Source organism: Kosakonia sp. AG348 (assembly GCF_003337365.1).
In the GTDB taxonomy this organism is placed as follows: domain Bacteria; phylum Pseudomonadota; class Gammaproteobacteria; order Enterobacterales; family Enterobacteriaceae; genus Kosakonia.
Window position 1 is genome coordinate 115,344 of record NZ_QPJR01000003.1, and the last position, 56,196, is coordinate 171,539.

Consider the following 56,196-nt stretch of genomic DNA (forward strand, 5'->3'; position numbering starts at 1 on the left):
GATATCAACCGGAAAACAATGGTCTTTTGATAACGATGTCGCCAGCCATTTTGATGAACATGTGCAAATGTCGGTGCCAGTTTATCAGGAGGGGCATGAGCTTATTGGTTTTTTAAGCGATTTCTTTATTAAAGACGGTTCCGTGTTTTATGAAATCGGCTGCTCCACCGGCGCACTGATTCATAAAATCTATACCCGTCATAGTCAAAAAAAAGCGACACGGTTTATTGGTGTTGAACCGGTACAGAATATGATCGCGCAGGCAAAAAAAAGAACCGGTAGTTTACCCATTGAATATGTGCATGACACCATTGAAAATATCGATATGGAAGCGTGCGACTTTATCGCCTCTTATTACTGTTTGCAATTTATTCCCCTGACTAAACGCATAATCGCGTATGAAAAATTATACGACGCATTAATTCCTGGAGGCGCGCTGATTATTTTTGAAAAAGAGGTTATTGACGATTCAAAAATAAATGAAATGATAGAGTCTTGCTATCTAAAATTTAAGCTATCACGAGGCTTTTCGATTGATGAGATTATCGCTAAGAAATTTAGCCTCGAAGGAGTGATGCGGCCTTGCACCGAGCGGGAAAATAGAAAAATCCTTGCGGAAGTCGGGTTTAAACAAATTGCCACGATCATGAAATATGGTGAATTCCATGGATATCTTTGCATCAAATAAGCGCAGCCAGCAAAATAAAAATAAATGGGAAGAGTTACATAAAAAATCGGCGGATCAAAGTGTGCGCACCACACCCAGTTACGCAATAAGACGAATTTACGAAAGTCTGGAATATATACAAACTGACTCGACTACCGTCAATACGCTTGAAATTGGCTGTGGATTTGGCCGCAATCTTCATTACCTGATTACACATGGTTTTTCTGATAATTATGTTGGTATTGATCAGACCGATGTCGCAATTAATAAAACAGCCGAGCTGCTAAGCGATTATCAACAAAAAGGTATTGTACAACTTATCAAGGCCAACGCGGCGGGGGATTTACCCTTTCCGAATGCTCATTTTGATTGCATTTTCGATATTATGTCCGCCATCACCTTTATTCCCGATGAAGCGGTACGAGTCGCTTATTTCAGCAACGTAGTCAGGCTGCTGAAACCGGGCGGTGCTTATTTTTTCCTCGCAGTCAGTAACCAGGCGGTAGTTAACGATAAAGTCGTCGATGTAACGCTGGATGAGCCGGGCTTGTTTAAACGTAAGTTCGACAACATGATTGAAAAAGCCTATTCGGCGGATGAGCTGAAACGCTATCTGGCGGGGTTGTCTGTTTGCTGTCTGGATGTGGTTTCCGAGCACACTCGCGCTTTCGGCGATGAAAAGTTCGAACGCGAAAATGGCTTCTGGTTTGGCTGTTTTACCAAAGAGATTTGAAAAAATGCGGGGTGATGAACACCCCGCATTAACCGCTTAACCCATTGCGCTTTCGCGCAGGCGAGTCTTCAGTTTGTTGTACTCATCTATTACATACTGCTCGGCGGCGCGCTGATCGGCGATCGGCTCCACGCGCACGGCGCAGTATTTGTACTCCGGCGTTTTGGTAATCGGGCTTAAGTTCTCCGTCACCAGCTCGTTACAGGCACCAATCCACCACTGGTAGGTCATATATACCGCGCCTTTATTAGGACGCTCGCTGACCTGCGCACGCGTGATGATTTTGCCTTTGCGCGAGTTCACCCACACCAGCGCTTCATCTTCAATGCCAAGCCTTGCAGCGTCGGCCGTGTTGATTTGCGCATAACCGGGTTCATCCGCCAGCGCGGCGAGCGCGGCGCAGTTACCGGTCATTGAACGGCAGGAGTAGTGACCCACTTCACGCACGGTGGAAAGCACCATCGGATACTCCTCGTTGAGTTTATCCATTGGCGCGACCCAGTCGCAGGTGAAGAACTTCGCCAGCCCATTCGGCGTGTCGAATTTTTCTTTAAACAGATACGATGTGCCTTGATCGGCATCCGACGTGTCACGACACGGCCACTGAATGTAGCCCAGCTCACCCATTTTTTCGTAGGTGGCGCCGTAGAAGTCCGGGCAGAGATGACGCAATTCATCCCAGATTTCCTGCGTGTTGTTGTAATGCATCGGATAACCCATCCGGGTGGCAATCTCGCTGATGATTTGCCAGTCCGTTTTCAGATCCCACTTCGGTTCCACCGCTTTAAAGAATCGCTGGAAGCCGCGATCCGCTGCGGTATACACACCTTCGTGCTCACCCCAGGAGGTCGACGGCAGGATGACGTCCGCCGCGGCTGCGGTTTTTGTCATGAAAATGTCCTGCACAATGACCAGTTCCAGCCCTTCAAACGCCTTACGTACCGCTGAAAGCTCGGCATCGGTCTGAAGCGGATCTTCGCCCATGATGTAGGCGGCGCGGACTTCGCCATGCTCAACGCGGTGCGGCAGTTCGCTGATGCGATAACCGGTATGCGCAGGCAGGCTTTCAACGCCCCAGGCTTTGGCGAATTTCTCGCGGTGCGCCTCCTCTTTCACGTACTGGTAACCAGGGTAGGTATCCGGTAACGCGCCCATATCGCAGGCACCCTGCACGTTGTTCTGACCACGCACCGGGTTCACCCCAACGTGCGCTTTGCCGAGGTTGCCCGTCAGCATCGCGAGGCTGGTCAGCGAACGCACGGTTTCCACCCCCTGGTAGAACTGGGTCACGCCCATGCCCCACAGAATGGCAGCGGTTTTCGCACCGGCATACATACGGGCGGCCTGGCGGATCTCCTGCGCAGTGACGCCGGTGATCTCCTCGACCGATTCCGGCGTATAGCCTTCAACGATTTTCCGGTACTCTTCAAACCCTTCGGTACGATTGGCGACAAACGCTTCGTCGTACAGCTTTTCCTCAATAATGACATGCCCCATTGCGTTGAGCAGGGCGATGTTCGACCCGTTTTTCAATGCAACGTGCATATCAGCAATGCGCGCGGTTTCGATTTTGCGCGGATCGCAGACGATGATTTTCGCCCCGTTTTGTTTCGCGCGAATCACATGATTAGCGACGATCGGGTGAGAATCCGCCGGGTTGTAACCAAAGATAAACACTAAATCAGTGTTATCAATTTCATTAATGGCATTACTCATCGCGCCATTACCGACCGACTGGTGCAGACCTGCAACCGATGGGCCGTGTCAGACGCGAGCGCAGCAGTCGACGTTATTGGTACCAATAACGGCGCGCGCGAATTTTTGCATTATGTAGTTGGTTTCATTACCCGTACCGCGGGAAGAGCCGGTGGTCTGGATTGCATCCGGACCGTACTTCTCTTTGATGGCGCTCAGACGACCAGCGACATAATCGAGCGCTTCATCCCAGGATACCGACTCCAGTTTGCCGCCGCGCTGGCGACGGATCATCGGGGTTTTCAGGCGAGGTGTCAGAATCTGGGTATCGTTAATAAAATCCCAGCCGTAATAACCCTTCAGGCAGAGCGTGCCCTGATTGGTCTTGCCCTGCGCAGCCTCCGCCCGAACGATTTTGCCGTTATCGACCACCAGGTGAATCTTGCAACCTGAGGCGCAATACGGGCAAACCGTGACGACTTTTTTCATCACTTTCGCTCCAGTTAAGAATATCGCCCCCGATTATGCATCTTCTATGCCACAGTTTTGCTGGGGGTATTCACTGATATTACGGCGGATATTTGGTCAAAATACTGACGAAACGCAGGTCATCGTCAAAAGTGACGTGTCGAAAGGCCAGGGGGATGTGACCCCGGTTAAAAATCCGGCATTTAGTCGCTGCATTTATCAATCGCAGCCAACAGAATGAGCCAGAATGAGCAAGTAAAGCCTGGCGGAAGCGGATAATGAAACCTGCGATTCTGGTTGTGGATGACGATACGGCGGTGTGTTCACTGCTGGAAGATGTGCTCAACGAGCACGTCTTTACGGTCTACGCCTGCCATAACGGGCGTGATGCGGTAAACCTTTGTGCGCAGCATGCGGATATCGCGCTGGTGCTGCTGGATATGATGTTGCCGGATATCAACGGCTTGCAGGTATTACAGCAATTGCAAAAACTGCGCCCGTCGCTGCCGGTGGTGATGCTGACCGGGCTGGGCAGCGAATCGGATGTGGTGGTCGGCCTGGAAATGGGCGCCGATGACTACATTGGCAAACCTTTTAACGCGCGTGTGCTGGTCGCGCGCGTCAAAGCGGTATTACGGCGTACCGGCGTGCTGGCGGCGGAAGCCACCGCGATAAAAACGCCGGGGTTTGTCTTTAACGGCTGGCATCTCGATCCTGAGCGCTGTGAGCTGTTTAACCCGCAGCAGCAGAGCGTGGCGTTGACGCAAGGGGAGTACAGCTTATTGCTGGCGCTGGTGCAAAACGCGCGTCGGGTACTGAATCGCGAACAGTTGCTGGAGCTAACGCACAGCGAAAGCGTCGATGTGTTTGATCGCACCATTGACGTGTTGATTATGCGCCTGCGCCGCAAAATCGAAACCAATCCTCACCAACCCGCGTTGATCAAAACCTTGCGCGGGCTTGGTTACGTGTTTGCCGCAGACGTTTCTCACGGTGATAAAGCCGCCTGAGCCTCAGCACTCTTGTAATAACGCGTCCAGCGTTTTCGCGCCGTCAATGGCGTTGGCGCACAGCAGGCTGGCGCGGGCGCAGGCATGCGCCAGCAAAATGCTTTTTTGCAGCGGCCAGCTTTCGTGGCAACCATATAAAAAACCGGCGCAAAAGGCGTCTCCCGCCCCCACGCTGCCAATAATTTCGGCCTGGCTCAGCATCCGCGAAGGTACCCAGCTGCCCGCTTCGCCGGGTGCTTCACCCCAGGCACCTTCCGGGCAGTGGATCACCACCCGCTGTTTTACGCCCGCCGCCAGCAGTTTTGCCGCGGCGAGAGCGATATTGTCGATATGCGGCCCGTCGTCGGCTGTGCGCATTGCCAGTCCGCTGAACTCGCCCGCTTCCAGTTCGTTGATCACCAGATAATCAAGATGCGGCAAGCAGGGCAGCACCAGCGGTTGATAGCGCGGATCGCCTTTGCGCGACACTAAATCGAGCGAGGTTTCAAAGCCCTGTTCGCGCATTTGCGCCAGCAGGCGTGCGCTGCGGGTGCCAAATTCCTCATCGGGTTTATCCAGGCTGTCGAGCAGCAGTAAATAACCGAGATGGAAAATCTTCATGCTGCCATCCAGCCCGTCAAAGGCGGGCAGATCCAGCAGACGATTGGCTCCCGGCGAGTGGAAAAAGGTGCGCTGCCCGGAAGGATCGGTCATCACCTGCGACATGGACGTCGGTGCCGACGTGGTGCGCTGTACATGCTGGCGGTTGACGTGGTACTGCTCCAGCATCGCCAGAATATAATCGCCGTCGCTGTCTTCGCCCACCAGCCCGACCGCCTGTAGCGGCAGGCCAACGTGCATTTTCGCCAGCGTCAGCAGGACATTCAGCGGCGCACCGCCGGTGGAGCGCTCGCTGTGGGTGATTTCCGCCAGCCAGCCGCGCTCCGGCCACTGCACAATCTGGTGGACATGATCGACCAGCATATTTCCGGCGGCGATAACCCCTTTACGTTCCATCACAGTTGCCCCGCGCTGCCAAAGATGCGCATCTGCCCGGCGACGGTATCGGTAATGGCTTCTTCAACACTGAGCAATAGCTGCGCGAACTCATCATACAGCGGCTGGCGGTTGCTCATGCGCTGCTCGATGGCGCCCAGTGCGGCTTGCGACATGCCGGTGTAGAAATTGATTTTATGAATGCCGAGCGAGATGGCGCGGCGGAAATCGTCATCGCTGATGCCGGAACCGCCGTGCAGCACCAGCGGCAGGCCGGTTTGCTGGCGAATGGCGTCCAGACGTTCGAAATCGAGTTTCGGCTCGCCTTTGTACTTGCCGTGCGCGTTACCAATGGCGACCGCCAGCGTATCGATGCCGGTACGATCCACAAAATCCCGCGCCAGCGCCGGATCGGTGAAACAGGCTTCATCGGCGTGACCGTACAACGCACCGCCTTCATCGCCGCCCACCGCGCCCAGCTCGGCTTCAACGGAAACGCCCACCGCGTGGCACATCTTCACCACTTCCCGCGTCTGGCGAATATTCTCTTCGTACTCCAGCGTGGAGCCATCGAACATCACCGAACTAAAGCCGAGCCGCAGCGCGCGCACCACGGATTCAAAGTGCAGCCCGTGGTCGAGATTTAAGACCACCGGAATGTCACTGCGGGCGGCCTCGAATTTCACCGCTTCGACCAGCGAGTCCAGCGAGATGTACTTAAAATGCACTTCGGCGATGTTGATGATAAACGGCGAACGCTCCTGTTTCGCGGCGGCGAACAGGGCGCGTAGAAAGTGGGAGTCGAGCACGTTGAACGCGCCCAGGGCGTAGTGATGTTCGCGGGCGTGGGCCAGGCCTTCAGCAAGAGAAATCAGCGGCATAGCAAACTCCTTTAGCTCAGAAACAGATGATACTCGTTGCACAGCACCAGCAGCGCCGGTTCGTCTTCCAGAATGTTGTTGTAGCGATCCATGGCATTCAGGAAGTGGTTGTCATGCTCGTCATCGTTTACCGACGACACTTCCCCGACCAGCACATCGCCGAAGCCGGGTTCGCCCCAGAAGCTGTGATACAGCCCCGGTGGCAGGCAAATACTTTCCCCTGGTGAGAGGCGCAGCTGACTGCCCGCCGCGTGTGTCTGAATGCAGCCATCAATGACCACGGTAACGTCGGTGTTGAGCGTCTCGTCATTCGCTCCGGCGTTCCACAGTTCAATAATTAAATTACCGCCGCCGCGATTAATGATGTCCTCGCGCTTGCGCCAGTGAAAATGCATCGGTGTCACCTGTGCGTCGCGCACATGCATGATCTTTTCCGCATAACATTTTTCATAGGGCGCGCCGTTGGGCGAGCCGTTGCGCAGCGTAAACAGCGTCAGCCCCTGGGCGTAGAAATTCGAACTGCCGAAGGCGGTGACATCCCAGCCTAACTTCAGATCGAACACTTCGCGCCAGGCCTCTCTGTCCAGCTGTTGCCATTTGGTTGGTGGAAAACTGGCAAAAGGAGGCAGATGCACATCGTGCATCGAGAAGAACTGTCGTGTATGGCCGAGAATCTCATTAATGGCGGAGCGTTTCATGGTATCCCCTGTGTTGGCACTCCCTCTCCCTTGCGGGAGAGGGATAAACCGTTATTTCACCGTCCAGCCTTTGTAACTGCCGACATTCTGTTTATCGATCATGGTCACCGGGATCAGCACCGGCGCTTTCGGCGCGGGTTTGCCTTGCAGGATGTCATAACCAATTTCCACCGCGCGGGCGGCCATCACTTGGGGATCCTGAGCCGGGGTGGCGACAAACAGCGAGTTCTTACGTTTCAGCGCCTCTTCACCGTCCGGGCTGCCGTCGACGCCAACAATAAAGAACTCGTTGCGTTGCGCCTGTTTAGCTGCCAGATCGGCACCGATCGCCGTCGGATCGTTAATCGCAAACACGCCGTCGATTTTCGGGTTAGCGGCAAGCAGTGAGGTCATCACTTCCAGCCCGCCTTCACGGCTGCCTTTGGCGTTCTGGTTATCGGAAAGCACCTTGATGTCCGGGTGGCGTTTAAACTCGGTCTGGCAACCTTCGACACGGTTCTGTACGGCGGAAACCGGCGGCCCGTTGATGATCACCACATTGCCTTTGCCTTTCAGACGATCGGTGATGTATTTACACGCCATTTCACCCGCCTGGGTGTTATCGGAAGTGATGGTGGCGTCAGCGCCTTCCGCCGCTACGTCAACCGCCACGACGACGATCCCGGCGTCTTTTGCCCGTTTCACCGCCGGGCCGATGCCTTTGGAGTCTGCGGCGTTGAGGATGATCATGTCGACTTTGGCGGCGATAAAGTTGTCAATCTGCGCCACTTGCTGACCGAGATCGTAGCCGCTGGAAACCAGCGTCACTTTGACCTTATCGCCCGCCAGTTTGCGCGCTTCCAGCTCCGCTCCCTTGGTGATTTGCACGAAGAAGGGGTTGGCCAGATCGCCCACCGTCACGCCGATGGACTTCAGTTCTTTGGCCTGCGCGAACGGGGCGCTGGCCAGCAGAGCACCCGCGCAGAGCGCAGTGACAAGAGGTTTAAGACGCATGCTGTAATCCTCGCTTATGTTGCTGTTTTGTAGGGTATTGTTATGCTGCCTGATGATGCCGGGTACGGTATTTGTCGATCAGCACCGCTATGATGATCACCGCCCCTTTGATCACCAATTGCCAGAAGTAGGAGACGCCCATCAGCGTCATCCCATTGTTTAAGGTGGCGATAATCAGCGCCCCCACCAGCGTACCGGTGATGGTGCCAATGCCGCCGACAAAGCTGGTACCGCCGAGGATCACCGCCGCGATGGCGTCCAGCTCATAGCCCATGCCGAGGTTGCCGTTGGCGCTGTATAAGCGCGAGGCGCTCATCACCCCGCCAAGACCGGAAAGCAACCCGCTCATGCCATAGACGAACAGCAACACCAGCCACACTTTGATGCCGGTCAGGCGTGCGGCCTGCATATTGCCGCCCACCGCGTAAATATGTACGCCAAGCGTGGTGCGGCGCAGGATAAACCAGCACACCACAATCACCGCCAGCGCGATCACCACCAGCCACGGCACCGGGCCAAGATAGTTATTGCCGATCCACTCAAAACTGATGTCGGAGTTAATCACCGTGGTGCCGTCAGCCAGCAGATAGGCTGCACCGCGCAGCGCGGTGTAAGTGCCGAGCGTGACGATAAACGGCGGCAACCCGGCGAACGCCACCAGCGCGCCGTTAAACAGCCCCAGCACCAGGCCAAGCATCAGCGCCGCCGGCACCGACAGCATGGCGAGCTCCGGTGTCAACGACACCACCATTGCTGCCACTGCTGTAGTACCAAGGATCGACCCGACAGACAGGTCGATGCCGCCGGTCAGAATGATGAAGGTCATCCCTGCCGCTAGCACGATGTTGATCGACGCCTGGCGGGTGATATTCAGCAAATTGCTTTCGGTAAAGAAGTTCGGCGCGATAAAGCCAAACACGGCGACGATGAGGATCAAAATCGGCAGGATGCCGACCGTTTGCATCAGATCGCCCATTAACATTTTTTTGGCGGAGGCCGATTTGGCGACCTCGGTGGCTGTATTTTCTTTGTAATCAGTCATGGTGTACCGCCGGATGTAGGGATTCGTTAACGCCGGTCGCCAGCGTCATGATGTTTTCCTGGGTGATGTCGCCGTTGAGTAACTCACCGGCAATCTCGCCTTCGCGCATCACATACACGCGATCGCTCATGCCGACCACTTCCGGTAACTCACTGGAGATCATCAGGATCGCCACGCCTTTGCGCGCCATCTGGTTCATGATCCGGTAGATCTCGCTTTTCGCGCCGACATCGACGCCGCGCGTTGGCTCGTCGAGGATCAAAATGCGGGGGCCAATCGCCACCCAGCGCGAGATCAGCAGTTTCTGTTGGTTGCCGCCGGAAAGCCCGCCCGCCCGCACTTGCGCGTGCGGTACGCGGATGTTGAGCAGCTTGATGGCATCATCGGAGATCGACTGTGCTTTTTTGCGATCGAGCATTCCCCAGGCGGCGTCGCGCTCAAGCGTCGCCATGGTGATGTTCTCCTGCGCCGCCAGTTCGAGAAACAGCCCTTGCTCTTTGCGGTTTTCGGTCAAAAAACCGATGCCCAAATCAATGGCGGCGCGCGGGGAGTGGATCACCACCGGTTCGCCATCCACTTCGATCATGCCGCCGGTGGCTTTACGCACGCCGAAGATCAACTGCGCCAGTTCCGATCGTCCCGCACCAACCAGCCCGGCGAGACCGACGATCTCCCCGGCGCGGACATGCAAGCTAACCGGCTGGATCTTTTCGTTATCCGTCAGGTGGTGAATGCTCAGACGCGGGCTGCCGAGCGGAATATCGCGCTCTTTGTTAAACAGATCGCTGAGCGGTCGCCCGACCATCATGCGCACCAGCTCGGAGGCATTCAGTTTGTCGCGGGTCAGGCTGCCGACGTATTGCCCGTCGCGCAGCACGCTGACGCGATCGGAAAGCTCATACACTTCCGCCATGCGGTGGCTGATGTAGATAATCGCCATGCCTTGATCGCGCAGACGCAGGATCAGTTCGAACAGGCGGTGAGTTTCACGCGAGGAGAGGGCGGCGGTGGGTTCGTCCATTACCAGAATGCGGCTGTTGCGGTGCAATGCGCGGGCGATCTCCACCTGCTGTTGTTCGGCGATGGTTAACGTCATCACCCGGTCGGTGGCTTTGAAATTGGCGCCAAGGCGATCGATCACCGCCTGGGCTTGCGCGGCCATCTCTTTGCGCTGCACCAGCCCGCCACGGGCGATTTCGCTGCCGAGAAAGATGTTTTCAGCGACGGTAAGATTGGGCGCGAGCTGCATCTCCTGGTAAATTAAGGTGATGCCCGCCGCCAGCGCGTCTTTCGGGCCTTTTATGGTATAGGGCTGGCCGTCAATCAGGATCTCGCCGCTGGTGGCGCTGTACGCCCCGGCAAGAATTTTCATTAACGTGCTTTTCCCCGCGCCGTTTTCCCCCATTAGCGCGTGGATCTCGCCGGGCCAGACCGTCAGGTCCACCCCTTTGAGCGCGTAAAACTTGCCAAACGCTTTGGCAATGTTGCGCATCTCCAGAACGGGCGTTGTGCTCATGTCAGGCTCCTCGGAAGGACGATATCCGCACTTCATCACACGTTCGTAAATGCACAATGTCAGAAGCTGTTCATATTTGTCATAGTGACGCCCATACCCGCGTTGAGCCTCTTATGGAGCCACTATGCCGTATCGCGCGAATCCGTTCTTTTCCAGCGCCCGTGGGCGGCTGCTGTTTTTCAATATGTTAGTGGTGGCCGTGACCTTAATGGTGTGCGGCGTGGCGGTACTTGGCTTTCGCCATGCCAGCCAGATCCAGGAACAGGTGCAACAGCAGACGCTGGACGATATGACCGGCAGCATGAACCTGGCGCGCGATACCGCCAACGTTGCCACAGCGGCGGTGCGTTTATCGCAGGTGGTCGGCGCGCTGGAGTACAAAGGTGAAGCCGAGCGGCTGAAAGCAACGCAAAGTGCGCTACAACACTCGCTAAACCAACTGGCGAACGCGCCGCTTGCGCAACTGGAGCCGCAACTGGTGGCGCAGATCACACGGCGCAGTCATGAGTTGCAGCAAAGCGTCACCGAGATGCTGCAACGCGGACAGCGCCGCCACCTGGAGCGTAATGCGCTGCTCAGCTCGCTCTACCAGAGCCAAAGTTATTTGCGTCATTTACAGGAGATAAATACGCGGGAAGGGGGAAATATCCCCGACAGCCGCCTGCTGGAAGAGATGGACCGGCTCATCATCGCCGCTATTCAAACGCCTTCCCCGCGCCCGACCATCAAGCAACTGTCTGAAGTGATGGCGACATTACCGCTGCAAAGCGCCAGCTCAACGGTGGCGTTTATCCTGCCCGATTTCAGCGCCGAGTTGCGCAAACTGGAGCCGCTGTCGCTGCAACTGGAAGAGAGCGATCTGGCGATTAGCTGGTCGATGTTTCACATCAAAGCGCTGGTGGCGCTGCTCAACAGCGACATTAACCAGTATGTCTCGGAAGTGGCGAACGCCTCTGAGCTGCGCACCACCCAGAGCCATCAGGAGATGCGATCCATCATTGCGTTTATCAGCGTTTTCGCCCTGCTGGCGCTGGTGATCACTGGCTTTGCCGGTTGGTATATCTACCGTAACCTGGGATCTAATTTAACTGCGATTTCGCGCGCGATGTCGCGGCTGGCGCACGGTGAAAAGGACGTTTCCGTACCGGGTTTGCAGCGGCGTGATGAGCTGGGCGAACTGGCGCGGGCGTTTAACGTCTTCGCGCGCAACACCGCCTCGCTGGAGCACACCTCAAAGCTACTGAAAGAGAAAAGTACGCAACTGGAAACCACGTTTCACGCCATGCGCGACGGCTTTGCCCTGTTTGATAACCAGGGCTGTCTGGTCGTGTGGAACCCGCAATATCCGCTGCTGCTGGGGTTAACTGCCGATGCGCTTCAGCGCGGCCATCATTACCAGCGTTTGCTGCACCAGGTAAGTGATTTACCCAACCATGTGCAGGAGAATCTCGCCCGGACGCTGCCAAAACCGCAAGAATTGCGGCTGGCGGATGACCGCACCATTGAGCTGCGCTTCAGCCCGGTGCCAGGGCGCGGGATGGTTAACGTGGTGCTGGACCGAACCGAACGTAAAGGGCTGGAAGCCGCATTGCTGCACAGCCAGAAGATGAAAGCGGTCGGGCAACTGACCGGTGGGCTGGCGCACGACTTTAACAACCTGCTGGCGGTGATCATCGGCAGCCTCGAACTGGTCGCGCCCGGTTCGCCGGATGCGCCACGTATTTCGCGGGCGCTGAAAGCCGCCGAGCGCGGGGCGTTACTCACGCAGCGCCTGCTGGCGTTTTCACGTAAGCAGTCGCTGCATCCGCACGCGGTAGAGATGCAGCCGCTGCTGGAAAACCTCGGCGAGCTGATGCGCCATTCCCTGCCGGCGACATTGACGCTGGAGATTGAGGCGCAGAACCCGGCGTGGCCCGCGTGGATCGATGTCGGACAACTGGAAAACGCCATCATCAACCTGGTGATGAACGCCCGCGATGCCATGGAAGGAGAGAGCGGCGTTATCAAAGTGCGCACCTGGAACCAGCGCGTGACCCGCAGCGACGGGCGCAAGCAGGATATGGTGGCGCTGGAAGTGGTGGATCATGGCTGCGGGATGTCGCAAGAGGTGAAAGCACAGGTATTTGAACCGTTCTTCACTACCAAGCAGACCGGCAGCGGCAGTGGGTTAGGGCTGTCGATGGTTTACGGTTTTGTCCGTCAGTCCGGCGGGCGGGTAGAGATCGAAAGCGCGCCAGGGCAGGGCACCACGGTGCGTTTGCAACTGCCACGCGCGGCGGTGCAGGTGGTCAATCATCCCGAACCCGATTTGGCGCAAACGCGTGATACCTGCGACACGCTGATTCTGGTGCTGGAAGATGAAGCGGATGTGCGCCAGACGCTGTGTGAACAGCTGCATGAGCTGGGGTATCTAACGCTGGAGGCCGAAAGCGGCGAGCAGGCATTACAACTACTGAGCGCATCGCCGGAGATTGGCGCGCTGATTAGTGACCTGATGTTGCCCGGTACGTTAAGCGGGGCGGAAGTGATTAACCTTGCGCGTCAGCACTATCCGCAACTGCCGCTGTTGCTGATAAGCGGCCAGGATCTGCGTCCGGCGCATAACCCTGCGCTGCCGGATGTCGAGCTGTTGCGCAAACCGTTTACCCGCGTACAACTCGCCCAGGCGCTGCGCCGCATTGCGGCGTAGTGGATTTGAGATTCCTCCGCTACCCGGCGCGCGCGTGGCTGAATTAACGTAAGCCTCGTCCCTATTTGAGGCTGGCCTTTATGAAACGTTACGCGAACGCGCTGGTGCTCGGCGCTCTCTTACTCAGTGGTCAGGTTGCCCACGCGGATGTGATTGATGATGCGATTGGTAATATCCAGCGGGCGATTGGCGAGGCGTATAACACAGATAGCCGCGATGACAGGCGCGATGACGACTACCAAAACCGCGATCAGCGCAGGCAGTACGACGACCGTTATCAGCAGCTTGAGGATCGGCGTCGTCAACTGGATGACCGCCAGCGCCAGCTCGATCGCGAGCGACGCCAGCTGGAAGATGAACAGCGCAGGCTGGAAGACGATGATTATCGCTAACGCGGCTACGCAGGGATGCGCAAACCTAAACGCGCCGGAACAACATCTTCCAGCAACGCGATCAGTTGCGGATCCATAAAGTGGTAATGGTCAGGAATATCCAGCACGTAAACCGGTTTATGCTGCACCAGGCGGCTGAAGTCTTCCAGAATCCGGCTCTTGTGATGTTCTTCCATGACGCAGATAACATCCGCCCAGGAGAGAATGGCGGGGGAGACGGTTTTTCTCGCCTGGCGCTGCGTGCCAGCGGAACGGGCATTTAGCCCCGGGTAGCGGCGAAAAACCTGCTCAGCCGTGGGGCTGCGCCACTGGTTTCGGCTACAAATAAAAAGCACATTCATGGCAAGCTCAATACTCTGTCAAAGCCGCGATGTGCTAATAACTGCCAGGTCACACGCGGGTAAGTAAGACCCCGTTGCGTTATGCGCAACAACTTTTTTTGCTTCGAGTCTGTACGCTTAATCCCTCAAACGACCTCTTTACAGGCTGCGTCTGCTTATTCCGCTTCCACCGGAAAAGATGCGACGAATATATCGGTATTATGCGGTCTAATCCAGCACAATCCGCATGCCATCATACCCTGCTTCAACCCCCGTCGGCAGCGGGTTTTTCATCATCCATTGATCAAAGACATGACTGATATGCGTTAGGATAACTCTTGGACAGCCAATCACCTCATTCAGGGCGATAACCGTGTTCAAATCGCTGTGATTTTTCGGCGTTTGCGCACGTGGTTCATATGAACAATCTATCACCACCACTTGCGGATGATTATTGAGCAGAAACTTTAACGTCTTGTCCGGTAACCCGGCGGTATCAGACAGCCATGCCACCCGGCTGTGCGCCGATTCGAACAAATAGCCAAAGGTGAGTTTCGAATGGTTCAGCGGCAGTGGCGTCACCTGTAAACCTTGCAGGTCAAACACCACAAACGGTTCAACGGTATGGCTGAAATCAAGCAGGCCGGGGTGCTTAAACAGATCGTCGCAACCCTGTTCATCCGGTGGGCCATAGACCGGGATTTTCTCGCCCACGCCCCAGCGCAACGGAAACAGCCCTTGCACATGATCCATGTGATAGTGAGTAAGCAGGAACTGCTGAAAGTGACCGGCGGGAAAGGTATCCATCAGATCGGGGATACCGGCGTCGAGTAAGGTCACTGCGTCGTTAAACTTCACCACGGCGCTACAGGGTTTACGGCGATGGGTTTCATTCTGACGGGCACGGCGGCAGGCTGCACAGTCGCAACCAAAAACCGGCACCAGTTGTGCGCCGCCGGTGCCGGTGAGGGTGATTGTCAGGCTCATAGCGCCTCGCTTTAACGGTTGAGTCAACGTAACCGGCGCAGCAACGCTACGCCGACATCATTACGCGCTTTTCCCTTGTTGCGCACGAATCAGCATGACCAGTCCTTCTACTGACTGTAGCAAACTGCCATCGTTATTCAGCGTCAGGCAATTGCCTGGCTGGTAACGCGCCGCGCGCTCCAGCCGCGCTTCAATCTCTGCGGGGCTCTCCCGCCCGCGTTTTTCCAGGCGTTGGCGCAAAATGCCGGGCGATACCTGCACGTACACCGGCATCAGCGTGTCGCCATATTGCGCTTGCGCCTGTTGCAGATGCCCGCGCGAACCGTTTACCACCACATCAAACCCGGCCTGTAGCCAGAGGTCTATCTCTGCGCCAATGCCGTAATAAAAGTCGTTGGCATGCCAGCTCAGCGTAAACAGATGCTGCTCGGCACGGGTGAAAAACTCTTTTTCACTCAAAGCGATATGGTTTTCGCTCCCGGCGCTGGCCGGGCGGGTAATGTAACGGTGCGCGACCAGTAATTGCGGATGCTCTCGCTGGCGCAGCGCCGCCAGTAGCGAGTCTTTGCCCGCGCCGGACGGCCCCATTAACCAGATCAGTCTGCCCATCAGAACACCCTTTTCCCCTCGCGCCAGACATGATCAATGCGTACGTGGTCGCCTTTGTGGTGCGCCAGCACCAGATCCGCCCGCTTCCCTTCGGCTATCACGCCGCGATCGTTAAGATTCAGCGCCTGTGCCGGGTTTTTGGTTACCAGGTGAACCGCTTTCTCCAGGCTGAAATCATTCTCTTCATCGCTGGCTACGCGAAACACCGCATCCAGCAGGCTGGCGGGGTAGTAGTCGGATGACAAAATATCCAGCATGCCAAGTTGCGCCAGCTTATGTGCCGCCACGTTGCCGGAGTGGGAACCGCCGCGCACGATATTGGGCGCGCCCATCAGCACGCTTAATCCATGGTCTCGCGAGGCTTCCGCCGCCGCGAAAGTGGTCGGGAATTCAGCAATCACGCTGCCGAGCTGGTGCGATTCGACAACATGCTCGCGCGTTGCGTCATCGTGGCTGGCTAGGGGCAGATTACGCGCATTGCATATCGCGGCGATGGCTAACCGGTTGGGCTGCGACCACTGTGCGGCGAGCGCCAGTTGCTCCTGCTCGAACTGATCCATCTGCTCATCGGTGAGGTGATATTTACCCTGATAATATTCACGATACTTCTCATAGCTGGCGTACTGGCGCTGTCCTGGCGAATGATCCATCAGCGACACCAGCGCGACCGGCTCGCGGCCAACCAGTTTTTCAAACAGCGGCAGAGTGGTGTGATGCGGCAGTTCGCAGCGTAGATGCAGGCGGTGCTCGGCGCGGTTCAACCCGCGCTTTTGCGAATCTTCCACGGCGTTGATCATCTTTTCCAGATTCTCCAGCCGGTCGCCGCCGTCGCGCACATCGCCAATCGCTACCGCGTCCAGCACCGTTGTTATCCCGCTGGCGACCATCAGCGCGTCGTGACTGCTCATCGCGGAATGGGCGGGCCAGTCCACTTTCGGCCGCGGGGTGAAGAACTTATCCAGGTTATCCGTATGCAGTTCAATAAGCCCAGGCATCAGCCAGCCGCCGTCGCCATCATGCGCGCCGGGCTGGCGGCTTTGGGTTTCGGCAAAAGCACGAATTACGCCGTCACGAACTTCCAGCGAGCCGCTGATCACCTCATCTTCGAGGATCAGTTTTACATTGTTGATTATCATGCGGAGATCCCCATCGGGTAGAGGCGGTCGGCGACATGTTCGCGCACGGCGCCATCGTGAAAGATGCCGACAATCGCTGCGCCGCGCGCTTTCGCCTGCGCGATCAGTTCAACGACAGCGGCGCTGTTTTTCTCATCCAGCGAAGCGGTAGGTTCATCGAGCAGCAAAATCGGGTAGTCGACAATAAACCCGCGCGCGATATTAACGCGCTGCTGTTCACCGCCGGAAAAGGTGGCGGGAGCGAGATGCCACAAGCGTTCCGGCACATTCAGCCGGGTGAGCAGTTCACCCGCTTTTTGCGCGCACTGTTCGCGGACAATGCCCTGTTCCAGCAGCGGTTGCATTACCACATCCAGCGCGCTAACGCGGGGGATAACGCGTAAAAACTGGCTCACCCAGCCAATGGTGTGGCGGCGCACTTCCAGCACTTTACGCGCCGGAGCCTGCACCAGATCCACCCATTCATCGCCGTGTTTGACATGAATATGTCCGGCGTCGGGCAGGTAGTTGGCGTACAGCGAACGCAGCAGGGTCGATTTCCCGCTGCCGGAATGGCCATGCAGCACCACACATTCACCGGCCCCGACACTGAGCGATGTTTCGCGCAGCACCGGCAGGCGCACGCCGTTTTGGTGATGCAGAACGAAGGTCTTGCTGACATTTTCCACACGCAAAACAGTCATCATCCACTCCTTAATTTTGCAATACCGAGGAGACCAGCAATTGGGTGTAAGGGTGGTGCGGATCGTCGAGCACCCGATCGGTTAACCCACTTTCCACCACCTGACCTTGTTTCATCACCAGCAAGCGGTTCGCCAGCAGCCGCGCAACGCCCAAATCATGGGTCACCATCACCACGGCAAGGTTCATCTCCACCACCAGGCCGCGCAGCAGGTCGAGCAAACGCGCCTGTACGGAAACATCCAGCCCGCCGGTGGGCTCATCCATAAACACCAGTTTCGGGCGGGTGACCAGGTTACGGGCAATTTGCAGACGTTGCTGCATGCCGCCGGAAAAAGTGGTAGGCAAATCGTCGATGCGTGACGGCGGGATCTCGACATCGCTGAGCCACTGCTCAGCGCGGTCACGGATATCGCCGTAATGCCGCGCCCCGGTTGCCATCAGACGTTCGCCGATATTGCCGCCAGCGGAAACCTGGCGGCGCAGACCATCGAGCGGATGCTGATGGACCACGCCCCACTCGGTGCGCAGTAGGCGACGGCGTTCGGCTTCGCTCATTGCGTAGAGGTCGCGCGCCTGGTACGTAATGGTGCCGTGCTGGGGCACCAGACGCGCCGAAATGGCATTCAGCAGCGTGGTTTTGCCAGAGCCAGATTCACCGACAATGCCCAGCACTTCGCCCGGCCACAAATCGAAAGAGACGTCCTGAAAGCCCTTGCCTGGCGCATAAAGATGGGAAAGGTGAGTCACCGAAAGCAGCGGTTGGGTCATTTGCGTAAAGCCTCGCTCTGTTGGCGGCAGAAATCGGTGTCGGAGCAGACGAACATGCGCGTGCCGGTATCATCCAGCACCACTTCATCCAGGTAGCTATGGGTGGAACCACAAATGGCACACGGCTGATCCCACTTTTGCGGCGCGAAGGGGTAATCCTCAAAATCGAGGCTCACCACCTGCGTATAGGGCGGCACGGCGTAGATGCGTTTTTCACGCCCGGCGCCAAACAGTTGCAGGGCGGGCATCATGTGCATTTTCGGGTTATCGAACGCCGGGATTGGCGACGGGTCCATCACGTAGCGGGCGTTCACTTTTACCGGCCATGCGTAGCGGGTAGTGAAGTTGCCAAAACGCGCAATATCTTCGTACAACTTCACCTGCATCACGCCGTACTCTTCCAGCGCGTGCATGGTGCGGGTTTCCGTCTCGCGCGGCTCGATAAAGCGCAGCGGTTCCGGGATCGGCACCTGGTAAATCAGAATTTGATCTTCTTTGAGCGGCGTTTCGGGAATGCGATGACGCGTCTGAATCAGCGTGGCGTCGGCGGTGCGTTCGGTGGTTTCCACGCCGGTAACGCGGGTAAAGAACTGGCGGATGGAGACGGCGTTGGTGGTATCGTCCGCGCCCTGGTCGATCACTTTCAGCACGTCATCTTCACCGATCACGCTGGCGGTGATCTGGATGCCGCCGGTGCCCCAGCCGTAGGGCATCGGCATTTCGCGCCCGCCAAACGGCACCTGGTAACCGGGGATCGCCACTGCTTTCAGCAGCGCGCGGCGGATCATGCGTTTGGTTTGCTCATCAAGGAAAGCAAAGTTGTAACCGGTTAGCGCGTTAGCCACGATGTTTCTCCTGTTGCAGCTGTCTGAGCAAATCCAGTTCGGCCTGGAAATCAACGTAGTGGGGGAGTTTCAGATGCGAGACAAAACCTGCCGCTTCGACGTTATCCGCGTGCGCCAGCACAAACTCTTCGTCCTGCGCCGGGCTTTTAATCGGCTCGCCGTAGTCGGCGGCTTGCAGGGCGCGGTCGACCAACGCCATCGCCATCGCTTTGCGTTCGCTCATGCCGAACACCAGCCCGTAGCCGCGGGTAAAGTGTGGCGGCTCATCATGCGGTGCGACAAAGCCATTGACCATTTCGCATTCGGTTACCAGCAGTTCGCCGATGTTGACCGCAAAACCCAGCTCTTCCGGCACAATTTCCACATCGATATACCCGCTGCGGATCTCACCGGCGAACGGGTGATTGCGCCCGTAACCGCGCTGAGTGGAGTAGGCGAGCGCCAGCAAGTAACCCTCATCGCCGCGCGCCAGTTGCTGCAAACGTGAAGCGCGCGAACAGGGGTAAACCGGCGGATTGCGGGTAATGTCGTCCGGGGTTGCGCCGCTATCTTCTTCGGCTTTTGCCAGCCCTTCGTTGACCAGCAAACTGAAAACGTGCGGGGCGGCGTCCTGCTGCGCTTCGCGCGTGGTGAGCGTTGGCGTTTCGCCTTCGGCGAGCAGGGTGAAATCGAGCAGGCGGTGGGTGTAATCGTGCGTGGGGCCAAGCAACTGGCCGCCGGGAATATCTTTGTAAACCGCTGAGATACGGCGTTCTAAACGCATTTTCGCGCTGTCGATGGGTTCGCTCACCGCCAGGCGCGGCAGCGTGGTGCGGTAAGCGCGCAGCATAAAAATGGCTTCGACGTTATCGCCGCTCGCCTGTTTTAACGCCAGCGCCGCCAGTTCCCGATCGGCAATGCCGCCTTCGGTCATCACGCGGTCGACCGCGAGGTGCAACTGGTCGGCGATTTGTGCAACGCTCAGCTCCGAAAGCTCCGCGTCGCCACGGCGTTTATGCTCCTGCAGTGCGTGGGCTGCGGCGATGGCCTTTTCGCCCCCCTTGACAGCAACGTACATCAGTACACCTCCACCAGCGTGGTTCTCGGTATCGCCAGCGCGCGTTCGCCGCAGGTCAGGATCACGTCGATGCCTGTCGGAAACGAGTGCGGGCGGTCGGTAAACTCATCGGTAATGCACTCCGGCAACTGCGGGGCAACCATGCGTTCTTCCAGAATGCCCGGCCCGGTCAGGCGCAGCATGCGTCCGCCGCTCAGTGCCGGGAGCTGTAAAATCAGGGTCGCGCTGCTTTCCGGGCTGATATCCGTGCCGCCTGGCAGGGCGCTCAGTTGCTCGGCGCTGAGGGTGTGATCGGCAATGGCGAACAGCGAGTGTTGCGGTTGATCGACCAGCGGCGCGTTAGTGTGAAAGCGCAGGTTCTGACGCACGAGGTCGTTATCCACGGCGGCGGAAAGCCAAATCGGTGTGTCGTTATCGGCAAGCGTCAGCAATACGCTGGTGGTGGCCGGGTTGAGCGGCGGCCAGCCATGTTTTAACTGCGGCAGCGAGACAATCACGCCCGGCTCGCTCATGGCTTTTAACAGACGGCGAAAACAGTGTTGGGCATCGTGAACCGCCGACGCGAAAGCGGGTTGTAAGGTCATGCGTTATCTCCGCGAACCAGCGTAAAGAAGTCGACCCGGCTGGCGTTGATTTCGGCCTGACGCGCAGTCAGTCGCGCGGCGCGGTCCGCTTCCAGCGGGGTAATAAGGGTTTCCATCAACGTCTGGAAATAGGAAGGGTCCTGCAACAGCGCATCACACACGGCGCAACGTTCGGCGTGGCCTTTATCGCGCCCGAGCACCCAGCTAAAACCGAGCGTGCCGCACTCCAGGCGAATAACCGCGCGCGTTAATGTTGCATCGCCGGGAAAGAAACGATCGCCGGTCGCGCCCATGCGTGCCTGGATCTGCACCAGGCCTGTCTGCGGGGCGCGCACCTGTTCATATTCCGGGGCGAGTCCGAGCGTGCGCATTCGGCCGCGCAGCATCTCCGGCGTGGCGTGCGCGAGTGCGGCCATCCAGCGCTGTCGGGTTGGCGTATCAAAATGCATTCAGTGCTCCATGGTGAATTCGATCATGTCGGCGCGCGTCAGGCTGACGGAGTATTCCGTGGCGTTGACCTCGCCTTCACGATGGTTGAGGGTGCGCACGCAGAGCAGCGGCGCCATATTGGGGATCTCCAGCCAGCGGCTCTCTTTAACTTGTGCGCGACGGGCGCTGATGCGCGTCTGGGTGCGTTTCAGGCTGACCCCGGCCTGTTCACGTAAAAAGTCATGCAGCGAACCGCTGTCAAACTGTTGCAGCAGCGGCCATAACTGCAGATCGGAGAAATAGTGATCGATAAGGCACAGCGCCACGCCATTCACCCGACGGCGAGTGCGCAGGTGAATCACGTTGTCGCCCTCCTGGATGCCTAATGCATCGGCGACGTGTTGCGACGCCGGACGCAGCACCGCCAGCAGACGTTCGCTGGTGGGATGGCTGCCCTGATCGAGCAGGTTTTGGCTAAAGCGCGCCTGTGCATTGAGGGGGTAGTCGAACGGGCGCATCAGCACCATCACGCCAACGCCCTGGCGGCGCTGTACCCAGCCTTTTTCCACCAGTTGATCGATCGCGCGGCGCAGTGTGTGGCGGTTAACCTCAAAGCGCGTGGCCAGTTGCTGTTCTGCGGGCAGCCAGTCACCGCAGCGATAGTTGCTGCGCAGTTCCTGCTCTAACCTTGCGGCGATTTCCTGATAGCGCGTGGGGTAGCTGGTCGGATGTCTGGACAAGTGCATGCTCATAGTAGCTCCGCGGGCCAGGTAAAAAGTGGTCTTATCGTGAAGTGCAAATGTTGCATTTTGGTTATGCGGTGATTGCGCCGGGATGAATCTTGGCAAACGGGGAGAAGCCGTATGGCGGTATGAAAATGAAAAAGGAGCCGCTGGCTCCTTTTTCAATAAAGATATCAAGTTAAATGAAGAGATTAAGCGGCGGGCGGTGCTTTGGCGACATTCACCATCCAGGGAATGCCGAATTTATCAGTCACCATGCCAAAACCGTGCGCCCAGAATGTCTCCTGCCACGGCATGGTGACGCGCCCGTCGGCGGCAAGCGCGTCGAACCAGGCTTTGCCTTGATCGACATCCTGTGTGGCGAGACTTAAGGTAAAACCGCTGTAATCCCCGCTGTTTTGCCTGCCGTCGCTCATCATGATTTCGCTACCGGCAATGCGTAAATTCGCATGGGCAATATCGTTATCGGCGAAAGCCTGACCCGCAGCGCAGCTTTCATCGCTATTGCTCTCTTGCGGAGATTTAGGCATTTCACCAAATGTTATCTTGTAGGTTAATTCGGCATGGAGTGCCTGTTGGTAAAACTCGATGGCCTGCTGGCACTGGCCAGAAAAAGAGATGTAGGGGCTGAGCGGCATAATCATTACCTCGGGTAACGAAATCTGCCATAAAGTGTAGTCGCTGCGGGAAAAAGTAAACCAGACGGGAAGCGAATGCTTCCCGTCAAAACATCAATTCTTTTTAACAAATTCAGATTTGAGTTTCATTGGACCAAAACCGTCGATTTTACAATCGATATTATGATCGCCTTCCACCAGACGAATATTTTTTACCCGGGTGCCAATCTTCAACATTGAAGAACTGCCTTTTACTTTCAAGTCTTTAATTACGGTGACGGTATCACCATCGGCTAAAAGATTGCCGTTAGCATCTTTGACGATTAATTCATCTGCATCGTGAGCAGGTTCCGCATCGTTCCACTCGTGAGCGCATTCCGGGCAAATGAACATGCCATTATCTTCATAGGTGTATTCGGAATTACATTTTGGGCAGTGGGGGAGTTGCATAGGGAGTTCCTCAAAAGTACATACAGAGCGGGATAAACCGCACAAAGGCTCAGCGCCAGAAAGGCTGCGATTATACAGCAAAACCGTACAGTTGCCGTTGTTATTATTTTTTTCAGAAAAAACATAAAAAGATGAAAGTAGTGACACAACCTGTCATTCGGTTAAGCGATGCTTATCCCAGAAACATGATGAGTAAATTCTTACACCAGTTATTTAGATTATTTTCTGGTGGAAATTGCCAGCATTTACTAATTCATATAAGGTGGCGTGTAGTATCTGGTGTAATTCGAACCCGAACTGTCATGCCTGCTACGCTGCCAGCAATGGTGGTTATTACCTCTCAAATTGGGTGGGTAAATAAATGATGATATATCCTGGTTGTTCCTGAAAATGAGCTAAGCTCAAACTCTCTGGTTTTTATCACCGGAGTTGCGCCGCTGTCATTTTTTGAGAAAAAAAATATATATTTTCCTGAGTATCATCAGGCGTTTATCTTTTCGAAGATATTTTCCACACGTAATTATAAAAGCCGAAACTTCACTAATAAAACATTCCGGCTAAATAAAAGTAAGAAAATTTGCGTTAAGGAAAGACTTTTGACATGCACACACAAACAATTTTTGAATTAAGCCAGGAAGCAGAAAGATTGTTGCAACTTTCCTTGCACAATCTCCAGGCTTTAAAAAAAATACCGACGGCGACGTTTGATGAGACGAACGCCACCGGTAAGGCGGAAAACGCCAATGTTTTGCCGTTGCATTTCAGCGCGCGCGGCGTTGAAGCGCAGCAGGCGACGCTGCATAACGAATTACGGAAAATTACCCGGCTGGAAATGGTGCTGGCGATTGTCGGTACCATGAAGGCAGGAAAGTCGACCACCATCAACGCGATTGTTGGCACGGAAGTGCTGCCCAACCGCAACCGGCCGATGACCGCGCTGCCCACCCTTATTCGCCACACACCTGGTCAAAAAGAGCCGGTGCTGCATTTTTCTCACGTCGGGCCTATCGACGCGCTTGCGCAACAGCTTCAGACGCGGCTTTTTAATTACAACCGTGAAAAGCTGGCGCAAAAAATTGAAATCGATAAAGACATGGCCGCGCTGCTGGATCGTATTGCGCAAGGCGATGCTTTTGATAAGCACTATCTGGGCGCACAGCCGATCTTCCACTGCCTGAAAAGCCTCAATGATCTGGTGCGCCTCTCCAAAGCGCTGGATGTGGACTTCCCCTTTTCCGCGTATGCGGCGATTGAACACATTCCGGTGATTGAGGTGGAGTTTGTGCATCTGGCCGGGCTCGATAATCAACTGGGCCAACTGACACTGCTGGATACCCCCGGGCCGAATGAAGCCGGGCAGCCACATCTGCAAAAAATGCTCAGCGAGCAACTGGCGCGCGCTTCGGCGGTGCTGGCGGTGATGGACTACACACAGCTTAAATCCATCTCTGATGAGGAAGTGCGCCGCGCGATCTCCTCGGTCGGCCGTTCGGTGCCGCTGTACGCACTGGTGAATAAATTCGATCAAAAAGATCGCAACAGCGACGATGAAGATCAGGTGAAGGCGCTGATTTCCGGTACGTTAATGAAAGGAAACATTAACCCGACCCAAATTTTCCCGGTCTCTTCAATGTGGGGCTATCTGGCGAACCGCGCCCGCCATGAGTTGCAGCACCAGGGGCGTTTGCCGGATCCGCAAGAGCAACGCTGGGTGCAGGACTTTGCCGAAGCCGCGCTCGGACGCCGCTGGCGCAACGCCGATTTAGAGGATATTGAGCATATCCGCCATGCCGCCGATCTGCTGTGGGAAGATTCGCTGTTTGAAAAACCGATTCGCACGCTGCTGCATGCCGCACACGCGAACGCCTCGCTTTATGCGCTGCGTTCGGCGTCGCATAAGCTGCTGAACTACACCCAAAGCGCCCGCGAGTACCTTGATTTTCGCTATCAGGGATTAACCGTGGCCTATGAAAAGCTGGAGCAAAACATCTCCCGGCTGGAAGAGGACATGGCGCTGCTGCGTAGCTGCCAGGAAGGCGTTAGCGATGAAATTGAACATGAAGTGGAAGAGGCGCTCGCCGCAGCCGAAATTTATATTCATGGCCAGCAATTTGAAATTGTCGAAGCCATTGATGCCTGGTTCCATGATGGTCAGTTAATGACAATGGTCAGAGACAGCCATGCCGACCTGCGTTTCGATGAGCATTTCGCGCCGGGGCAACTGGTGCTGGAAAATGAAGGCCAGGCGCAGGTCGCGCTCAGTAAAATCCGCTCGGTGTGCGAGACGATTTTAGTCGCGGCGCAGGAGCGCATCAGCCGTGAGCTGGCACAGCGTTTCGACGAACTGGAAAATACGCTGGCGCGCTCGTTGAACGATGCGATGCGCCCCATCGAAACACGCATTAAAGAGGAACTCACGCACGCTGGTTTTCGCGCCCGTATCAGTTTCCCGGCGTTCCAGGCAAGCGCGCTCAACTTTAACGCTCGTTCGCTGTTTACCAATGTGATCGCGCCGCAAGATTTGCCTGCCGGGCAGGCGCCGCGCGCTGGCAGCATGCGGGAAACTGTGTCGCGCTGGCTCAACAACCCCAGCTGGGGCTGGGACGATTATGTCGCCACACGTACCCGCTATGTGATCGACCTTACGGCGTTAAATAAGAAACTCATCGACCATGTTGCTCATTTTTGTGAACAAATTCGTAAAGCTTTAAGCGCGCAGGTCGATGTTTCTGTTACGGCGGGAATGGCGACATTTTTTGCCGAGTTCTCGTTAAGTCTCGCGGGACTACAGGAAAGTTTGCGTGACAGCCTGGCGATACGACAGCAGAACGAGTCGTCAGTGTTGGCGTTGCGCCAGCAGTTGCAGCAGAGCATCAGGACGGCCAATTGGATCCATGAGGACGCACGCCTGTTACGCGATGATATACAAACCCTCTTCGCGGCAGATCTACCATGAAAAATCGACTACTGGACGGCCCGGGGCGCGTACTTGAGTGTATTCACCCGAAATTTATCGTGGATTTGGTGCAGGGCGTTGATGCGCCGCGCCAGACGCCGATTGTGCCTCAACAGCAGTTGTTTCGTGAGCGGCTGACGCAGGAGATCATGGCGCAAACGCAGCTGCGCCCGTGGGCAATGTCTGGCGTATTAAATGAAAACGACGCGCTGCGTCTGGGGCTGGCGGAAAAACTGGCCAGCATGCTTGATCCGGGATATCTGGCATTAACCCGCATTACCGAGCGGCTGGCGGCATTGCAACAAGCGGAGCGCCGTCCTGCCAACGCGACGCCTGGCGTGCAGCAGCAATATGACGAGCTGGTTGAGCATTTCAGCCAACGTGCGGCGTGGAAAGAGAAAGCGCTGACCCAGCGCGGACTGGCCGTACAGGCGGGCAACCATAGCGAGCAAGTTTTTGCCCACTGGCGTGCCGGGAATTACAACGGCTGGTCGATGGCCGGACGCTGCTACATCGCGCTGGAAGAGTTGCGCTGGGGGGCGTTTGGTGATGCCTGCCGCCTGGCGAATGAAGGTGTGGCGACGATGCTGAAAGATAATCTGCGCGCGATGGCTGCCGACTTTCTGGCGCAGGGGATTAATGCTTCGCCGGCAACCCGACATTTCTACCACCAATGGCTGGCGACACCTTCGACGCCAGGATTGATGGACTATAAAGATTTACTCGGCTGGCTTGGCGACTGGTGTGATGCTGAACGCCATCCGATCTGCTGGTCTGTCACCCAGAGCTGGCAAACGGTGGCGCTGGGCATGCCGCGGCTCTGTTCCGCGACACGCATCGCGACGGCGATGGTGGACGAAGTGTTCGGTGAGTAACCCGCTTTCATACCCGTAAACATCCCTCTTATAAAGACAGCGGTGAGTAACGGTGAGAGGGGTAATCAAAACCCGCAACGGGCATTTTCTCCCGGTCATGCGCGGGAGCATGGCAAAGCCAACTCTTGCTGACCACGCCCGCCGGATGCGCTTTTCAACTGGCATTAAAAAAGCCCCATCAGGGGCTTTTTTGATCGAGCATCTTTAGTGTCCTGTCGACTCGATCGGGTTCTCTGCTTCCTCTTTCGCGTGCGGCACATGACCGAAGCGTTTCGCATACAGCGCGGTGATAATCGGCACCAGAATGGCCGTCACTATCACACTTGCGGCGACCAGCGCGGTTGCGGATGCGGCAACCGGTTCAAATGCCGGGTTAATCTGCGCGATAATTACCGGGTTCGCCACCGCCGCGCCTGCCGCAGAAGAGGCTGCCACACCTGCCGTTCCGTTGCCGCCACCGATTACACGGTCGGCGATAATCAGCGGAATACCGGTGATGATAATCACCGCAACGCCGAGGAAGATGCCCAGCAGGCCGGTTTGCATGATAACGCTCAGGTTGATGGTGTTACCCAGCGCGAAGCCGAAGAACGGGATCAGCACCGGCGTTGCTTTACTGAAGAAAGCGCGCAAATCATGATCGAGGTTACCGAGCGCGAAACCAATCAGGAACGGCAGCACGGCGCCGACAAAGTGATGCGGCTCAAACGAGGCCAGACCGGCGGAGCCGAGGATCACCATGGTCATCAGCGGGCCGGATTCCAGCGACATCAACACAAACGCGCCGGACTCCTCTTTGCTGCCGTACTGGTTCATCAGGCTCGCGTACAGACCGCCGTTGGTCATATCCATGGCGGATACCAGCGCCAGCACGGAAAGCCCAGCGAAGAATCCGGTCTGGATGCCGGTGTCCGGAATAAACGATGCGGCGATCATCGCCACTACCCAGGCGACGGCAATTTTTGTCAGCACCAGCGTGCCGGATTTACGTAAAACGGTGCCGGTAGCGCGTAAATCAATGGATGCGCCAATACAGAAAAACCACACCGCAAGAATGGGTACTGTGCCGGTAATCATCCCTTTAGTGAATGAGCCAAAATAAGCACCGGTATCCGGTGCCAGCGTATTCAACATTGCGCCTAACAGCAGCGGAACCAGCATCATCCCGCCAGGAATGCGTTCTATCGTGGCCTTGATTTTCATAATAAATCCTCACTGCTCGTCATTGCCATGAACGAGGAAAGCTAAAAATTAATAGTGAATATTTTCAATTCATTAAAGAATTTCTCAGGCAGGGCACTCGCTATCGATTGCCGCTGGTCGCCGCATTTAAAGACGCTGTGTTGCGCCACTCTGCGGGGTTATGTCGTTATCATCCGATCAATGGAATATCTATTCAATAAGAATGAAACAATGTTTTAGTTACGCCGATCACATATTTTGCGTAAAGATAATCTGATATTTGTTTATTTATTTTTGCTGTAAATGAGTTGTGAAGAAATATATGGGGAGATAGCAAGGAAGATAATAATCACCAAGGTGATTACCGGCATATTTTTAGCCTGCTGCGCATTAGATGTTTCTTATTCCCGATGAGAGAAAAAGCGTTAAAACTGTGAGGAGGATTATTGCGTGGTAAAACTATGTGAATTTGATCACATTTTTAAACCCTGTTAGGGTAAAAAGGTCATTCACTGCCCGGCAGGCGTCAACAGGTTCGGTTGTACAGGCTTTAAACAGTCCGTGTAAGTAAACCTGCTACGCTTGAACAGGAAGGCTGAAAAGCCATTTAAAACGCCCGGCAGGGAGAGTACGCCGGGCGGTTCAGGGCGAAAGTCTAAAGAGGAATAGATGCATGCTAAAAAGGAAAAAAATTAAACCCATCACCTTGCGTGATGTAACCATTATCGATGATGGCAAATTGCGTAAAGCGATTACCGCCGCATCGTTGGGTAACGCCATGGAGTGGTTTGATTTCGGCGTTTACGGCTTTGTCGCCTACGCCCTTGGTAAGGTGTTCTTCCCCGATGCAAACCCCAGCGTGCAGATGATTGCTGCGCTTGGGACGTTTTCCGTTCCGTTCTTGATTCGTCCGTTAGGCGGCCTGTTCTTCGGCATGTTGGGCGATAAATACGGCCGACAAAAAATCCTCGCAATAACGATAGTGATCATGTCCGTCAGTACCTTCTGTATTGGTCTGATCCCGTCGTATGCCACCATTGGTATCTGGGCGCCGATTTTACTGCTGCTGTGTAAGATGGCGCAGGGCTTTTCGGTGGGCGGCGAATATACCGGGGCATCCATCTTTGTCGCCGAATACTCGCCGGACCGAAAACGCGGCTTTATGGGCAGCTGGCTGGATTTTGGTTCCATCGCCGGTTTTGTGCTCGGCGCGGGCGTCGTCGTTCTGCTCTCTACCATTGTCGGTGAGGAGAACTTCCTCGACTGGGGCTGGCGTATCCCGTTTTTCCTGGCGCTCCCGCTGGGGTTAATCGGTCTCTATCTGCGCCACGCACTGGAAGAGACGCCTGCCTTCCAGCAGCACGTCGACAAACTGGAGCAGGGCGATCGCCAGGGGTTGCAGGATGGGCCGAAAGTCTCATTTAAAGAGATTGCGACCAAACACTGGCGCAGCCTGCTGGCCTGTATTGGTCTGGTGATTTCCACCAACGTGACCTACTACATGCTGCTGACGTATATGCCAAGTTACCTGTCGCATAACCTGCACTATTCCGAAGACCATGGCGTGCTGATCATCATTGCTATCATGATTGGTATGCTGTTTGTGCAGCCGGTAATGGGGCTGTTGAGCGACCGCTTTGGCCGCCGTCCGTTTGTTATTCTGGGCAGCATTGCGCTGTTTGTGCTGGCGATCCCGGCCTTCATCATGATTAACAGCAACATTATTGGCCTGATCTTCGCGGGTCTGCTGATGCTGGCGGTGGTGCTGAACTGCTTTACCGGCGTGATGGCGTCAACGTTGCCAGCGATGTTCCCGACGCACATTCGCTACAGCGCGCTGGCGAGCGCGTTCAACATCTCTATCCTGATTGCCGGTCTGACGCCGACGCTGACGGCCTGGCTGGTGGAAAGTTCAGCCAATCTGCTGATGCCTGCCTATTACCTGATGGTGGTTGCGGTGATTGGCCTGATTACCGGCCTGACGATGAAAGAGACAGCGAATCTACCGCTGAAAGGAGCGACCCCGGCGGCGTCGGATCTGCAGGAAGCGCGGGAAATCTTGCAGGAACATCACGATAACATTGAGCAGAAAATCGAAGATATCGATGAGGAGATCGCTCAGTTGCAGGAAAAGCGTGCGCGCCTTGTGCAGCAACATCCAAAAATCAACGAGTAATGCCAATCCCGGATGGCGCGGTCATCCGGGATTTTTAGCATCCCGCCGCAATATAATCTCCGTTTGCACTCACCGGAATAACCGTTAAAAACAGCACCAGCGCGAACAGGATCAGCGCCACGCCACCAGCGATTTTCAGCACCGGAACGAACTTGTGTAATGTGCTTGCCTCACCGCCAAAAAACGCCGCCGTGCTGTTACGCGCATAGCGCACCGCCAGCGACAATCCGGCGATCGACAGTGCCGTGCCGACCGCCATGGTCATCACCGCCGCAATGCCCCAACTCACGATGCCGAGCGCATTGGCGAAGAGCAAAATCATGATCGCACCGCTGCACGGGCGTGCGCCAATAGCGAGGATCACACCAAGACGCGTTTTCCAGTCGCCTTGCGTGCTCATGCCAACGCCGTGATGACCGCAGCCGCAATGATCGTCGTGCTGATGTGCGGGAGCCAGTGAGCGGATTGCCAGTTTTCGTGGCTGCAGGGTTTTGAGTGCATTCCAGACGACATACGCACCGAAACCGCCAATCATCACCGCGCTTATTTTCTCAACGTACCAGCGGCTTTCACTGAGATCGCCTGCGGCAAGGTTGAAACCGACCGCCAGAATAAAGACGAACAGAATAGCGCTGACGCCTTGCATCAGGCTGCCCAGCACGGGAACGACGCGCGCCGCAATCTGGCTTTCGTTGTTGGTGCTAAGCCAGGTGGTAACGATGAATTTGCCGTGGCCTGGGCCAATCGCGTGCAGCACGCCATAAAAGAACGCGCCGGTCAGCAGCCATAAGCCGCCGCTGTACTGGTGGTTGTTCAGTTGCAGTAAATACATCACCAGATAGCGGTGCAGGGTGATTTGCGTTGCCAGGCACCATTGCAAAAAGGCCGCCCAGTGCGCATGTAAAACGAAGGCCGCTGCCAGCACCACCGCCAGCAGGGCAACAGCGACGGGTAAGCGCCAGTCACGGGTGAGAAGTTGCGTGGTCATAGGTGTATGGGCGTTGGGGGGAATCTCCGGAGTATAGGCGGCGAATACCATTGGCTCCAGTCTTCGCCGCGCTTTGTCTTACACCTTGAGCTGGCGTTTGTGCCAGCGCCCCAGAACCAGCACCGTAGTCAGCGCGCCAAGCAGGGCGCAGAACATATCCGACTGGGTATCCCACGGATCGCCCTGGGTGCCGAGAAACTCATCTGCGCCCTGGCCCATAGCCAGCGCCGCCCACCATTCAATTAATTCATAGGTGGCGCTAATCGCCAGCGCAATGCAGCAGACGATAAAGTCGAGCATCTTCCCGCCCCGCACATATTGCCCGCGCAGCAGTATTTCTCTGGCAGCAAGCGCCGGCACCAGCCCCTGAAAGAAGTGGCCGAGTTTGTCATACGGGTTACGGCTCAGCCCAAAAAGATGTTGCACATCAAAACCAACCGGGACTTTCGCGTAGGTATACATGCCGCCGACCATCAGAATAATGGCGTGGAAAAAGATCAGCACATACAGCAGCGATGTCAGCGGATAACGGCGCCAGGTGACGAGCAACAATGGCACGACAACCATTACCGGAACCACTTCCATCAGCCAAGTCACCCGGTCTTTGGCAAACCAGCCGGTATAGATAAGGATCACTAACAGCACCAGCGCCGCCGCAGACAGCGAGGCGCGATTCACGCTCTTAACCATAGGAATATCCGTTTCAGGAAAAACGACACTATTGACGCGATCGCATGGAAAAACAAGGTGCTGCGATTTCCAGTAGAGCAATGTGGCGGGAAAGGAGAGAGCAATGAAAGGTCGGGTGCGCTGAAAATCATTCCAGCGTGGCGAAGAGCCGCATGGTGCAGGGTCGGTTAATGAACACGCACGGCGAATAATCGAACGCAGTTTGATGAAGGGTCTGCATTTCCAAAAGCAAAAACCCGCCTTTTGGGCGGGTTCTTTAAATAGTGGTGCCCGGACCCGGACTAACGCCGTCAGGCGTTGAACAGCGCGCTTGTCGCGCTGGCCCCGAAGGGGGGAGCCGCTTGCGGCAAACAATCGAACGCAGTTCGATGGAGAGTCCGTATCTCCAAAAGCAAAAACCCAGCCATAGGCTGGGTTCTCTGAATAAGTGGTGCCCGGACTCGGAATCGAACCAAGGACACGGGGATTTTCAATCCCCTGCTCTACCGACTGAGCTATCCGGGCAACGGGGCGCATTAAACCTTAATCGTCTTAAGGCGTCAACTTTATTTCCTTCAATTCTATCCAGTTGCTCAACTTTGCGGCAATCTGAGCAATTGCGCGGCACAAATCGACCATTGCACAAATCTTCCAGACTTTTACCTTAAAGATATGAATGCTAACTTCCGGTGGCACGTTGGAGGCGATATGGCGAAAGACTGGCTGGAACTGCGGCAACATGCGGACACGGGAATTGAAACCATCCGCGCGCATTTTGAAGGGCACGCTTACGATCCGCACTGGCACGATAGCTACCTGGTGGGCATTACGCTTTCCGGTACGCAGCAGTTTCACTGTCGGCGGGAGCGCCACCGCAGTACGCCGGGCGATGCCTTTCTACTGGAGCCGGGCGAGATCCACGATGGTGACGCCCCGGTAGAAGGCGGGTTTACCTATCTGACCTTTTACCTTGATGATCGCTGGCTCAGCGACACATTACGCGGCCTGTATGAATCGGTGCCGTCGAGCTATTCACTGCATTTTTCCCACACTATCGCCAGGGAACCGCAATTGATCCGCGCGATTGCCAGGACCTTTTACGCACTGCACAGCGAAGAGATGCGCATCATCCAGCAAAGCGCCATGGATGGGCTGCTCAGCCAGCTTACGCACCATTGCCAGTGGCGCAAACGGCTGCCGTCGCAATTGCAAAGCACAGCCATTGCACACCGTGCGCGTGATTATCTGCATGCGCACATTGGCGATAACGTTGGTCTTTCGGATCTGGCGCGCGAAACGGGAACCGATCGCTTTACACTGACGCGCTGTTTTAAACGCGAATTCCATTTAAGCCCGCACGCCTGGCTGATCCAACTGCGGCTCGCCACCGCACGTTCGCAGCTGGCGAAAGGGGAGACGCCAGCAAGCGTTGCTGCCGCGCTGGGATTTGCCGATCAAAGCCATCTTGGGCGCTGGTTTCAGCGCGCATATCGCCTCTCGCCCGCGCACTACCGCAGGCTGTGCACAAATCTTCCAGACGACGACAGCAAATAACGCGACAGTCTAAGGCTCATTAATAAGGAGCCTGCCTGTGAACCTGTTTTATAGCTATCTGCCGTTTTTACTCTTCGCGTTTGTGGCGTCGATTACTCCTGGCCCAACCAACATTTTGATCCTGACCAGCAGCCAGCGCTTTGGCATCAAAGCGACGTTGCCTGCGGTGGTGAGCGCCTGCGTGGCAGCCAGCCTGATTGTCTTTATCTCCGGCGCGGGCGCGGGTGAAGTGCTGCGCAGCTATCCGCTGGTACGTGAGGTGATGAGCTGGGCGGGGGCGTTGTGGTTAAGCTGGCTGAGCTGGCAATTATTTACCGCGCCCGCGGCCGATTTGCAGGGCGAAGCGCAGCGACCGTTTAGCGGCCGTGCGGCGGCGATGCTGCAACTGATTAACCCGAAAACCTGGATGATGGCGCTGGCGGTGGTAAGCCTGTTTGCCCCGCACGGCGCGCATCCTTTGCGCGAGGTGTCGTTACTGTCACTGTGGTTTTTGTTGATCTCTCTGCTGTGCCTGAGCGCGTGGACGCTGCTCGGCAAGGCGGTCAACCGGCTGTTTCGCACCACCACATCGCTACTCTGGTTTCAGCGTGTGATGGCACTGTGCCTGTTGCTTTCCGCCTGGGCGGGATTTCTGGGCGCTTAGGTCAGCGCGCCGCCCTGGCGGCAGCGGGCAAAACGCAGAATATCTTCCGCCAGCCGCTGGGCCGTATCGACATCGGCCTGGCTGCGGTTAACCAGCATCCGGCTCAGACAGCCCTCAAGTACCAGCTCCATCTGCTTCGCCACCATCGCCGGATCGTCCACTTCTAACTGCGTCAGCAGCTGATGGGTGAAATCATGCGCGTCGCGCTTTTGCTGATCCGCAAGCTGGTGGATCGGGTGCGCCGGATCCGGGAAGAAGGTGCAGGCGGCAATAAACAAGCAACCCGGATAGCGGTTATTGCTCACACATTCGGTGAGCGCCCCGTAGCGCGCCAGCAGTTTTTGCTCATTGCTGAGCGTTTCGTCCAGCAGCAGTTGCCTGCGCCAGACATCTACCTGCTGGCTGAGATAACGCAACGCGTCATACAGCAGCGCCTCTTTGTCGGGCCAGAAACGGCGGAACTCATCGATGGGATAGTCGATGCGCTCGGCAACCATTTCAAGAGTGGTGTCCGCAATCCCTCTTAATTCAAGTAATTGCAAAGTTTGACTCAAAACGTCTTCGCGTTGCACGGTGATATCCTCCGTTATCTGAAGCGAGTTCCCCCACACAGTGTTGTTTACGGGGCGCGATTGCGCAAATGCGCGGCGAACGCGGCGGCGTCCATAAACCCGGTCACCCGGGCTGCCGGTTGCTCACGGCCTTGCGCGTCGAAAAACAGGATCGTCGGCAGACCCAGCACATTGAGCTGGCGCAGCAGCGCAGCGTCCTGCGCATTGTTGGCCGTTACGTTGGCCTGCAATAACACGGTATCTTTCAGCGCCGCCTGTACGCGGGCGTCGCTAAAGGTGTACTTCTCAAACTCTTTGCACGCCACGCACCAGTCGGCATAGAGATCCAGCATCACCGGGCGGCCGTTGGCCTGCGCCAGCGCCTGGTTCAGATCGTCGACGGTGGAAATGGGCGTGAAGGCCAGCGGCGAGTGTGTCTGCGCGGCGGGGGTGCCAAACGCCCAATCCTGTAACGGACGCGCACAGACCAGCGCCGCGCCGAGCAGGGCGATTTGCAGCACGCGGACAAACGCACGCTTCGCACCCAGACTGGTGATAAATGCCCAGCCGAAAAACGCCACGCCGAGCAGCGACCACAGCCGCAGCCCCCAGGTTTCACCGAGCACGCGCTCCAGCAGAAAAACCGGCAGGGCGAGGATCACAAAACCAAAAGCGGTTTTGACCTGCTCCATCCACGGCCCGCTTTTGGGCAGCAGCCGGTTACCGAACACCGTCACGAGGATCAGCGGCAGGCCCATGCCTAGCGCGTAAAGATAGAGCGTACCGCCGCCGAGCCACAGGTTACCGCTTTGCGCAATATAGAGCAGGATGGCGCTTAACGGCGCGGTAGTGCAGGGCGAACAAATCAGCCCGGCTATCGCGCCCATGGCAAACACCCCGCCCACGGAGCCACCCTGCTGGCGGTTGCTCCACAGGGTTAAGCGGGTCTGCAGTGCAGAAGGAAGCTGTAAGGTAAACAGGCCGAACATCGACAGCGCCAGCAGCGTGAACAGTACCGACAAGCCAATCAGCACATACGGGTGTTGCAGCGCCGCCTGGAATGATAACCCTGCCGCTGCGACCACCAGCCCCAGCGCCGTATAGGTGAGCGCCATTCCTTGCACGTAGATAAACGCCAGCAGCAGCGCGCGCGGCGTGGCGAGGCGCTGTTTCCCGCCAAGCACAATGCCGGAAATCAGCGGGTACATTGGCAGCACACAGGGCGTAAAGGCGATACCAATACCGATCAACAGCGCCCACAGTGCAGAGAAGGGAAGCTGATTTTCCGTGTTGTCCTGCGTTGCGGCTGGCGGTGTATTCACCGGGGCCTGTGTCGTTGCCGCCGCGACTTCCATCAGCGGCACCACTTTGGTTTCCGGCGGGTAACAGAAGCCGGCATCGGCGCAGCCCTGGTAAGTGACGGTCAGCGTCGCGCCTTTTGCCGCTGCGTTGATATCAAGCGGCAGGTTCAGGCGCTGGCGGTAGATTTCCGTTTTGCCGTAGAACTCATCTTCATGCATCTCCCCTTTTGGCAGCGTTAGCGCGCCAATAGTTGCTTGCGCCGGGGTGACGTGAATTTGCTGGCGATAAAGGTAGTAACCCTCTTTAACCTGCCAGTTGAGCGTTAAGTCATGCTGATGCTGCTGAAAATCAAAGATAAACGCCTGGTCGGCGGGCACAAAACTGGAGCGACCGGGCGCGTCGAATAAGCCCGCAAAAGCGGTGGTGCTGCACAGCAGCAGGATCAGCGTAAAGATGCGTTGAGCCATGAGAGGTAATCGTAATCTCCGTGGGTGACGGGTAAAGCCAGTAATTCCGGGGTTTGGTATGGATGGTGCGCTTTGATGCTGGCGAAGAGATCTTCCAGATGTGCGACATCGGTTTTGAGCAGCAGTTGCACTTCATACTCTTGTTCGAGTTTGCCTTCCCAGTAATAGAGCGAGGTCGCGCCCGGCAAAATGGTGACACAGGCAGCGAGCTTATCTGCCAGCACTTTGGCCGCCAGATCCTGGGCGGTGGCTTCATCCGGGGCGGTGCAGAGTATAACAACGGCGTCAGGCGTGTTCATCGTCAACCTCGTAAGCGCGAAAGCCACGACTATACCACGCGAAGTGAGAGGATCGGGCCGCCGGGCGACCCGATTTTAAGACCTTTACAACAAGATACCGCCGAAGATAAAGCCCAGCATGACGCACAGGGCAATGGCGATCACGCCGGGAACGAGGAACGCGTGGTTAAAAACAAACTTGCCGATGCGCGTTGAGCCGGTGTCATCCATTTCGACCGCCGCCAGCAGAGTTGGGTACGTTGGCAGCACAAACAGCGCAGAAACGGCGGCAAACGACGCAATTGCCGTCAGCGGGGTGACGCCGAGCAGCAGCGCAGCAGGCATCAGCGCTTTGGTGGTCGCGGCTTGCGAATAGAGCAGCGTTGCGGCGAAGAACAGCACCACCGCCAGCAGCCACGGGTAGCTATGGAGCAGATCGCCCGCCACCGTCTGGATATCTTCAATATGGTGTTTCACGAAGGTATCGCCGAGCCACGCCACGCCGAGCACACAAATACAGGCGCTCATACCAGATTTAAAAGTACTGGCATTCAGGATTTCGCCGGTATCGATTTTGCAGGTCAGGCAAATCAGCGTGGCGATGGTCAGCATAAACACCACGATCGCTTCGTTACGCGGTAGCACCGGGTTGGTGATTAAGCCAACGGTTGGGCTGATGGCGGTGGCGTAGAGCATCACGGCGACAATACCAATCAGGAACAGCAATACCGAGCGTTTGGCATGCGGCTTCATGGCAAAAACCTGGCTGCCGCGCAGCTTCACCTCGCCTTTCGCCAGGCGTTCCTGATAGACCGGATCATCTTTCAGCTCGCAACCGAGGAAGTTACAGACCACCGCCGTCAACATGACCGCAATCAGCGTCACCGGAATACAAATTGCCAACAGCGTCAGATAGCTCACGCCAAGTGGTTCAAGGATGCCAGCAAAAAAGACCACCGCCGCGGAGATAGGGGAGGCAGTAATCGCAATTTGCGAGGCGACGACAGCAATCGACAGCGGACGCGACGGGCGAATACCTTGCTCTTTCGCCACTTCGGTAATTACCGGCAGCGTGGAAAACGCGGTGTGCCCGGTACCGGCGAGAATGGTCATAAACCAGGTGACCAGCGGCGCGAGAAAGGTGATGTACTTCGGATGGCGGCGCAGCATTTTTTCCGCCAGGCTCACCAGATAATCCATCCCGCCCGCTACCTGCATGGCGGCGATAGCGGCGATGACCGCCATAATAATTTCTATGACATCAAAGGGAATTGCCCCGGGTTTGATTTGAAAGAACAGGGTGAGAACCAGTACACCAAGGCCACCGGCAAAACCAATGCCGATGCTGCCTAATCTGGCGCCAAGGTAGATAGCAATCAGGACGAGGACAAGCTCTGCAGCAAACATAGTTGGCTTCCTTGTTTAACTAAGTGATATCGAATTGTTATAGTTTAGTAACCATCCAAAAGAAAAAGGCACGTCGCTCAGGACGTGCCTTTTGTCTTTTTAACCGTCGGAATTACTGTTCGCTTTCATCGGTATAACGCTTCGCTTTATAAGCCGGGTGCATCAGGTTTTGCGCCGAGAAGATGTCGTCCAGCTCCGCTTCCGTCAGCAGGCCGCGCTCCAGCACCACTTCACGTACGCTCTTACCGGTTTCGGCGCAAATCTTGCCAACGATGTCGCCGTTGTGGTGGCCGATGAACGGGTTGAGGTAAGTGACGATGCCGATGGAGTTATAGACATAGCCTTCGCACACTGCTTTATTGGCGGTAATGCCGTTGATGCATTTTTCCAGCAGGTTGTAGCAGGCGTTGGTCAGAATATGCACCGACTCAAACATGGCCTGGCCAATCACCGGTTCCATCACGTTCAACTGCAACTGGCCCGCTTCGGACGCCATGGTGACGGTGGTGTCGTTGCCGATCACTTTAAAGCACACCTGGTTCACCACTTCCGGCACCACCGGGTTCACTTTTGCTGGCATGATGGACGAGCCCGCCTGCAACTCCGGCAGGTTGATCTCATTCAGCCCGGCGCGCGGCCCGGAGGAGAGCAGGCGCAAATCGTTACAGATTTTAGAAAGTTTTACCGCCAGGCGTTTCAGCGAGCTGTGCACCATCACGTAGGCGCCGCAGTCGGAGGTCGCTTCAATCAGGTCTTCCGCCGGAACCACCGGCAGATTGCTCACTTCCGCCAGTTTTTGCACGGCCAGTTGTTGATAGCCGTCCGGGGTGTTGAGGCGCGTACCGATTGCCGTTGCACCAAGGTTCACTTCCAGCAGCAGTTCGGCGGTACGCAGCAGGTTTTTGGTTTCTTCATTCAGCAGCACGTTGAAAGCGTGGAACTCCTGACCGAGGGTCATTGGCACCGCGTCCTGCAACTGGGTGCGGCCCATTTTCAGGATATCCTTGAACTCCACGGCTTTGTTTTCGAAGCCTTCGCCGAGCTGTTTGATGGCATCAACCAGTTTGACGATGGAGGCGTACACCGCGATGCGGAACCCGGTCGGGTAGGCGTCGTTGGTGGACTGGCATTTGTTAACATGATCGTTCGGGTTGAGGAACTGGTATTCACCTTTCTGATGGCCCATCAGCTCAAGACCGATGTTCGCCAGCACTTCGTTGGTGTTCATGTTCACGGAGGTGCCCGCACCGCCCTGATAGACGTCTACCGGGAACTGGTCCATGCATTTGCCATTGTTGAGGACCTCATCACATGCGGCAACGATAGCGTTGGCGATACTTTTCGGGATGGTTTGCAGCTCTTTGTTCGCCAGCGCTGCCGCCTTTTTCACCATCACCATGCCACGGACAAACTCAGGAATGTCGCTGATTTTGCTGTTGCTGATATAAAAGTTTTCAATCGCTCTCAGAGTATGCACGCCGTAGTAGGCATCCGCTGGCACTTCCCTGGTACCTAACAAGTCTTCTTCGATACGAATGTTGTTTAACATGTGAACCTTCTTTTTCAAGCTACGAATGAATACACCAAACACACAAAATTAATGTGGTTATGTGTCTTTTTCGACCGACGATTATCCCCTTAATCGGCCGGATGACTGAAATTATATGCTGAAGGAAAGGAAATGCCGTAATCGGGATCACTTATTATCCCCGTCAATGCATCATAATTAATAATATGTGAAATAAGTCACCGCTTCGTAACAGACAAAAATTTACAACCGCCGCGAAATTGAATTTTCCGCATTTGCCACCATCTGATCAGGATGCGATTTGCAAACCCATTTCGACAGACGCTCTGACGCGGCTGTTCATTGACAGGAGAAGCCAGTGCGCTGGATACCGTTTATTGCAGTCTTTTTATACGTTTACATCGAGATCTCGATCTTTATTCAGGTCGCGCATGTTTTTGGCGTGCTGATGACACTGATTCTGGTGATCTTCACTTCGGTGATTGGCATGTCGCTGGTGCGCAACCAGGGATTTAAGAACTTTTTGCTGATGCAGCAGAAGATGGCGGCGGGCGAAAGCCCGGCAGCGGAGATGATCAAAAGCGTTTCGCTGATTATCGCTGGCTTGTTGCTGGTACTGCCGGGATTCTTTACCGACTTCCTTGGCCTGCTGTTGCTGTTGCCGCCGGTGCAAAAAAACCTGACGCTGAAACTGATGCCGCATTTACGTTTTTCGCGGATGCCGGGCGGCGGGTTTGGCGCGGGCGGTGCTGACGGGCAGACATTTGAGGGCGAATATCAGCGCAAAGACAATCCGCGCGATCGTCTGGATAACAAAGACGATCGCTAATTTCTGACGCCCGGCAATGCCGGGCTTCTTTTTATGACTGAGTGGAATGAATGGAGGTTGTGCGGCGCTTTGGCAGCAGCAACCACAATGCGAACAGCATGAACACCGCGTAAAGACTCTTCCAGCCGGGGATCACCAACAGCAACAAACATAGCGCGCTGCCGAGTACCGCCAGCGCCTTAAAGCGTCCTTTCAACAAGCGACAGCCCGCCAGCATGCACAGTAGATAAATCATGATGAAAATGCCGTTCGCGTAGATGATCAGCGTATCAAGATTCACGCTGAAGGCGTAAATTGCGAGGGTGCAGAACATGCAGCAGATAATTACTGCGTTCAGCGCATTTAAGGGCAACTGGCGTCTGGAGAGCTTCGCCAGTGCGCTATCCGGCTTGTATGCCGCCTGCGACCATACCAGCCGGGCAAAACTCTGGATATAGATATTCAGGCTGGCGAAACAGGCCAGATAACCAATAATGCAGGCAATCCACAGCGCGTGTTTACCAAACAACTCAACGACAATCACCGGCAGCGACGCCGCTGCGCCCTGAGTTCGCCAGACATCGAAGTGCAGCACCACAACGGTACAGGCCCAGTAAACCGAGCCCGCCAGCAGCAGACCAATCATCAGCGCGCGCGGGAAATCCCGCTCGGGGTTTTTGAATTCAGAGGCCAGATGGGCGAAAGCTTCAAGCCCGACGAAACACCAGAACATCACCGCCAGCGAAGCCGACATCGCCGAAACGTGCACTTCTGAGATTGGTGGAAAAGGGATATCGCTGAAACGTATGCCGCCGCGCCACCAGATCGCCACAATTAACGCCACAATCAGCCCGGCGATAATCGATTGCAGGTTCGCGCTGGAACCCGCGCCTCGTGTACCCAACAGCCAAATCAGTGCCAGCGTACCCAACTCAGTCATCAACAATTGCGGCCCCTGCCAGCCAAACATGCCTTGCCAGAAACCCGCAGCAATGTGCAGCGCGGCGGGCAATCCAACCGGGATAACAGAGAGAAACAACCAGCCCGTTACGCGTTCAAGACGCGGGCCGAAGGCCATACCGACGAAATACGCTACGCCGCCCGCGCTGGGAAAGTGGCGGCCCAGCGCGGCAAAAACAATGGCGACCGGGAAGACGAGCACGATCAGTAATGGCCATGCCCACAGGCTGCTGTTACCCGCCGCCAGTGCGGCCAGCGCCGGAACGGCGAACACGCCGGTGCCCAGTAAAGAGGTGGAAAGTAACCCAATGCCCTGAGCCAACCCCAGCTCTTGTTTTAATCCGCTCATTGTCTTTTGTCTGCTTATCGTCAGGAGCGTCGATGTTATCACAATCAGTTTTGCTGATGGCTGCCGCAGCCCCTGCCAGCAATGGTGGTTTATCTACGGATAAATTTTCGCAAATTTTTTTTGCTGTTCCCCCTTGAAGGGGGAAAAAGCCAACCCCATCTCTCAGGTCACCAGCCGGATAACCGTTTGTGGCCCGGCGTCATCCATAACTGATAAAGACTTTCTCAAAGGAGAGCTATCAATGAGTATTCGTCCGTTACATGATCGTGTGATCGTCAAACGTAAAGAAGTTGAGTCTAAATCTGCTGGCGGTATCGTTCTGACCGGTTCTGCGGCAGGCAAATCAACTCGTGGCGAAATCATCGCTGTCGGTAAGGGCCGCATCCTGGAAAACGGTACTGTGCAACCGCTGGACGTGAAAGTGGGTGATATCGTGATTTTCAACGATGGTTACGGTGTGAAAGCTGAGAAGATCGACAACGAAGAAGTGTTGATCATGTCCGAAAGCGACATTCTGGCAATTGTGGAAGCGTAACAGCGCGCGCGAACGAACCTGAACGAATTTAAGGAATAAAGAAAATGGCAGCTAAAGACGTAAAATTCGGTAATGACGCTCGTGTAAAAATGCTGCGCGGCGTGAATGTTCTGGCAGATGCAGTGAAAGTTACCCTCGGTCCGAAAGGCCGTAATGTGGTTCTGGATAAATCTTTCGGTGCACCGACCATCACCAAAGATGGTGTTTCCGTAGCACGTGAAATCGAACTGGAAGATAAGTTCGAAAACATGGGCGCGCAGATGGTGAAAGAAGTGGCTTCCAAAGCGAACGACGCTGCGGGCGACGGTACCACCACTGCAACCGTACTGGCGCAGTCCATCATCACTGAAGGCCTGAAAGCTGTTGCTGCGGGCATGAACCCGATGGATCTGAAACGTGGTATCGACAAAGCTGTCTCTGCTGCGGTCGAAGAGCTGAAAGCCCTGTCTGTACCGTGCTCTGACTCTAAAGCGATTGCGCAGGTTGGTACTATCTCCGCTAACTCCGACGAAACCGTAGGTAAACTGATCGCTGAAGCGATGGATAAAGTCGGTAAAGAAGGCGTGATCACCGTTGAAGACGGTACCGGTCTGCAGGACGAACTGGACGTGGTTGAAGGTATGCAGTTTGACCGCGGCTACCTCTCTCCTTATTTCATCAACAAGCCGGAAACTGGCGCAGTAGAACTGGAAAGCCCGTTCATCCTGCTGGCTGATAAAAAAGTTTCCAACATCCGCGAAATGCTGCCGGTTCTGGAAGCCGTTGCGAAAGCAGGAAAACCGCTGCTGATTATCGCTGAAGATGTTGAAGGCGAAGCGCTGGCAACGCTGGTGGTGAACACCATGCGCGGCATCGTGAAAGTGGCTGCCGTTAAAGCGCCTGGCTTCGGCGACCGTCGTAAAGCCATGCTGCAGGACATCGCTACCCTGACCGGTGGTACCGTGATTTCTGAAGAAATCGGTATGGAACTGGAAAAAGCGACCCTGGAAGATCTGGGCCAGGCTAAACGTGTTGTGATCAACAAAGACACCACCACCATCATTGATGGCGTGGGCGAAGAAGCGGCAATTCAGGGTCGTGTGACTCAGATTCGTCAGCAGATCGAAGAAGCCACTTCCGATTACGACCGTGAAAAACTGCAGGAGCGCGTAGCGAAACTGGCTGGCGGCGTTGCCGTTATCAAAGTTGGCGCAGCAACTGAAGTTGAAATGAAAGAGAAAAAAGCCCGCGTTGAAGATGCGCTGCACGCGACCCGTGCTGCCGTTGAAGAAGGCGTTGTGGCTGGCGGCGGCGTTGCGCTGATCCGCGTAGCAAGCAAACTTGCCGAGCTGAAAGGCCAGAACGAAGACCAGAACGTGGGTATCAAAGTTGCGCTGCGCGCAATGGAAGCTCCGCTGCGTCAGATCGTGCTGAACTGCGGTGAAGAGCCGTCTGTTGTGGCTAACTCTGTGAAAGCAGGTGACGGTAACTACGGTTACAACGCTGCTACCGAAGAGTACGGCAACATGATCGACATGGGTATCCTGGATCCGACTAAAGTGACCCGTTCTGCTCTGCAGTACGCGGCCTCTGTAGCTGGCCTGATGATCACCACCGAGTGCATGGTAACTGACCTGCCGAAAGGCGATGCGCCGGACTTAGGTGCTGCTGGTGGTATGGGCGGCATGGGCGGTATGGGCGGCATGATGTAATCGCTGCCGGACGCGCGTTCAGGGCGACCTGGCGCGAGTTCAACGAAAAAGAGCGGGCTTCGGCCCGCTCTTTTTTTGTTAACTGAAAACCATGTTCTGCGGGTGCGCTCATTATCAGGTCGTGGCTCTGTCTTATTGTTTTGGCGTTAAACGCGACTGGCGGCGGCATCTTTTTAATACGTTGGTACGCCTTTTCGCAGCGTAATCACTGCCGCTTTCTATGACGTCGGATTTTTATACTTCGCACCGTATCTTTTTTCATTATTTTCCCCAATTTGTGCGGCCTGAGATGGCGGCATTTTTCTTTTGGTCATCTTTTTAGTATAAGGTTTACACACGGGCGACATGCGTCCAGCTCATTGATTATGGGGAATAACATGTACGTAAAACATTTAGCAGGGATTATTGGCGCCTCGCTGTTGCTGGCAGGGTGTAGCAGCAATAATGAATTGACCGCCGGCGGGCAGAACGTTCGCTTTGTCGAGGAGAAACCGGCGGCAACCTGCCAGTACCTCGGTACCGCCACGGGTTCGCAGAGCAACTGGCTCTCAGGTCAGCATGGTGAGGAAGGCGGCTCGCTGCGCGGCGCAGCGAATGCATTGCGTAACCAGGCTGCAGCCATGGGCGGTAACGTGTTATACAGCGTCTCAAGCCCGACGCAAGGCTTCTTATCCAGCTTCGTGCCGACCGCCAGCGAAATGAATGCGCAAGTGTATAAATGCCCGAACTGAGATATTTAATAGCGCCCCGCCAGTAATGGCGGGTGCGCAACTATTTAAAATAACCTCTCTTTTATTTTTAACAGGTTGCTTCTGATTATTTAAGTATGAATAAGCGTGAATATAATTCCTCTGCTAATTAACCTTGCTATCTTCCTGAATATTAAGTTTTCTTAAGATTTATCTAGTGTGATTATATTCACAGCTTTGGATAAATTTTTCTCTAAAAAATGCGTTGGCGACTAAAGTAATATTACGACTTGCCGATACCTACCTCAGGACAAAAAACGAGGGACTGTATAATCTAACAATATATTTTATGCATGATGGTGTCGGGAGTTACGAATGAATATTACAAAGAGATTGTTACTTGCTTTCTCATTACTGATCTTAAGCCTCATCGGCACTAATGTTATCGCTATAATTTCACTGTCTAAAATTGGTGAGTCACAAAATTACTTTCAGGAAAACACCTTACCCAGCCTGGATGCAATGAATAAAGAGACACTGCAGATCTTAAAAGTTCGCGGGCAGCTCTTTTTACATGGTCTGACGGACGATCCCGCCGGGATGGCCGAAATAAAACAGAATGCAACAAAATTGTATGACGAACTCTACGCCATGCACCAGGGTTACCTTAAAGATCTTGTTTCTGACCAACATGATCAGGATTTATCTAATAAAACATTAAGTGATTTAGAAAAATTCCGTTCTGTAATGGACCAGTATTTTAAAGTCTCAGAAAGTAATGACCGCGTTGCCATTATTAAGTCAATGCAGAAAGGTGGGTTTGTCGCAGATAATATTGCGCTGTTAATTAATGATTTTGCTGAGCAAGTGGCGTACAACTCATCATTAGTGACCAAGGCTGTTCAGGACAGCGACAATTTAATTTCCCGGGCAATGATTCTCTCCTTAACGGCGACGATTGCCGCAACCCTCATTCTGGGTTTGTTCGGATTGTTCACCGTGCTGAATATCAAACGTCGCCTGAACGGCATGAAAGACGGCATGGTCACAATTAGCGAAAAATTAGATCTCAGCCATGCGTTACCGACCGGACGTCTGGACGAAATCGGCCAGGCAGTAAGTGCCTTTAATAATCTTGTTGAGCGAGTGGCCGAATCGCTGGCCATGGTGCGTGCCGCTTCCGGTTCGGTGAACACTGCCGCGAATGAGATAGCGCTGGGCAACAACGAACTCTCTGCCCGTACTGAGCAGCAATCCGCCGCTGTGGTTGAAACCGCCGCCAGTATGGAAGAGCTAAGCTCCACGGTAAAACAGAACGCAGAGAACGCGCATCAGGCCAGCCAGCTAGCCCTTACCGCTTCTGATACCGCTTCTCAGGGCGGGAGCGTCGTCGGAGCTGCGGTCAGCCGCATGAAAGATATTATGGATAGTTCCAAACGTATTTCGGAAATTACCTCGGTTATCAACGGCATCGCTTTTCAGACCAACATTCTGGCGCTCAATGCGGCCGTTGAAGCCGCAAGAGCCGGGGATCAAGGGCGAGGTTTCGCCGTGGTGGCAGGTGAGGTGCGCTCATTAGCTCAGCGTAGTGCTCAGGCGGCAAAAGAGATTGAAGCGTTGATCAGCGAATCGGTCACGTTTGTTGAAGAGGGTTCACGGCAGGTTGACCTGGCGGGTGAAACCATGAGCGGTATCGTCAACTCGGTGCTGCAGGTGAAAGATTTGATGCAGGAAATTGCCGCTGCGTCCGACGAACAAAACCGCGGCATTTCGCAGATTGCCCAGGCGATGTCCGAGATGGATACCACCACTCAGCAGAACGCCGCGCTAGTTCAGGAATCGTCTGCGGCGGCCGGTAGCCTCGAAGATCAAGCCACCAAACTGCAACAGCTGGTTGATGTCTTCCGTTTGCCCGGTCAACAACCGGCTGTCGTGAGGTCTTCCGTGTTGCCAGTCAGACAGCCGCGGCCGGCAGTGGCGGGTGGCGGTGATGATGGATGGGAAACCTTTTAAGTTTTAGCGACGAGCCGCTGTAGGCTCGTCTGTTTCGCGGCTACGTTTGCTCTCATCGCGTAGCCGTTTTTTTTTAACTCTGACGAAGCTGCAAATCCAGCGGCGTTTTACTGGGTTCCCCACCAATCTCACGCGCCAGTTTCGGCACCATATAACCCGATACCAGCGTCAGCAGTTCGCGCATAATCGTGCGCGCCTCGTCATCACTGACCATAAAGTGCGCCGCACCCTGCACTTTATCCAGCACATGCAGGTAATAAGGCATTACACCCGCATCGAACAATGCATTACTTAAATCCGCCAGCGTTTGCGCATTATCATTCACGCCGCGCAGCAGCACGCTCTGGTTCAGCAGCGTGACATTGGCCTGACGCAGTTGCGCCATGGCATGGCGAAAATCATCACCGATTTCCTGGGCGTGGTTGATGTGGTTCACCAGCAAAATTTGCAGCGATGAGCGGGCAAAACGCGCACTTAGCGTATCGGTGATCCGCGCCGGAATCACAATCGGCAGACGGCTGTGAATGCGCAGGCGTTTGATATGTGGGATTGCTTCCAGTTGGGCAAGTAGCCAGTCCAGTTCATGATCTTTTGCCATCAGCGGATCGCCGCCGGAAAAAATTATTTCATCCAGCTCCGGGTGCACCGCGATATAGTCCAGCGCGCCTTGCCAGTTGCGTTTGTTGCCCTGATTATCGGCATAAGGAAAGTGGCGACGGAAGCAATAACGACAATTTACCGCGCAGCCGCCTTTAACCAGCAGCAGCGCTCGGTTGCGATATTTGTGCAATAAACCGGGTACCACACTGCTCTGTTCGTCCAGCGGATCGGTGCTGAAACCTGGCGCGGCAATAAACTCTTCCTGTGAAGTAAGTACCTGACGCAGAAGCGGATCATGCGGATTTCCCGGCTGCATGCGCGCTGCGAATGCGCGGGGAACGCGTAGCGGGAACAAGCGCTTTGCCGCCCCGCCAGCGATTAAATTTTCATCAGTGTCTATCTTTAGAAGACGTAACAGTTCATCCGGATCGGTGATTACATCGGCAAGTTGTATTAACCAATCTTCTCTGGATGGGGTTTTTAGGGTTACAATATGCGCCATTTTGTGGCTTAGCTACCAGTTAACAATTTCAGAGGGCCTTATGGCGACTTACTATAGCAACGATTTTCGTGCCGGTCTTAAAATCATGATGGACGGCGAACCTTATGCGGTTGAAGCCAGCGAATTCGTTAAACCAGGCAAAGGCCAGGCTTTCGCACGCGTTAAACTGCGTCGTCTGCTGACCGGTACGCGTGTAGAAAAAACTTTCAAATCTACTGATTCCGCAGAAGGCGCGGACGTTGTCGATATGAACCTGACTTACCTGTACAACGATGGTGAGTTCTGGCACTTCATGAACAACGAAACCTTCGAACAGCTTTCCGCTGACGCAAAAGCGATTGGCGACAGCGAAAAATGGCTGCTGGATCAGGCTGAGTGCATCGTAACGCTGTGGAACGGCCAACCGATCGCCGTTACCCCGCCGAACTTCGTTGAGCTGGAAGTTATTGAAACCGATCCAGGTCTGAAAGGTGACACCGCAGGTACCGGCGGCAAACCGGCTACCCTGAGCACTGGCGCAGTGGTTAAAGTTCCACTGTTCGTGCAGATTGGTGAAGTGATTAAAGTAGATACTCGCTCTGGCGAATACGTATCTCGCGTGAAATAATCCTCACGACGTCGGCGTAGCGCCGTGCTACGCCGTCGAACTTTGCAGGCAGGGATGATATGAAACGTCTGACGAAATTCTTCTCTCTACTTCTTATCAGTTGTGCACTGCTTTCCGGTTGCAATACCGCCCGTGGCGTTGGCGAAGACATCCAAAGTCTGGGCCATGTCATTTCCCGCGCAGCGAACTAAAACTTCCTCTCTTCCTAAAAATGCTTCCGTTCCGCTAACCTTCCCGGATTTTGTCTATGCTTAAGTGGCTATACACAAACAATATTGGCTACAAAAGGAAGATATTATGGTTAAGAAGACAATTGCTGCGATCTTTTCTGTTCTGGTTCTTTCCTCAGTCCTGACGGCCTGTAACACCACGCGTGGTGTGGGAGAGGATATCTCCGATGGCGGTAACGCGATTTCTGGCGCGGCGTCAAAAGCGCAACAGTAATCACTGTCGGTACGGCGCTTGCCGTACCGTTAGTTTGAGTTTTCCGGCAGTGATAAGAACGGCGTAAAACGGTTTCCCATCCCCAGCTTCATTCTGATATTGCGCTTGTAGGTGTAAACGGTCTTACCGTTAATGCTGAGATTACTGGCAATCGCCTGGTTATTATTCCCTTCCATCCATAGCGTCAGCACTTTCTCTTCCTGCTTTGTCAGCAGCGGAGTGGCGATTTTCGGTATCGCACGGATCGGGCGCGCCAGCACCATTGCGTCGATAATTTTCGCCAGTTTTTCCAGCGGTTCTGTTTTCAACAGCGTCGCCTGAATAGCAAACTGCGCGCAAAATTCTGACAGTTGCGCATCTTCGCCAGACTCTAACAACATCACCTGCGTGGGGTCGCTACAAACAGAGAAAAAAGACGCAAGCTGTTGAATATGATGTATTTCATTCTTGAATCCGTGAAGGTCGGCAATCACCAGGTCCGGTTGCCACTGCACAATATGTTCTTTGGCGAGCATCAAGTTATGCAACGCGGTTACCAGGAAGGAGGCGGGGAACAAATCGGGTTGATTGAGCCAGGATTCCATCCCTGTGCGGGTGAAGTAACAGCGGTCAATCACGAGAATCTTGAACATATTTTTCTTCGCAGTCAGAGAGTGTCGCACAACGTCCTGAATTCAGGAGAGCGGATTTATCATAGGGGGTAGATATGGTGAATAAATGCCGGAATTCCGCTGCGAACAGTGGCTATTTCTCGCTTTAAAACGCCTAAAATTGAGCAAGAACAAAAATATTGAAATAACGAGCCTAAAACGTCAAAATTTCCCTCTCTAACACGCCAAACGGGACGACCCGTTTGCGCTCATTCACAATGGGGACGGCCCCACACTGGAGCCAAAAATGTCCTGGTTAATTCTTCTTATTGCAGGTCTTCTTGAAGTGGTTTGGGCTATCGGCCTGAAATATACCCACGGTTTTACCCGGTTAATGCCAAGCCTGATTACCGTGACGGCGATGGTCGCAAGCGTCGTGCTGCTGTCATGGGCAATGAAAACATTGCCGGTGGGAACGGCATACGCCATCTGGACCGGTATTGGTGCAGTCGGCGCCGCCGTCGCCGGCATTGTGCTGCTCGGCGAATCGGCAAGCGTGGCGCGGATCCTCAGCCTCTGTCTGATTGTCGCCGGGATTATCGGATTGAAACTGAGCGCCCATTAATGGGGCTGGTTAATCCATAGCAGTTTGTCCACGGCAAACCCCTGTCGGGCCGCGATGTCCAGCATCTGCTGTTTTACGTCTGCCGGCAGGGTGGGCGTGCGGGACAATATCCAGAGATAGTCGCGGTCCGGCCCGCAAACCAGCGCGTAGCGGTAATCTTTGTCCAATGCAAGGATGTTATAGCCGCCATAGAAGGGGCCGAAAAAGGAGACTTTCAGCGCAGCGGTGCGTGGGTCACCGGTAAAATACGCGGTGCCGGTGGCTTGCTGCCACATGCCGCGTTCCGTGTTGTAACCGCGATTCACTACCGTCAAACCGCCATCGTCGCGCAGGCTATACGTGGCGGTGACCCTTTCCAGCCCGCGTTCAAATGCGTGGTCAAAGCGGGCAATTTCGTACCATTTACCCAGATAGCGTTGCGTATTGAAATCTTGCACGACGGTCACGCCGTCAGGAGGAGTGGGAGAACTACAGCCGGAGATGAACAGCGCAGCGATAACAGTCATGATGAGAAGCATCAGGCGCATGAGATTTTCCTTCCAGATCTTTTCTTTAGGGTATAGACGCTGGCGGGAAATTTGCTCTCCTGCTTACGCAGGAGAGCGACTGCTATCAAAGAAATAAAACACCGATCAGGGTAACGACGGTGAGGATGGCCGCAAGACCATAAAACACCCATTTACCGCTGGGAACATGGATTTTTAAATCATGCATCATGTGGTGGATACGATGCAGACCGCACCACACCGGCAATACAATCATCAAAAAGATAAAGACGCGGCCAATAAAGCTTTGCGCAAACGCCAGCACGCGATCGTAACCGAGCGCGTCGCCGGGGTAGAACCCCAGCGGCAACAGCACGCCAATCAACAGCACGATAACCGGTGTGACAATCGCGCCCCACATACCGCCAGCGCCAAATAATCCCCAGAAAACGGGTTCGTCAGAACGTTTTGGATTCGGGTTAATCACGTTGGCCTCCTTACCAGAACAGTGCGACAAACAGGATCACCACGGTGACCACTGCCGTTACCACCCAAAGCCCTTTAATAACCGGCTCTGGACCCATTTTTTCGCCCTTAACAATAATGAGCTGGGCTTTCGGTGCCAGATCAAACCAGGTTTTGGTGTGCAGCAGTGCCGCCGCCAGCGCGATCAGGTTGAGGATCAGCACAATCGGGTTTTGAAGAAAATGTACAAACCCTGCCCAGCTTTCCGGCCCATGTTTCAGCGAAAAAAGACCGAAGATCAGTTCGAGGCTGAACCAGACCGCCGCGACCGCCGTTCCTTCACGCAGCATATAGAAGCGATAAAACGGCAGGGTTTTCCACCAGGTTGATGGCATGGGACGAACCCAGGCTTTGCGTTTAGTCGTCATAATGCACTCCTTAGCGTGGTTTCAGGGTGGCGATAAGAAAGTCTTTCGAGCTTTCTACCTTGCCCTGCTGAATAGCGGCGGCCGGATCGACATGCTTCGGACAGACTTCCGAGCAGTAACCGACAAACGTACAGCTCCACACGCCGTTCTGGCTGTTGAGTTGCCCCATGCGCTCTTTCTTACCGTTGTCGCGGCTATCGAGGTTATAGCGATGCGCCAGCGTGATCGCTGCCGGGCCGATAAATTCCGGATTCAGACCGAATTGCGGGCAAGCGGCATAACACAAACCACAGTTGATACAGCCGGAGAACTGGTGATACTTCGCCATCTGCGCCGGGGTTTGCTTGTTAGGCCCCTGATCCGGCGTGCGCGCGTTACCAATAATGTAGGGCTTAATCGCTTCAAGGCTTTCGATAAAGTGGGTCATATCGACCACCAAATCGCGCTCGATCGGGAAGTTAGCCAGCGCTTCGACTTTCAGCCCTTTCTCGTAATCGCGCAGAAAGGTTTTACAGGCGAGTTTCGGCACTTTGTTAACCATCATGCCGCAGGAGCCGCAAATCGCCATACGGCATGACCAGCGATAGCTCAGGTCCGGCGCGAGGTTATCTTTGATATAGTTCAGCGCATCGAGCAGCGAAGTGGCTTCATCGTAGGGCACATCGTAAAAAGCGCTGTGCGGCGCGTTGTCCACTTCCGGGTTGTAACGGACAATCTCGATTTTCAGATTCTTCATCTCAGCCATTGTTCGTCTCCTTCTTCTCGGTCGCTTCAGCTTCAGCACCGTAGACGCGTTTTGCTGGCGGCAGCGTGGTGATCTTCACGTCGCTGTACTCCAGACGGGTTGCGCCATCGGCATCACGGAAAGCCAGCGTGTGCTTGAGGAAGTTAACGTCATCGCGCTCGGTACAGCCTTCATCCAGACGCTGATGCGCACCGCGAGACTCTTTACGTGCCAGCGCGGAGTGCGCCATACATTCGGCGACATTCAGGCCGTGGCCAAGTTCAATGGTGTAAAGGACATCGGTATTAAAGACGCTGGACGTGTCGGTGATGCGCACGCGTTTAAAGCGTTCCTGCAACTCCGCCAGCTTATCCACGGTTTTCTGCATCAGTTCCGGCGTACGGTAGATGCCGCAACCTTCTTCCATGGATTCACCCATTTCATCGCGGATTTTCGCCCAGCTTTCAGTGCCGTCCTGGTTCACCAGCGCTTTCAGGCGTTTTTCCACGTCGGCGGCTTGTGCGTTCAGCGCACTGTCATTGGCCTCGGTTGCGGTTGCGGCGCGTTCCATAGCGCGTTCACCGGCAAGGCGACCAAACACCACCAGCTCCGCCAGCGAGTTCGAGCCAAGACGGTTTGCGCCATGCAGGCCGACAGACGAGCACTCACCCACGGCAAACAGACCCTTGATACGGGATTCGCAGTTTTGATCGGTTTCGATACCGCCCATGGTGTAGTGCGCAGTTGGACGTACCGGAATCGGCTCTTTGACCGGATCGACGCCAACATAGGCTTTCGCCAGCTCGCAGATAAACGGCAAACGTTCGTTGATTTTCTTCGCGCCAAGATGACGCAAATCGAGGTGTACCACATCGCCACGCGGTGTGGAGATGGTGTTGCCTTTGCGCCACTCGTGCCAGAACGCCTGCGACACTTTGTCGCGCGGGCCAAGCTCCATATATTTGTTTTTCGGCTCGCCGAGCGGGGTTTCCGGGCCCATGCCGTAATCCTGCAAATAGCGGTAGCCGTTCTTGTTGACGAGGATCCCACCTTCACCGCGGCAACCTTCAGTCATCAGAATGCCAGAGCCGGGCAGGCCGGTCGGGTGGTACTGCACAAACTCCATGTCGCGCAGCGGCACGCCGTGCGCCAGCGCCATGCCCATACCGTCGCCGGTGACAATGCCGCCGTTGGTGTTGTAACGGTAAACGCGACCCGCGCCGCCCGTTGCCATCACCACCGCATTGGCGCGGATCTGCACCAGCGTACCTTCCATCATATTCATGGCCACCAGCCCGCGGGCATGGTTGTCATCGACCAGGATATCCAGTACGAAATGCTCGTCGAAACGTTGAATTTGTGGGAACTGAAGGGATGTCTGGAACAGGGTATGCAGCATGTGGAAGCCGGTTTTATCGGCGGCGAACCAGGTACGTTCGATTTTCATCCCGCCGAAGCGGCGCACATTGACCGTTCCATCAGGACGGCGGCTCCACGGACAGCCCCACTGTTCAAGCTGGGTCATCTCTGTCGGGCAATGATGCACAAAATAGTCAACGACATCCTGTTCGCAGAGCCAGTCACCGCCAGCAACGGTATCGTGGAAATGGTACTCGAAGCTGTCATGATCCTGGGCGACGGCGGCAGAGCCGCCTTCCGCAGCAACGGTGTGGCTGCGCATGGGATAGACTTTTGAAATCAGTGCGATTTTGGCGTTGGGGTGGGCTTGCGCCGCAGCGATCGCGGTGCGTAATCCCGCTCCGCCTGCGCCAATCACAGCGATATCGGCTTGAAAGGTATGCACGACATTCCTCCAGATTATTGTTGTTCCGCAACGATAAGCCTGAAGCGCTCAAGGTAGTTGCGGATATGTTCCACTGCTCCTTTTTGGGTAAGGGCAGTATAACCGTAGAGATTCGGGGGAAATTTGATGCGTTCGATTTTTTTGCTGTTCTATGCGGTGATATGTCATCGATCTTGATTGATATCACCATTAAATGTTTATCCATCTAGTTATAGACGACATTAATGAAATTATTTTGCGCAAAATTTGTCTCTGCGGATCGATGCGGGTAGACTTCGTGCCCTTGTCTGAAATCGGAGAAAGTACCATGAGCGAGACGGCAACCTGGCAGCCGAGCGCATCCATCCCCAACCTGTTGAAACGCGCGGCAATTATGGCGGAAATTCGCCGTTTCTTTGCCGATCGCGGCGTGCTTGAGGTGGAAACGCCCTGTATGAGCCAGGCGACGGTGACAGATATTCACCTGTTTCCGTTCGAAACCCGTTTTGTTGGCCCAGGCCACTCTCAGGGGCTCAATCTTTATCTCATGACCAGCCCGGAATATCACATGAAACGCCTGCTGGCTGCGGGATGTGGCCCGGTATTCCAGCTGTGCAGAAGTTTTCGTAACGAAGAGATGGGCCGTCATCACAACCCTGAATTCACCATGCTCGAGTGGTATCGCCCGCACTACGACATGTATCGTCTGATGAATGAAGTGGATGATTTGCTGCAACAGGTGCTGGAGTGCCCGGCGGCGGAGTCGCTCTCTTACCAGCAGGCTTTCCAGCGTTATCTGGAAATCGACCCACTCTCCGCTGATAAAACCCAGCTGCGTGAAGCGGCGGCGAAGCTTGATCTGAGCAATATCGCCGATACGGAAGAAGACCGGGACACGTTGCTGCAACTGCTGTTCTCCATGGGCGTGGAACCGCAGATCGGTAAAGATCGTCCGGCTTTTGTGTATCACTTTCCGGCAAGCCAGGCGGCGCTGGCGCAGATCAGTACCGAAGATCACCGCGTTGCTGAGCGTTTTGAGGTTTATTACAAAGGCATTGAGCTGGCGAACGGTTTCCATGAGCTGACCGATGCCCGCGAACAGCAGCAGCGTTTCGAGCAGGATAACCGCAAACGTGCCGCGCGCGGTTTGCCGCAGCAACCGGTAGATGTAAACCTGCTCGAAGCGTTGAAAGCCGGTCTGCCGGATTGCTCCGGCGTCGCGCTGGGCGTTGACCGTCTGGTGATGCTGGCGTTGCAGGCTGAAAGCCTGGCGGATGTGATTGCGTTTACTGTCGACCGGGCCTGATGACCCGATAAATGAACAGTAAAAAGGCGCCTGAGGCGCCTTTTTTGTTGGCTTACAAACTGCCCGCCGGGCGGCTGCTTTTGCCGGAGGACGTCAGCGTCCTTGCCGTGCGTTTGCCGTCGAGACTCTCCAGACGCATCTGGAACGGCGGGAACGGCAAATCGATACCGTGTTCGCGGAAGCCCGCCAGAATCAGCTGGTGGATTTCGTGGCGCAGCGGCATGCGATGCCCCATTTCCGCCGCATAAATGCGTAGCTCAAACAGTTGCAAACCTTGCTGCAAATCGACGAGGAACACTTCCGGCGCCGGGTTATCAATCACCAGCGAACAGCGTTCGGCCGCGGTGTAAAGAATTTGCGTTACCTCTTCGCTGTTGGCATCGGCGGGTGCCGGTACCGTCAGCACCACGCGCGTGACCGAATCCGACAACGACCAGTTAATAAACTGTTCGGTGATAAACGCCTTGTTCGGCACGATGATCTCTTTGCGATCCCAGTCGCTGATGGTCGTCGCGCGCGTATTGATCTTGGTGACGCTACCGGTCAGATCGCGGATCGTCACCGTATCGCCAATGCGGATTGGTTTTTCAAACAGGATAATCAGGCCAGAGATAAAGTTGGCGAAAATCTCCTGCAAGCCAAAACCCAGCCCAACGCCGAGTGCCGCGACCAGCCACTGTAATTTAGCCCACTCAATACCGATCATCGAGAAGCCTACCAATCCACCAAACAGCATTAACAGATATTTGGTGATCGTGGTGATGGCATAACCCGTGCCCGGTGCCAGATCCAGATGTTGCAGTAGCGCCAGCTCCAGCAAGGCGGGGAGGTTGCGCACCAGTTGGGTGGTGATAATAAACACCAGGATGGCTATCAGCACTGCGCCGAGGGTGATGGGCTCCAGGCTTTCCACGCCTTGTACCGTTGAGGTGACATCCCATAGCGGGATATTTTCCAGAAAGCCAAAGGCGGAATGGATTTCGGACCACAGCACAATCACCGACAGCAGGGCGATCAGCATCAGGATC

At 55.2% G+C, this 56,196-nt stretch carries 57 protein-coding genes and 1 tRNA gene (2 of these 58 running past the window's edge); 20 read left to right on the forward strand and 38 right to left on the reverse strand.

Annotation, left to right across the window (positions count from 1 at the left end; translation table 11 throughout):
* Both DFO56_RS07590 and DFO56_RS07595 read left to right on the forward strand, forming a co-directional pair.
* Positions 1-688: the 3' portion of a methyltransferase domain-containing protein gene (locus DFO56_RS07590; RefSeq protein WP_045511831.1), read on the forward strand. The gene continues 23 nt to the left of window position 1, outside the view; only the last 688 of its 711 coding nucleotides appear in the window; the start codon falls outside the window, past its left edge; it ends in the stop codon at positions 686-688.
* Positions 666-1,400, forward strand: a complete 735-nt coding sequence (locus tag DFO56_RS07595) for a class I SAM-dependent methyltransferase (protein ID WP_045511834.1) — start codon at positions 666-668, stop codon at positions 1,398-1,400. Before DFO56_RS07590 ends, DFO56_RS07595 begins: the two co-directional genes overlap by 23 nt.
* Before the next feature lie 36 nt (positions 1,401-1,436).
* Here DFO56_RS07595 and fdhF read toward each other — a convergent pair whose 3' ends face one another.
* Positions 1,437-3,584, reverse strand: a complete 2,148-nt coding sequence (fdhF, locus tag DFO56_RS07600) for a formate dehydrogenase subunit alpha (RefSeq protein ID WP_082071791.1) — start codon at positions 3,582-3,584, stop codon at positions 1,437-1,439.
* 257 nt (positions 3,585-3,841) lie between these two features.
* Between fdhF and DFO56_RS07610 the strand changes: the two genes are divergently transcribed.
* Positions 3,842-4,573, forward strand: coding sequence for a response regulator (locus DFO56_RS07610; RefSeq protein WP_020456173.1), 732 nt, complete (start codon positions 3,842-3,844; stop codon positions 4,571-4,573).
* A gap of 3 nt (positions 4,574-4,576) precedes the next feature.
* Here the strand turns inward: DFO56_RS07610 and DFO56_RS07615 are convergent, their stop codons facing one another.
* Genes DFO56_RS07615 through DFO56_RS07640 form a run of 6 tightly spaced genes read right to left on the reverse strand, consistent with a single transcriptional unit; the run spans position 4,577 to position 10,678 of the window.
* A complete protein-coding gene (locus DFO56_RS07615; RefSeq protein ID WP_020456174.1) occupies positions 4,577-5,569 on the reverse strand; it encodes a carbohydrate kinase family protein in 993 nt (330 codons plus the stop codon).
* Positions 5,569-6,429 carry a ketose 1,6-bisphosphate aldolase gene (locus tag DFO56_RS07620; protein ID WP_045511837.1) on the reverse strand — a complete coding sequence of 287 codons (861 nt, stop codon included), beginning with the start codon at positions 6,427-6,429 and terminating at the stop codon, positions 5,569-5,571. Before DFO56_RS07620 ends, DFO56_RS07615 begins: the two co-directional genes overlap by 1 nt.
* Positions 6,430-6,440: 11 nt before the next feature.
* A complete protein-coding gene (locus DFO56_RS07625) occupies positions 6,441-7,127 on the reverse strand; it encodes a D-lyxose/D-mannose family sugar isomerase (RefSeq protein WP_045511839.1) in 687 nt (228 codons plus the stop codon).
* 51 nt (positions 7,128-7,178) lie between these two features.
* A complete protein-coding gene (locus DFO56_RS07630; RefSeq protein WP_017459503.1) occupies positions 7,179-8,120 on the reverse strand; it encodes an ABC transporter substrate-binding protein in 942 nt (313 codons plus the stop codon).
* 40 nt (positions 8,121-8,160) lie between these two features.
* Positions 8,161-9,162: a ribose ABC transporter permease gene (locus tag DFO56_RS07635; RefSeq protein ID WP_020456177.1), complete on the reverse strand. Its 1,002-nt coding sequence runs from the start codon at positions 9,160-9,162 to the stop codon at positions 8,161-8,163.
* Positions 9,155-10,678, reverse strand: a complete 1,524-nt coding sequence (locus DFO56_RS07640; protein WP_017459505.1) for a sugar ABC transporter ATP-binding protein — start codon at positions 10,676-10,678, stop codon at positions 9,155-9,157. The genes DFO56_RS07635 and DFO56_RS07640 overlap by 8 nt, the downstream gene beginning before the upstream one ends.
* Before the next feature lie 124 nt (positions 10,679-10,802).
* Here DFO56_RS07640 and DFO56_RS07645 point away from each other — a divergent pair, with 124 nt between their 5' ends.
* Together DFO56_RS07645 and yjdP are read left to right on the forward strand one after the other, a co-directional pair.
* Complete coding sequence (locus tag DFO56_RS07645; protein ID WP_045511842.1) at positions 10,803-13,367, forward strand: ATP-binding protein; 2,565 nt, start codon at positions 10,803-10,805, stop codon at positions 13,365-13,367.
* A gap of 80 nt (positions 13,368-13,447) precedes the next feature.
* Positions 13,448-13,759 carry a DDRRRQL repeat protein YjdP gene (gene yjdP, locus DFO56_RS07650; protein WP_045511844.1) on the forward strand — a complete coding sequence of 104 codons (312 nt, stop codon included), beginning with the start codon at positions 13,448-13,450 and terminating at the stop codon, positions 13,757-13,759.
* Positions 13,760-13,764: 5 nt separating this feature from the next.
* On the opposite strand, the gene DFO56_RS07655 is transcribed toward yjdP, so the two are convergent.
* The 13 genes from DFO56_RS07655 to DFO56_RS07715 form a co-directional block, all read right to left on the reverse strand.
* On the reverse strand, positions 13,765-14,100 hold the full coding sequence (locus tag DFO56_RS07655) for a low molecular weight protein tyrosine phosphatase family protein (RefSeq protein ID WP_020456181.1): 336 nt from the start codon (positions 14,098-14,100) through the stop codon (positions 13,765-13,767).
* A 207-nt stretch (positions 14,101-14,307) separates the two neighbouring features.
* Positions 14,308-15,066, reverse strand: coding sequence for a phosphonate metabolism protein PhnP (gene phnP / locus DFO56_RS07660; protein ID WP_020456182.1), 759 nt, complete (start codon positions 15,064-15,066; stop codon positions 14,308-14,310).
* Positions 15,067-15,126: 60 nt separating this feature from the next.
* The gene (gene phnN / locus DFO56_RS07665; protein ID WP_161796285.1) at positions 15,127-15,678 is read right to left on the reverse strand and encodes a ribose 1,5-bisphosphokinase; all 552 of its coding nucleotides are present in this window, start codon (positions 15,676-15,678) and stop codon (positions 15,127-15,129) included.
* Positions 15,675-16,811: an alpha-D-ribose 1-methylphosphonate 5-triphosphate diphosphatase gene (gene phnM / locus DFO56_RS07670; protein ID WP_045511850.1), complete on the reverse strand. Its 1,137-nt coding sequence runs from the start codon at positions 16,809-16,811 to the stop codon at positions 15,675-15,677. The genes phnN and phnM overlap by 4 nt, the downstream gene beginning before the upstream one ends.
* Entirely contained in the window at positions 16,808-17,494 is a 687-nt protein-coding gene (gene phnL / locus DFO56_RS07675; RefSeq protein WP_045511853.1) for a phosphonate C-P lyase system protein PhnL, read from the reverse strand. Before phnL ends, phnM begins: the two co-directional genes overlap by 4 nt.
* A 10-nt stretch (positions 17,495-17,504) precedes the next feature.
* Positions 17,505-18,263 carry a phosphonate C-P lyase system protein PhnK gene (phnK, locus tag DFO56_RS07680; RefSeq protein WP_045511855.1) on the reverse strand — a complete coding sequence of 253 codons (759 nt, stop codon included), beginning with the start codon at positions 18,261-18,263 and terminating at the stop codon, positions 17,505-17,507.
* Complete coding sequence (locus tag DFO56_RS07685) at positions 18,260-19,108, reverse strand: alpha-D-ribose 1-methylphosphonate 5-phosphate C-P-lyase PhnJ (RefSeq protein WP_020456187.1); 849 nt, start codon at positions 19,106-19,108, stop codon at positions 18,260-18,262. Before DFO56_RS07685 ends, phnK begins: the two co-directional genes overlap by 4 nt.
* Positions 19,101-20,165: a carbon-phosphorus lyase complex subunit PhnI gene (locus DFO56_RS07690; protein WP_045511857.1), complete on the reverse strand. Its 1,065-nt coding sequence runs from the start codon at positions 20,163-20,165 to the stop codon at positions 19,101-19,103. The genes DFO56_RS07685 and DFO56_RS07690 overlap by 8 nt, the downstream gene beginning before the upstream one ends.
* Entirely contained in the window at positions 20,165-20,749 is a 585-nt protein-coding gene (gene phnH / locus DFO56_RS07695) for a phosphonate C-P lyase system protein PhnH (RefSeq protein ID WP_045511859.1), read from the reverse strand. Before phnH ends, DFO56_RS07690 begins: the two co-directional genes overlap by 1 nt.
* The gene (gene phnG / locus DFO56_RS07700; RefSeq protein WP_045511862.1) at positions 20,746-21,198 is read right to left on the reverse strand and encodes a phosphonate C-P lyase system protein PhnG; all 453 of its coding nucleotides are present in this window, start codon (positions 21,196-21,198) and stop codon (positions 20,746-20,748) included. Before phnG ends, phnH begins: the two co-directional genes overlap by 4 nt.
* Positions 21,199-21,924, reverse strand: a complete 726-nt coding sequence (gene phnF, locus DFO56_RS07705; RefSeq protein ID WP_044489777.1) for a phosphonate metabolism transcriptional regulator PhnF — start codon at positions 21,922-21,924, stop codon at positions 21,199-21,201.
* A gap of 188 nt (positions 21,925-22,112) precedes the next feature.
* Complete coding sequence (gene yjdN / locus DFO56_RS07710; protein ID WP_020456192.1) at positions 22,113-22,559, reverse strand: VOC family metalloprotein YjdN; 447 nt, start codon at positions 22,557-22,559, stop codon at positions 22,113-22,115.
* A 93-nt stretch (positions 22,560-22,652) separates the two neighbouring features.
* Positions 22,653-22,988: a zinc ribbon domain-containing protein YjdM gene (locus DFO56_RS07715; protein ID WP_045511864.1), complete on the reverse strand. Its 336-nt coding sequence runs from the start codon at positions 22,986-22,988 to the stop codon at positions 22,653-22,655.
* Between the two features lie 601 nt (positions 22,989-23,589).
* On the opposite strand from DFO56_RS07715, the gene crfC reads away from it, so the two are divergent.
* Entirely contained in the window at positions 23,590-25,944 is a 2,355-nt protein-coding gene (gene crfC / locus DFO56_RS07720) for a clamp-binding protein CrfC (protein WP_020456194.1), read from the forward strand.
* On the forward strand, positions 25,941-26,819 hold the full coding sequence (locus tag DFO56_RS07725; protein ID WP_020456195.1) for a diguanylate cyclase regulator RdcB family protein: 879 nt from the start codon (positions 25,941-25,943) through the stop codon (positions 26,817-26,819). Before crfC ends, DFO56_RS07725 begins: the two co-directional genes overlap by 4 nt.
* 204 nt (positions 26,820-27,023) lie before the next feature.
* On the opposite strand, the gene kdgT is transcribed toward DFO56_RS07725, so the two are convergent.
* Positions 27,024-28,022, reverse strand: a complete 999-nt coding sequence (kdgT, locus tag DFO56_RS07730; protein ID WP_020456196.1) for a 2-keto-3-deoxygluconate transporter — start codon at positions 28,020-28,022, stop codon at positions 27,024-27,026.
* 652 nt (positions 28,023-28,674) lie between these two features.
* Between kdgT and proP the strand changes: the two genes are divergently transcribed.
* Complete coding sequence (gene proP / locus DFO56_RS07735; protein ID WP_020456197.1) at positions 28,675-30,177, forward strand: glycine betaine/L-proline transporter ProP; 1,503 nt, start codon at positions 28,675-28,677, stop codon at positions 30,175-30,177.
* Between the two features lie 34 nt (positions 30,178-30,211).
* On the opposite strand, the gene DFO56_RS07740 is transcribed toward proP, so the two are convergent.
* The 3 genes from DFO56_RS07740 to DFO56_RS07750 all read right to left on the reverse strand — a co-directional run bounded on the left by DFO56_RS07740 (position 30,212) and on the right by DFO56_RS07750 (position 32,359).
* Complete coding sequence (locus tag DFO56_RS07740; protein WP_045511867.1) at positions 30,212-31,165, reverse strand: nickel/cobalt transporter; 954 nt, start codon at positions 31,163-31,165, stop codon at positions 30,212-30,214.
* A 78-nt stretch (positions 31,166-31,243) separates the two neighbouring features.
* Entirely contained in the window at positions 31,244-31,855 is a 612-nt protein-coding gene (locus DFO56_RS07745) for a DUF2238 domain-containing protein (protein WP_045511871.1), read from the reverse strand.
* Positions 31,856-32,283: 428 nt separating this feature from the next.
* Positions 32,284-32,359, reverse strand: a tRNA-Phe gene (locus tag DFO56_RS07750).
* A 183-nt stretch (positions 32,360-32,542) separates the two neighbouring features.
* On the opposite strand from DFO56_RS07750, the gene DFO56_RS07755 reads away from it, so the two are divergent.
* Together DFO56_RS07755 and DFO56_RS07760 are read left to right on the forward strand one after the other, a co-directional pair.
* Positions 32,543-33,388, forward strand: a complete 846-nt coding sequence (locus DFO56_RS07755) for an AraC family transcriptional regulator (protein WP_020456201.1) — start codon at positions 32,543-32,545, stop codon at positions 33,386-33,388.
* A gap of 37 nt (positions 33,389-33,425) precedes the next feature.
* The gene (locus tag DFO56_RS07760) at positions 33,426-34,031 is read left to right on the forward strand and encodes a LysE family translocator (protein WP_114413851.1); all 606 of its coding nucleotides are present in this window, start codon (positions 33,426-33,428) and stop codon (positions 34,029-34,031) included.
* On the opposite strand, the gene DFO56_RS07765 is transcribed toward DFO56_RS07760, so the two are convergent.
* The 5 genes from DFO56_RS07765 to aspA all read right to left on the reverse strand — a co-directional run bounded on the left by DFO56_RS07765 (position 34,028) and on the right by aspA (position 39,585).
* Complete coding sequence (locus DFO56_RS07765) at positions 34,028-34,603, reverse strand: transcriptional regulator (protein WP_017459204.1); 576 nt, start codon at positions 34,601-34,603, stop codon at positions 34,028-34,030. The two genes, DFO56_RS07760 and DFO56_RS07765, sit on opposite strands and share 4 nt — an antisense overlap.
* A 47-nt stretch (positions 34,604-34,650) precedes the next feature.
* Positions 34,651-36,351, reverse strand: a complete 1,701-nt coding sequence (locus DFO56_RS07770) for a protein-disulfide reductase DsbD (protein WP_045514336.1) — start codon at positions 36,349-36,351, stop codon at positions 34,651-34,653.
* Positions 36,327-36,650, reverse strand: a complete 324-nt coding sequence (gene cutA, locus DFO56_RS07775; RefSeq protein ID WP_045514338.1) for a divalent cation tolerance protein CutA — start codon at positions 36,648-36,650, stop codon at positions 36,327-36,329. Before cutA ends, DFO56_RS07770 begins: the two co-directional genes overlap by 25 nt.
* A gap of 84 nt (positions 36,651-36,734) precedes the next feature.
* Complete coding sequence (locus DFO56_RS07780; RefSeq protein WP_045514340.1) at positions 36,735-38,036, reverse strand: anaerobic C4-dicarboxylate transporter; 1,302 nt, start codon at positions 38,034-38,036, stop codon at positions 36,735-36,737.
* Between the two features lie 112 nt (positions 38,037-38,148).
* Positions 38,149-39,585, reverse strand: coding sequence for an aspartate ammonia-lyase (aspA, locus tag DFO56_RS07785; RefSeq protein WP_020456206.1), 1,437 nt, complete (start codon positions 39,583-39,585; stop codon positions 38,149-38,151).
* 337 nt (positions 39,586-39,922) lie between these two features.
* Between aspA and DFO56_RS07790 the strand changes: the two genes are divergently transcribed.
* Complete coding sequence (locus DFO56_RS07790) at positions 39,923-40,393, forward strand: FxsA family protein (RefSeq protein WP_045514342.1); 471 nt, start codon at positions 39,923-39,925, stop codon at positions 40,391-40,393.
* 31 nt (positions 40,394-40,424) lie between these two features.
* Here the strand turns inward: DFO56_RS07790 and yjeH are convergent, their stop codons facing one another.
* Positions 40,425-41,681, reverse strand: coding sequence for an L-methionine/branched-chain amino acid transporter (gene yjeH, locus DFO56_RS07795; RefSeq protein WP_045514345.1), 1,257 nt, complete (start codon positions 41,679-41,681; stop codon positions 40,425-40,427).
* 241 nt (positions 41,682-41,922) lie between these two features.
* Here yjeH and DFO56_RS07800 point away from each other — a divergent pair, with 241 nt between their 5' ends.
* The 4 genes from DFO56_RS07800 (at position 41,923) to DFO56_RS07820 (ending at position 46,609) form a co-directional block, all read left to right on the forward strand.
* Positions 41,923-42,216 (forward strand): co-chaperone GroES, encoded by a 294-nt coding sequence (locus DFO56_RS07800; RefSeq protein ID WP_007372708.1) that lies wholly within the window; start codon positions 41,923-41,925, stop codon positions 42,214-42,216.
* 44 nt (positions 42,217-42,260) lie between these two features.
* Positions 42,261-43,907, forward strand: coding sequence for a chaperonin GroEL (groL, locus tag DFO56_RS07805; protein WP_020456209.1), 1,647 nt, complete (start codon positions 42,261-42,263; stop codon positions 43,905-43,907).
* A gap of 377 nt (positions 43,908-44,284) precedes the next feature.
* A complete protein-coding gene (locus tag DFO56_RS07815; RefSeq protein ID WP_020456210.1) occupies positions 44,285-44,638 on the forward strand; it encodes a DUF4156 domain-containing protein in 354 nt (117 codons plus the stop codon).
* Between the two features lie 333 nt (positions 44,639-44,971).
* Positions 44,972-46,609, forward strand: a complete 1,638-nt coding sequence (locus DFO56_RS07820; protein WP_045514347.1) for a methyl-accepting chemotaxis protein — start codon at positions 44,972-44,974, stop codon at positions 46,607-46,609.
* Positions 46,610-46,682: 73 nt separating this feature from the next.
* Here the strand turns inward: DFO56_RS07820 and epmB are convergent, their stop codons facing one another.
* Positions 46,683-47,711, reverse strand: a complete 1,029-nt coding sequence (epmB, locus tag DFO56_RS07825; RefSeq protein ID WP_020456212.1) for an EF-P beta-lysylation protein EpmB — start codon at positions 47,709-47,711, stop codon at positions 46,683-46,685.
* Positions 47,712-47,751: 40 nt separating this feature from the next.
* Here epmB and efp point away from each other — a divergent pair, with 40 nt between their 5' ends.
* The 3 genes from efp (at position 47,752) to ecnB (ending at position 48,762) form a co-directional block, all read left to right on the forward strand.
* Positions 47,752-48,318, forward strand: coding sequence for an elongation factor P (gene efp, locus DFO56_RS07830; RefSeq protein ID WP_017459193.1), 567 nt, complete (start codon positions 47,752-47,754; stop codon positions 48,316-48,318).
* 59 nt (positions 48,319-48,377) lie between these two features.
* The gene (locus DFO56_RS07835; RefSeq protein WP_071925253.1) at positions 48,378-48,509 is read left to right on the forward strand and encodes an entericidin A/B family lipoprotein; all 132 of its coding nucleotides are present in this window, start codon (positions 48,378-48,380) and stop codon (positions 48,507-48,509) included.
* Between the two features lie 106 nt (positions 48,510-48,615).
* Positions 48,616-48,762, forward strand: a complete 147-nt coding sequence (gene ecnB, locus DFO56_RS07840) for a lipoprotein toxin entericidin B (protein ID WP_020456213.1) — start codon at positions 48,616-48,618, stop codon at positions 48,760-48,762.
* A gap of 29 nt (positions 48,763-48,791) precedes the next feature.
* Here ecnB and DFO56_RS07845 read toward each other — a convergent pair whose 3' ends face one another.
* Positions 48,792-49,394 carry a LuxR C-terminal-related transcriptional regulator gene (locus DFO56_RS07845; protein WP_020456214.1) on the reverse strand — a complete coding sequence of 201 codons (603 nt, stop codon included), beginning with the start codon at positions 49,392-49,394 and terminating at the stop codon, positions 48,792-48,794.
* A 265-nt stretch (positions 49,395-49,659) separates the two neighbouring features.
* Between DFO56_RS07845 and sugE the strand changes: the two genes are divergently transcribed.
* Entirely contained in the window at positions 49,660-49,977 is a 318-nt protein-coding gene (sugE, locus tag DFO56_RS07850; RefSeq protein ID WP_020456215.1) for a quaternary ammonium compound efflux SMR transporter SugE, read from the forward strand.
* Here the strand turns inward: sugE and DFO56_RS07855 are convergent.
* From DFO56_RS07855 to frdA, 5 genes are all read right to left on the reverse strand, one after another.
* Complete coding sequence (locus DFO56_RS07855) at positions 49,974-50,504, reverse strand: lipocalin family protein (RefSeq protein WP_045514349.1); 531 nt, start codon at positions 50,502-50,504, stop codon at positions 49,974-49,976. The genes sugE and DFO56_RS07855 overlap by 4 nt on opposite strands.
* A gap of 85 nt (positions 50,505-50,589) precedes the next feature.
* Positions 50,590-50,949 carry a fumarate reductase subunit FrdD gene (gene frdD, locus DFO56_RS07860; protein WP_017459187.1) on the reverse strand — a complete coding sequence of 120 codons (360 nt, stop codon included), beginning with the start codon at positions 50,947-50,949 and terminating at the stop codon, positions 50,590-50,592.
* 10 nt (positions 50,950-50,959) lie between these two features.
* Entirely contained in the window at positions 50,960-51,355 is a 396-nt protein-coding gene (frdC, locus tag DFO56_RS07865; protein ID WP_020456217.1) for a fumarate reductase subunit FrdC, read from the reverse strand.
* Positions 51,356-51,365: 10 nt separating this feature from the next.
* Positions 51,366-52,100: a succinate dehydrogenase/fumarate reductase iron-sulfur subunit gene (locus tag DFO56_RS07870; protein ID WP_020456218.1), complete on the reverse strand. Its 735-nt coding sequence runs from the start codon at positions 52,098-52,100 to the stop codon at positions 51,366-51,368.
* Positions 52,093-53,883, reverse strand: coding sequence for a fumarate reductase (quinol) flavoprotein subunit (frdA, locus tag DFO56_RS07875; protein WP_020456219.1), 1,791 nt, complete (start codon positions 53,881-53,883; stop codon positions 52,093-52,095). The genes DFO56_RS07870 and frdA overlap by 8 nt, the downstream gene beginning before the upstream one ends.
* Positions 53,884-54,190: 307 nt before the next feature.
* Between frdA and epmA the strand changes: the two genes are divergently transcribed.
* The gene (gene epmA, locus DFO56_RS07880; protein ID WP_045514352.1) at positions 54,191-55,168 is read left to right on the forward strand and encodes an elongation factor P--(R)-beta-lysine ligase; all 978 of its coding nucleotides are present in this window, start codon (positions 54,191-54,193) and stop codon (positions 55,166-55,168) included.
* Positions 55,169-55,220: 52 nt separating this feature from the next.
* Here the strand turns inward: epmA and mscM are convergent, their stop codons facing one another.
* Positions 55,221-56,196, reverse strand: partial view of a miniconductance mechanosensitive channel MscM gene (mscM, locus tag DFO56_RS07885; protein WP_020456221.1) — the end only. 2,357 nt of this gene lie beyond the right edge of the window; the window shows 976 of its 3,333 coding nt (coding positions 2,358-3,333); its start codon lies beyond the right edge, outside the window — the gene reads right to left on this strand; its stop codon occupies positions 55,221-55,223.

What these genes read in the sequence shown, in the direction of transcription:
- DFO56_RS07595 (WP_045511834.1), top strand. Translation starts at nt 666, where the DNA reads ATGGATATCTTTGCATCAAATAAGCGCAGCCAGCAAAATAAAAATAAA.
- DFO56_RS07610 (WP_020456173.1), top strand. Translation starts at nt 3,842, where the DNA reads ATGAAACCTGCGATTCTGGTTGTGGATGACGATACGGCGGTGTGTTCA.
- DFO56_RS07615 (WP_020456174.1), bottom strand. Translation starts at nt 5,569, where the DNA reads ATGGAACGTAAAGGGGTTATCGCCGCCGGAAATATGCTGGTCGATCAT.
- DFO56_RS07620 (WP_045511837.1), bottom strand. Translation starts at nt 6,429, where the DNA reads ATGCCGCTGATTTCTCTTGCTGAAGGCCTGGCCCACGCCCGCGAACAT.
- DFO56_RS07625 (WP_045511839.1), bottom strand. Translation starts at nt 7,127, where the DNA reads ATGAAACGCTCCGCCATTAATGAGATTCTCGGCCATACACGACAGTTC.
- DFO56_RS07630 (WP_017459503.1), bottom strand. Translation starts at nt 8,120, where the DNA reads ATGCGTCTTAAACCTCTTGTCACTGCGCTCTGCGCGGGTGCTCTGCTG.
- DFO56_RS07635 (WP_020456177.1), bottom strand. Translation starts at nt 9,162, where the DNA reads ATGACTGATTACAAAGAAAATACAGCCACCGAGGTCGCCAAATCGGCC.
- DFO56_RS07640 (WP_017459505.1), bottom strand. Translation starts at nt 10,678, where the DNA reads ATGAGCACAACGCCCGTTCTGGAGATGCGCAACATTGCCAAAGCGTTT.
- DFO56_RS07645 (WP_045511842.1), top strand. Translation starts at nt 10,803, where the DNA reads ATGCCGTATCGCGCGAATCCGTTCTTTTCCAGCGCCCGTGGGCGGCTG.
- yjdP (WP_045511844.1), top strand. Translation starts at nt 13,448, where the DNA reads ATGAAACGTTACGCGAACGCGCTGGTGCTCGGCGCTCTCTTACTCAGT.
- DFO56_RS07655 (WP_020456181.1), bottom strand. Translation starts at nt 14,100, where the DNA reads ATGAATGTGCTTTTTATTTGTAGCCGAAACCAGTGGCGCAGCCCCACG.
- phnP (WP_020456182.1), bottom strand. Translation starts at nt 15,066, where the DNA reads ATGAGCCTGACAATCACCCTCACCGGCACCGGCGGCGCACAACTGGTG.
- phnM (WP_045511850.1), bottom strand. Translation starts at nt 16,811, where the DNA reads ATGATAATCAACAATGTAAAACTGATCCTCGAAGATGAGGTGATCAGC.
- phnL (WP_045511853.1), bottom strand. Translation starts at nt 17,494, where the DNA reads ATGACTGTTTTGCGTGTGGAAAATGTCAGCAAGACCTTCGTTCTGCAT.
- phnK (WP_045511855.1), bottom strand. Translation starts at nt 18,263, where the DNA reads ATGACCCAACCGCTGCTTTCGGTGACTCACCTTTCCCATCTTTATGCG.
- DFO56_RS07690 (WP_045511857.1), bottom strand. Translation starts at nt 20,165, where the DNA reads ATGTACGTTGCTGTCAAGGGGGGCGAAAAGGCCATCGCCGCAGCCCAC.
- phnH (WP_045511859.1), bottom strand. Translation starts at nt 20,749, where the DNA reads ATGACCTTACAACCCGCTTTCGCGTCGGCGGTTCACGATGCCCAACAC.
- phnG (WP_045511862.1), bottom strand. Translation starts at nt 21,198, where the DNA reads ATGCATTTTGATACGCCAACCCGACAGCGCTGGATGGCCGCACTCGCG.
- phnF (WP_044489777.1), bottom strand. Translation starts at nt 21,924, where the DNA reads ATGCACTTGTCCAGACATCCGACCAGCTACCCCACGCGCTATCAGGAA.
- yjdN (WP_020456192.1), bottom strand. Translation starts at nt 22,559, where the DNA reads ATGCCGCTCAGCCCCTACATCTCTTTTTCTGGCCAGTGCCAGCAGGCC.
- DFO56_RS07715 (WP_045511864.1), bottom strand. Translation starts at nt 22,988, where the DNA reads ATGCAACTCCCCCACTGCCCAAAATGTAATTCCGAATACACCTATGAA.
- crfC (WP_020456194.1), top strand. Translation starts at nt 23,590, where the DNA reads ATGCACACACAAACAATTTTTGAATTAAGCCAGGAAGCAGAAAGATTG.
- DFO56_RS07725 (WP_020456195.1), top strand. Translation starts at nt 25,941, where the DNA reads ATGAAAAATCGACTACTGGACGGCCCGGGGCGCGTACTTGAGTGTATT.
- kdgT (WP_020456196.1), bottom strand. Translation starts at nt 28,022, where the DNA reads ATGAAAATCAAGGCCACGATAGAACGCATTCCTGGCGGGATGATGCTG.
- proP (WP_020456197.1), top strand. Translation starts at nt 28,675, where the DNA reads ATGCTAAAAAGGAAAAAAATTAAACCCATCACCTTGCGTGATGTAACC.
- DFO56_RS07740 (WP_045511867.1), bottom strand. Translation starts at nt 31,165, where the DNA reads ATGACCACGCAACTTCTCACCCGTGACTGGCGCTTACCCGTCGCTGTT.
- DFO56_RS07745 (WP_045511871.1), bottom strand. Translation starts at nt 31,855, where the DNA reads ATGGTTAAGAGCGTGAATCGCGCCTCGCTGTCTGCGGCGGCGCTGGTG.
- DFO56_RS07755 (WP_020456201.1), top strand. Translation starts at nt 32,543, where the DNA reads ATGGCGAAAGACTGGCTGGAACTGCGGCAACATGCGGACACGGGAATT.
- DFO56_RS07770 (WP_045514336.1), bottom strand. Translation starts at nt 36,351, where the DNA reads ATGGCTCAACGCATCTTTACGCTGATCCTGCTGCTGTGCAGCACCACC.
- cutA (WP_045514338.1), bottom strand. Translation starts at nt 36,650, where the DNA reads ATGAACACGCCTGACGCCGTTGTTATACTCTGCACCGCCCCGGATGAA.
- DFO56_RS07780 (WP_045514340.1), bottom strand. Translation starts at nt 38,036, where the DNA reads ATGTTTGCTGCAGAGCTTGTCCTCGTCCTGATTGCTATCTACCTTGGC.
- aspA (WP_020456206.1), bottom strand. Translation starts at nt 39,585, where the DNA reads ATGTTAAACAACATTCGTATCGAAGAAGACTTGTTAGGTACCAGGGAA.
- yjeH (WP_045514345.1), bottom strand. Translation starts at nt 41,681, where the DNA reads ATGAGCGGATTAAAACAAGAGCTGGGGTTGGCTCAGGGCATTGGGTTA.
- DFO56_RS07800 (WP_007372708.1), top strand. Translation starts at nt 41,923, where the DNA reads ATGAGTATTCGTCCGTTACATGATCGTGTGATCGTCAAACGTAAAGAA.
- groL (WP_020456209.1), top strand. Translation starts at nt 42,261, where the DNA reads ATGGCAGCTAAAGACGTAAAATTCGGTAATGACGCTCGTGTAAAAATG.
- DFO56_RS07815 (WP_020456210.1), top strand. Translation starts at nt 44,285, where the DNA reads ATGTACGTAAAACATTTAGCAGGGATTATTGGCGCCTCGCTGTTGCTG.
- DFO56_RS07820 (WP_045514347.1), top strand. Translation starts at nt 44,972, where the DNA reads ATGAATATTACAAAGAGATTGTTACTTGCTTTCTCATTACTGATCTTA.
- epmB (WP_020456212.1), bottom strand. Translation starts at nt 47,711, where the DNA reads ATGGCGCATATTGTAACCCTAAAAACCCCATCCAGAGAAGATTGGTTA.
- efp (WP_017459193.1), top strand. Translation starts at nt 47,752, where the DNA reads ATGGCGACTTACTATAGCAACGATTTTCGTGCCGGTCTTAAAATCATG.
- DFO56_RS07835 (WP_071925253.1), top strand. Translation starts at nt 48,378, where the DNA reads ATGAAACGTCTGACGAAATTCTTCTCTCTACTTCTTATCAGTTGTGCA.
- ecnB (WP_020456213.1), top strand. Translation starts at nt 48,616, where the DNA reads ATGGTTAAGAAGACAATTGCTGCGATCTTTTCTGTTCTGGTTCTTTCC.
- DFO56_RS07845 (WP_020456214.1), bottom strand. Translation starts at nt 49,394, where the DNA reads ATGTTCAAGATTCTCGTGATTGACCGCTGTTACTTCACCCGCACAGGG.
- sugE (WP_020456215.1), top strand. Translation starts at nt 49,660, where the DNA reads ATGTCCTGGTTAATTCTTCTTATTGCAGGTCTTCTTGAAGTGGTTTGG.
- DFO56_RS07855 (WP_045514349.1), bottom strand. Translation starts at nt 50,504, where the DNA reads ATGCGCCTGATGCTTCTCATCATGACTGTTATCGCTGCGCTGTTCATC.
- frdC (WP_020456217.1), bottom strand. Translation starts at nt 51,355, where the DNA reads ATGACGACTAAACGCAAAGCCTGGGTTCGTCCCATGCCATCAACCTGG.
- DFO56_RS07870 (WP_020456218.1), bottom strand. Translation starts at nt 52,100, where the DNA reads ATGGCTGAGATGAAGAATCTGAAAATCGAGATTGTCCGTTACAACCCG.
- epmA (WP_045514352.1), top strand. Translation starts at nt 54,191, where the DNA reads ATGAGCGAGACGGCAACCTGGCAGCCGAGCGCATCCATCCCCAACCTG.